The organism is Streptomyces sp. NPDC087270 (assembly GCF_044744625.1).
Classification (GTDB): Bacteria; Actinomycetota; Actinomycetes; order Streptomycetales; family Streptomycetaceae; genus Actinacidiphila.
In genome coordinates, this window is record NZ_JBIUYR010000015.1 from 173,015 (window position 1) to 230,501 (window position 57,487).

47 protein-coding genes, 1 tRNA gene and 2 pseudogenes (2 of these 50 cut by a window edge) are annotated in these 57,487 nt (G+C 71.1%); 22 read left to right on the forward strand and 28 right to left on the reverse strand.

Features of this window, described 5'->3' with window-relative positions; translation table 11 throughout:
- On the forward strand, positions 1-92 hold the 3' portion of the coding sequence (locus ACIPAE_RS27570; protein ID WP_402448675.1) for a class I SAM-dependent methyltransferase. 634 nt of this gene lie to the left of the window's left edge; the window shows 92 of its 726 coding nt (coding positions 635-726); the start codon falls outside the window, past its left edge; the stop codon is at positions 90-92.
- Between the two features lie 83 nt (positions 93-175).
- On the opposite strand, the gene ACIPAE_RS27575 is transcribed toward ACIPAE_RS27570, so the two are convergent.
- The 13 genes from ACIPAE_RS27575 to ACIPAE_RS27635 all read right to left on the reverse strand — a co-directional run bounded on the left by ACIPAE_RS27575 (position 176) and on the right by ACIPAE_RS27635 (position 13,375).
- Positions 176-967 carry a phosphatase PAP2 family protein gene (locus ACIPAE_RS27575; RefSeq protein WP_402448677.1) on the reverse strand — a complete coding sequence of 264 codons (792 nt, stop codon included), beginning with the start codon at positions 965-967 and terminating at the stop codon, positions 176-178.
- Between the two features lie 140 nt (positions 968-1,107).
- Positions 1,108-2,361 (reverse strand): cytochrome P450, encoded by a 1,254-nt coding sequence (locus ACIPAE_RS27580; protein ID WP_402448678.1) that lies wholly within the window; start codon positions 2,359-2,361, stop codon positions 1,108-1,110.
- Entirely contained in the window at positions 2,358-4,268 is a 1,911-nt protein-coding gene (locus ACIPAE_RS27585) for a non-ribosomal peptide synthetase (protein WP_402448680.1), read from the reverse strand. Before ACIPAE_RS27585 ends, ACIPAE_RS27580 begins: the two co-directional genes overlap by 4 nt.
- Positions 4,269-4,288: 20 nt before the next feature.
- On the reverse strand, positions 4,289-5,356 hold the full coding sequence (locus ACIPAE_RS27590) for an LLM class flavin-dependent oxidoreductase (RefSeq protein WP_402448682.1): 1,068 nt from the start codon (positions 5,354-5,356) through the stop codon (positions 4,289-4,291).
- A 27-nt stretch (positions 5,357-5,383) separates the two neighbouring features.
- Positions 5,384-5,872, reverse strand: coding sequence for a flavin reductase family protein (locus ACIPAE_RS27595; protein ID WP_328470568.1), 489 nt, complete (start codon positions 5,870-5,872; stop codon positions 5,384-5,386).
- A gap of 148 nt (positions 5,873-6,020) precedes the next feature.
- On the reverse strand, positions 6,021-7,592 hold the full coding sequence (locus ACIPAE_RS27600) for a tryptophan halogenase family protein (protein ID WP_402448684.1): 1,572 nt from the start codon (positions 7,590-7,592) through the stop codon (positions 6,021-6,023).
- Between the two features lie 33 nt (positions 7,593-7,625).
- Entirely contained in the window at positions 7,626-8,843 is a 1,218-nt protein-coding gene (locus ACIPAE_RS27605; protein WP_366412850.1) for a cytochrome P450, read from the reverse strand.
- Positions 8,844-8,937: 94 nt separating this feature from the next.
- Positions 8,938-9,537, reverse strand: a complete 600-nt coding sequence (locus tag ACIPAE_RS27610) for a winged helix-turn-helix transcriptional regulator (RefSeq protein ID WP_402448685.1) — start codon at positions 9,535-9,537, stop codon at positions 8,938-8,940.
- 17 nt (positions 9,538-9,554) lie between these two features.
- Positions 9,555-9,755, reverse strand: a complete 201-nt coding sequence (locus ACIPAE_RS27615) for an MbtH family protein (protein WP_328470576.1) — start codon at positions 9,753-9,755, stop codon at positions 9,555-9,557.
- Positions 9,752-10,486, reverse strand: coding sequence for a tryptophan 2,3-dioxygenase family protein (locus tag ACIPAE_RS27620; protein WP_366412853.1), 735 nt, complete (start codon positions 10,484-10,486; stop codon positions 9,752-9,754). Before ACIPAE_RS27620 ends, ACIPAE_RS27615 begins: the two co-directional genes overlap by 4 nt.
- Positions 10,479-11,747: a pyridoxal phosphate-dependent aminotransferase gene (locus tag ACIPAE_RS27625; protein WP_402448688.1), complete on the reverse strand. Its 1,269-nt coding sequence runs from the start codon at positions 11,745-11,747 to the stop codon at positions 10,479-10,481. The genes ACIPAE_RS27620 and ACIPAE_RS27625 overlap by 8 nt, the downstream gene beginning before the upstream one ends.
- Positions 11,748-11,781: 34 nt before the next feature.
- Positions 11,782-12,558 (reverse strand): SDR family NAD(P)-dependent oxidoreductase, encoded by a 777-nt coding sequence (locus ACIPAE_RS27630; protein ID WP_402448690.1) that lies wholly within the window; start codon positions 12,556-12,558, stop codon positions 11,782-11,784.
- Positions 12,551-13,375, reverse strand: coding sequence for a thioesterase II family protein (locus ACIPAE_RS27635; RefSeq protein ID WP_402448692.1), 825 nt, complete (start codon positions 13,373-13,375; stop codon positions 12,551-12,553). Before ACIPAE_RS27635 ends, ACIPAE_RS27630 begins: the two co-directional genes overlap by 8 nt.
- 138 nt (positions 13,376-13,513) lie before the next feature.
- Between ACIPAE_RS27635 and ACIPAE_RS27640 the strand changes: the two genes are divergently transcribed.
- Complete coding sequence (locus tag ACIPAE_RS27640; protein WP_402448694.1) at positions 13,514-14,758, forward strand: cation:proton antiporter; 1,245 nt, start codon at positions 13,514-13,516, stop codon at positions 14,756-14,758.
- 66 nt (positions 14,759-14,824) lie between these two features.
- Here ACIPAE_RS27640 and ACIPAE_RS27645 read toward each other — a convergent pair whose 3' ends face one another.
- Positions 14,825-15,283: a MarR family winged helix-turn-helix transcriptional regulator gene (locus ACIPAE_RS27645; protein ID WP_328470588.1), complete on the reverse strand. Its 459-nt coding sequence runs from the start codon at positions 15,281-15,283 to the stop codon at positions 14,825-14,827.
- A 125-nt stretch (positions 15,284-15,408) separates the two neighbouring features.
- Between ACIPAE_RS27645 and ACIPAE_RS27650 the strand changes: the two genes are divergently transcribed.
- Both ACIPAE_RS27650 and ACIPAE_RS27655 read left to right on the forward strand, forming a co-directional pair.
- A complete protein-coding gene (locus ACIPAE_RS27650; RefSeq protein WP_329363712.1) occupies positions 15,409-16,851 on the forward strand; it encodes an MDR family MFS transporter in 1,443 nt (480 codons plus the stop codon).
- A gap of 54 nt (positions 16,852-16,905) precedes the next feature.
- Positions 16,906-17,586 carry a helix-turn-helix domain-containing protein gene (locus ACIPAE_RS27655; RefSeq protein ID WP_329363710.1) on the forward strand — a complete coding sequence of 227 codons (681 nt, stop codon included), beginning with the start codon at positions 16,906-16,908 and terminating at the stop codon, positions 17,584-17,586.
- Between the two features lie 307 nt (positions 17,587-17,893).
- Here the strand turns inward: ACIPAE_RS27655 and ACIPAE_RS27660 are convergent.
- The 4 genes and pseudogenes from ACIPAE_RS27660 to ACIPAE_RS27675 all read right to left on the reverse strand — a co-directional run.
- A pseudogene (locus tag ACIPAE_RS27660) lies at positions 17,894-18,187 on the reverse strand (ATP-binding protein); the annotation flags it as partial.
- Positions 18,188-18,193: 6 nt separating this feature from the next.
- Positions 18,194-18,322 (reverse strand): ATP-binding protein, encoded by a 129-nt coding sequence (locus tag ACIPAE_RS27665; RefSeq protein WP_402448696.1) that lies wholly within the window; start codon positions 18,320-18,322, stop codon positions 18,194-18,196.
- Positions 18,323-18,548: 226 nt separating this feature from the next.
- Positions 18,549-18,965, reverse strand: coding sequence for a hypothetical protein (locus ACIPAE_RS27670; RefSeq protein ID WP_402448698.1), 417 nt, complete (start codon positions 18,963-18,965; stop codon positions 18,549-18,551).
- Positions 18,966-19,200: 235 nt separating this feature from the next.
- The gene (locus ACIPAE_RS27675) at positions 19,201-22,404 is read right to left on the reverse strand and encodes a tetratricopeptide repeat protein (protein ID WP_402448700.1); all 3,204 of its coding nucleotides are present in this window, start codon (positions 22,402-22,404) and stop codon (positions 19,201-19,203) included.
- Positions 22,405-22,933: 529 nt separating this feature from the next.
- On the opposite strand from ACIPAE_RS27675, the gene ACIPAE_RS27680 reads away from it, so the two are divergent.
- Positions 22,934-23,043 (forward strand) — tRNA-Ser (locus ACIPAE_RS27680).
- 127 nt (positions 23,044-23,170) lie between these two features.
- On the opposite strand, the gene ACIPAE_RS27685 is transcribed toward ACIPAE_RS27680, so the two are convergent.
- Entirely contained in the window at positions 23,171-24,442 is a 1,272-nt protein-coding gene (locus ACIPAE_RS27685; RefSeq protein ID WP_402448702.1) for a tyrosine-type recombinase/integrase, read from the reverse strand.
- Between the two features lie 347 nt (positions 24,443-24,789).
- Complete coding sequence (locus ACIPAE_RS27690) at positions 24,790-24,945, reverse strand: CPCC family cysteine-rich protein (protein ID WP_402448705.1); 156 nt, start codon at positions 24,943-24,945, stop codon at positions 24,790-24,792.
- 414 nt (positions 24,946-25,359) lie between these two features.
- Here ACIPAE_RS27690 and ACIPAE_RS27695 point away from each other — a divergent pair.
- The 6 genes and pseudogenes from ACIPAE_RS27695 to rsgA form a co-directional block, all read left to right on the forward strand.
- A pseudogene (locus ACIPAE_RS27695) lies at positions 25,360-25,521 on the forward strand (hypothetical protein); the annotation flags it as partial.
- A gap of 49 nt (positions 25,522-25,570) precedes the next feature.
- On the forward strand, positions 25,571-25,822 hold the full coding sequence (locus tag ACIPAE_RS27700) for a hypothetical protein (protein ID WP_402448789.1): 252 nt from the start codon (positions 25,571-25,573) through the stop codon (positions 25,820-25,822).
- Positions 25,823-26,133: 311 nt separating this feature from the next.
- Positions 26,134-31,623, forward strand: a complete 5,490-nt coding sequence (fxsT, locus tag ACIPAE_RS27705) for an FxSxx-COOH system tetratricopeptide repeat protein (RefSeq protein ID WP_402448708.1) — start codon at positions 26,134-26,136, stop codon at positions 31,621-31,623.
- Between the two features lie 5 nt (positions 31,624-31,628).
- Positions 31,629-32,912: a CHAT domain-containing protein gene (locus ACIPAE_RS27710; protein WP_402448710.1), complete on the forward strand. Its 1,284-nt coding sequence runs from the start codon at positions 31,629-31,631 to the stop codon at positions 32,910-32,912.
- Complete coding sequence (locus ACIPAE_RS27715; RefSeq protein ID WP_402448712.1) at positions 32,909-33,958, forward strand: hypothetical protein; 1,050 nt, start codon at positions 32,909-32,911, stop codon at positions 33,956-33,958. The genes ACIPAE_RS27710 and ACIPAE_RS27715 overlap by 4 nt, the downstream gene beginning before the upstream one ends.
- A 1,532-nt stretch (positions 33,959-35,490) precedes the next feature.
- The gene (gene rsgA, locus ACIPAE_RS27720; protein WP_366412862.1) at positions 35,491-36,570 is read left to right on the forward strand and encodes a ribosome small subunit-dependent GTPase A; all 1,080 of its coding nucleotides are present in this window, start codon (positions 35,491-35,493) and stop codon (positions 36,568-36,570) included.
- A 38-nt stretch (positions 36,571-36,608) separates the two neighbouring features.
- On the opposite strand, the gene ACIPAE_RS27725 is transcribed toward rsgA, so the two are convergent.
- From ACIPAE_RS27725 to ACIPAE_RS27735, 3 genes are all read right to left on the reverse strand, one after another.
- Complete coding sequence (locus ACIPAE_RS27725; protein ID WP_328470765.1) at positions 36,609-36,740, reverse strand: hypothetical protein; 132 nt, start codon at positions 36,738-36,740, stop codon at positions 36,609-36,611.
- A gap of 266 nt (positions 36,741-37,006) precedes the next feature.
- Positions 37,007-38,041, reverse strand: coding sequence for a LacI family DNA-binding transcriptional regulator (locus tag ACIPAE_RS27730; RefSeq protein WP_328470767.1), 1,035 nt, complete (start codon positions 38,039-38,041; stop codon positions 37,007-37,009).
- A gap of 331 nt (positions 38,042-38,372) precedes the next feature.
- Entirely contained in the window at positions 38,373-39,851 is a 1,479-nt protein-coding gene (locus ACIPAE_RS27735; protein ID WP_402448715.1) for an MFS transporter, read from the reverse strand.
- 161 nt (positions 39,852-40,012) lie between these two features.
- Between ACIPAE_RS27735 and ACIPAE_RS27740 the strand changes: the two genes are divergently transcribed.
- Entirely contained in the window at positions 40,013-40,660 is a 648-nt protein-coding gene (locus ACIPAE_RS27740; RefSeq protein ID WP_329373800.1) for a helix-turn-helix domain-containing protein, read from the forward strand.
- A gap of 173 nt (positions 40,661-40,833) precedes the next feature.
- The gene (locus ACIPAE_RS27745; RefSeq protein ID WP_329363692.1) at positions 40,834-41,232 is read left to right on the forward strand and encodes a PPOX class F420-dependent oxidoreductase; all 399 of its coding nucleotides are present in this window, start codon (positions 40,834-40,836) and stop codon (positions 41,230-41,232) included.
- 78 nt (positions 41,233-41,310) lie between these two features.
- Here ACIPAE_RS27745 and ACIPAE_RS27750 read toward each other — a convergent pair whose 3' ends face one another.
- A complete protein-coding gene (locus ACIPAE_RS27750; protein WP_329363691.1) occupies positions 41,311-41,793 on the reverse strand; it encodes a DUF456 domain-containing protein in 483 nt (160 codons plus the stop codon).
- 264 nt (positions 41,794-42,057) lie between these two features.
- Positions 42,058-43,044, reverse strand: coding sequence for a helix-turn-helix domain-containing protein (locus ACIPAE_RS27755; RefSeq protein ID WP_329363689.1), 987 nt, complete (start codon positions 43,042-43,044; stop codon positions 42,058-42,060).
- Between the two features lie 259 nt (positions 43,045-43,303).
- Here ACIPAE_RS27755 and ACIPAE_RS27760 point away from each other — a divergent pair, with 259 nt between their 5' ends.
- The 3 genes from ACIPAE_RS27760 (at position 43,304) to ACIPAE_RS27770 (ending at position 48,309) form a co-directional block, all read left to right on the forward strand.
- Entirely contained in the window at positions 43,304-45,826 is a 2,523-nt protein-coding gene (locus tag ACIPAE_RS27760; RefSeq protein WP_402448717.1) for a protein phosphatase 2C domain-containing protein, read from the forward strand.
- Positions 45,827-45,854: 28 nt separating this feature from the next.
- Positions 45,855-47,597: a pyruvate dehydrogenase gene (locus ACIPAE_RS27765; RefSeq protein ID WP_402448720.1), complete on the forward strand. Its 1,743-nt coding sequence runs from the start codon at positions 45,855-45,857 to the stop codon at positions 47,595-47,597.
- A gap of 121 nt (positions 47,598-47,718) precedes the next feature.
- Positions 47,719-48,309: an ATP-binding protein gene (locus ACIPAE_RS27770; RefSeq protein ID WP_402448783.1), complete on the forward strand. Its 591-nt coding sequence runs from the start codon at positions 47,719-47,721 to the stop codon at positions 48,307-48,309.
- A 61-nt stretch (positions 48,310-48,370) separates the two neighbouring features.
- On the opposite strand, the gene ACIPAE_RS27775 is transcribed toward ACIPAE_RS27770, so the two are convergent.
- Both ACIPAE_RS27775 and ACIPAE_RS27780 read right to left on the reverse strand, forming a co-directional pair.
- Positions 48,371-49,495 (reverse strand): DUF2637 domain-containing protein, encoded by a 1,125-nt coding sequence (locus ACIPAE_RS27775; RefSeq protein WP_329363682.1) that lies wholly within the window; start codon positions 49,493-49,495, stop codon positions 48,371-48,373.
- A gap of 179 nt (positions 49,496-49,674) precedes the next feature.
- Positions 49,675-50,496, reverse strand: a complete 822-nt coding sequence (locus ACIPAE_RS27780; protein ID WP_402448722.1) for a (2Fe-2S)-binding protein — start codon at positions 50,494-50,496, stop codon at positions 49,675-49,677.
- Between the two features lie 339 nt (positions 50,497-50,835).
- Between ACIPAE_RS27780 and ACIPAE_RS27785 the strand changes: the two genes are divergently transcribed.
- The gene (locus tag ACIPAE_RS27785; RefSeq protein WP_402448723.1) at positions 50,836-51,528 is read left to right on the forward strand and encodes a GntR family transcriptional regulator; all 693 of its coding nucleotides are present in this window, start codon (positions 50,836-50,838) and stop codon (positions 51,526-51,528) included.
- A gap of 635 nt (positions 51,529-52,163) precedes the next feature.
- On the forward strand, positions 52,164-54,005 hold the full coding sequence (gene asnB, locus ACIPAE_RS27790; protein WP_366412867.1) for an asparagine synthase (glutamine-hydrolyzing): 1,842 nt from the start codon (positions 52,164-52,166) through the stop codon (positions 54,003-54,005).
- A 463-nt stretch (positions 54,006-54,468) separates the two neighbouring features.
- Here asnB and ACIPAE_RS27795 read toward each other — a convergent pair whose 3' ends face one another.
- Complete coding sequence (locus ACIPAE_RS27795; RefSeq protein ID WP_402448727.1) at positions 54,469-54,921, reverse strand: VOC family protein; 453 nt, start codon at positions 54,919-54,921, stop codon at positions 54,469-54,471.
- A gap of 21 nt (positions 54,922-54,942) precedes the next feature.
- Here ACIPAE_RS27795 and ACIPAE_RS27800 point away from each other — a divergent pair, with 21 nt between their 5' ends.
- The 4 genes from ACIPAE_RS27800 to ACIPAE_RS27815 form a co-directional block, all read left to right on the forward strand.
- On the forward strand, positions 54,943-55,545 hold the full coding sequence (locus ACIPAE_RS27800; protein ID WP_402448729.1) for a CGNR zinc finger domain-containing protein: 603 nt from the start codon (positions 54,943-54,945) through the stop codon (positions 55,543-55,545).
- Positions 55,546-55,549: 4 nt separating this feature from the next.
- Positions 55,550-55,945, forward strand: coding sequence for an SRPBCC domain-containing protein (locus ACIPAE_RS27805; protein ID WP_329363670.1), 396 nt, complete (start codon positions 55,550-55,552; stop codon positions 55,943-55,945).
- A 67-nt stretch (positions 55,946-56,012) separates the two neighbouring features.
- The gene (locus ACIPAE_RS27810; RefSeq protein ID WP_366414377.1) at positions 56,013-56,654 is read left to right on the forward strand and encodes an RNA polymerase sigma factor; all 642 of its coding nucleotides are present in this window, start codon (positions 56,013-56,015) and stop codon (positions 56,652-56,654) included.
- Positions 56,651-57,487: the 5' portion of a CU044_5270 family protein gene (locus ACIPAE_RS27815; RefSeq protein ID WP_329363667.1), read on the forward strand. The gene runs 267 nt beyond the window's last position; only the first 837 of its 1,104 coding nucleotides appear in the window; its start codon is at positions 56,651-56,653; its stop codon lies beyond the right edge, outside the window. Before ACIPAE_RS27810 ends, ACIPAE_RS27815 begins: the two co-directional genes overlap by 4 nt.

Genomic DNA, 57,487 nt, shown 5'->3' on the forward strand with positions numbered 1-57,487 from the left:
ACCTCGCCGCGGCCGGCTTCGTGACGGAGGAGGTTCGCGACGCCCCCGACCGGCCGGGCCGGGAGTTCGTCTTCCTGGCCCGCCGCCCCTGAATCCGGCGAGCGGCGAGCGGCGAACGTCGAACGTCGAGACCGGTCTCGCGGGGACGGACCCGCCCGCCGCGCTCTCCGCTCGCTCAGCGCCGGGCGTGCCGGCCTGGTCCGTGCGAAGGGGGCGACTGCGTGGCGCGGGTGGCCCGTTCCGACGGCGTGGAGTGGTCGGACGGCGTGGCATGCGCGGGCGGCGTGGCGTGCGTCGCGTGCGTGGGGTCCGCGGGCCGTGCCGGCTCCCGGTCCGACGGGCGGTGGTCGGCGGCGACCAGCAGGGGAATCGGCAGCCGCTCCCGCAGCCGGGTCACCGTAGGGGTCGCCAGGCGGCGCAGCGCCAGGCTGGTGAGGTAGGCGACGGGCAGGGCGAGCAGCGCGGAGCCGATGACGTCGTGGGGGTAGTGGGCGCCGACGTAGACCCGGGTGAAGCCTTCGAGCACCGCGAAGAGCACGGCGATGGCGCTGAGCCGGCGGTCCAGCAGGAAGAGCGCGGCCACGGACGCGGCGGCCACCGTGGTGTGACCGCTGGGGAACGCGTAGTCGTTGGGCACGGGGCAGGTCTCGACGATGAAGGCGTGCGGGAGCGAGCGGCACGGCCGCTGCTCGGCCACGATCTTCTTGACCACCTCCGCGCAGGCGAAGGCCACGCCGACGCTGACCGGCACGGCCAGTGCCAGAGTCATCGCGGCGCCGTCCCGCCGCCGGGCCCGCCACCAGCCCACGACCATGAGGACCGCGAAGACCCCCAGTTGGACGTTGGTCCACCATTCGACGAAGCCGTTGAGCCACCGGGTGTCACGGGCCAGGTCCGTGATCGAGGTGAACAGCGAACCGTCGATGTGCGACCCGTCGAAGGCCAGCAGTGCGGAGCCTGCGGTCATCAGCACCGTCTTTCGGAACTGGCTCGGACCGTGTCCGTTCCTGGCCGGTCGTCACCGTGGAGGCAGAGTGTCTACAGAAATGTAGACGATGAACTCCTGACGGCCAATTCGTGAACGGCGACCGTCATTCGGGTGAACGATCAGCCTACACGCCGGCTCACGGCGGCGGCCGAGGGGCCTGCGTGCCCTCTGGCCAGGTGCACCGGCAGGCTTCGGTAGCCCTGGAGGAAGGTGGAGTAGACCGGGACCGGCGGGCCGGTGAGTTCCACCTTCTCGACCGTGGTGGCGAGCGCGGCGAGCAGGGCGTGCAGGCTCACCCGGCCGAGGAAGGCGCCGAGACAGAAGTGGGGGCCGCGGCCGAAGGCGATGTGCTGGTTGGGGGTACGGGACAGGTTCAGGGTGCGCGGCGAGTCGAAGACGTCCTCGTCGTTGTTGGCGGAGACGTTCCACAGCGTCACGATGTCCCGGGCCCTGATCCGCTGCCCGCCGATGACGGTGTCGACGGCCGCCGTCCTGGCGAAGTGCAGTGCCGGCGTCGCCCAACGCAGCAGCTCCTCCACGGCCGTGTCCAGCGGTATCCGCCCCTCGCGCAGGTCCCGCCACTGCCCGGGATGGAGCGCGAGAGCGTGCACCGCGCTGATCGCGGCCATGCGCGAGGACTCGTCGCCGCCCAGGATCAGGCTGTAGCAGTTGAGCGCGATGTCCTCCAGGGGCAGTCGGGCGCCCTCGACCTCGGCGGTCGCCAGCATGCTGACCACGTCGGAGTCCGGCCGGACCCGGCGCCGGGCCGCGAGGTCCATGAAGTAGAGCACGATCTCGTTGCGGGCGCTGAGCGCGTCGAGTTCGTCGGGCTCCGCGGTGGCCGAGGACAGGGTCCGCTTGTTCCACTCCAGCAGTTGTCCGCGGTCTTCCCAGGGGATCGCGAGGAGGTCGCAGATCGTCTGGATGGGGAGGTGATCGGCGACCTCGGTGGCGAAGTCGAACGTGCCCGGCCCGGCCACTTCGGCCACCAGCGCCGCCGTACGGCTCCGTACCCGCTCCGCGACGTCCGAGAGCATGCGGGGTGAGAAGGCCCGCAGCATCAGGTTGCGCAGCTGCCGGTGGCGCGGCCGGTCGGTGACCGCCAGCATCCGGCCCCCGGCGGAGTCGTCGCCGCGCAGCAGGACGTCGAGGACCGTGCCGCGCGCCGAACTGAGCGTCTTCGGGCTGTTGTAGCACCCCTGTACGTCGGCGTGGGAGGCCACCACCCAGAACCCCGGGCGCCCGTCCGCCCCCTCGTGCCAGTACACGGGGCTGGTACGGCGCGCCTCGCGCCAGAACGAGTGCTGCGCGTCACCGGCGAACGTCGCCGGATCGGTGAGGTCGAAGGCCCGTGCCGTGGAGCCCGTGCTCATCGCGACCGCTCCTCGGACCGGCCGGGCGCGTTCACCGCGGACGCCGCCACCGGTGCCGGCGCGCTCCGCACCGCCTGTGCCAGCTCGGTGAGCGTCTGTGCCTGTAGCACCGATCGCATGGTGACGCCGAGTCCGAGCTCGCCACGGATGCGGATCGCCAGTTTGGCCGCGACCAGGGAGTTGCCGCCCAGCTCGAACAGATTGTCACCGGGGCGCACCGCGGGCAGCGACAGCAGCTCGGCGACGAGCCGGCACAGGGCCTGCTCGGTGGACTCGTCCCCGGCGGACCCGTCCTCGCAGGACCTGTCCCCAGCCAACCGGTCCTCGGCCGACCCGTTCTCGGCGGACCCGCCCTCCCCCGCGGTCGCGGTGGGCGGGTGGAGAACCGTCGCCCGGGGCCGGTCGTGCAGGGCCCGCCGGTCGATCTTGCCGTTCACGGTCAGGGGAACGGTGTCGAGGACCACCACGCTCGCCGGCACCATGGCGGCGGGCAGCGCCTGGGCGACGTGCCGGCGCAGGGCGGCCGGGTCCGGCGCGCAGCCGGGCCGCGGCTGGACGTACGCCACGAGCACGGCGTCCGCCAGGACACCGTCGACCACGGCCGCCGCCACCTCGACCTCCGGATGGTCGGCGAGCCGGGCCTCCACCTCCCCGAGTTCGATACGGACACCCCGCAGCTTGACCTGCCCGTCGGCCCGCCCGGCGAACAGCAACTCGCCGTCCGCGCGCAGTCCGCCGCGGTCGCCGGAACGGTACATCCGGCTCCCGGGCGGTCCGAACGGGTCGGGGAGGAACCGGGTGGCCGTCAGCCCGGGACGGTTGAGGTAGCCGCGCGCCAGGCCGGCCCCGGCGAGGTACAGCTCGCCCTCCTCGCCCTCCGGGACCGGCCGCAGCCGCTCGTCCAGCACGTACACCCGGCCGCCGGTCCAGGGGACGCCGATGGTGACGTCGTCCGTGGCCGCCAGCGGCCCCGAGATGGTGGCCCCGACGGTGACCTCGGTCGGACCGTATCCGTTGAACATCCGCCGGCCGGGCGCCCAGGCGCGTACGAGGGCCGGGGTGCAGGCGTCGCCGGTCGACATGATGGTTCCGCCCTTGAGGACGCTCGCGCTGTCGGTGAGGCTCAGCACGGCGGGCGGCAGCACGGCATGGGTGATGTCGTGGCGAATCATCAGGTCGGTCAACTGGCGGCCGGGCAGGACCGCGTCGGCGTCCGCGAGCACGAGCGTGGCGCCCGAGGCCAGGGCGAGCGAGAGGTCCCAGAAGGCGGCGTCGAAACTCACCGACGCCCATTGCAGCACCCGCTCCCCGGGCCGGGCGCCGAACCGGGCCCGCTGGGTGGCGACCAGGTCGGGAACGCCCTGATGGGTCACCGCCACGCCCTTGGGAGTGCCGGTGGACCCGGAGGTGAAGATCACGTACAGCAGGTGGTCGGACGTCAGCGGCGACAGCCGCTCCTCCTGCCGGATGTCACCGGCGGGCTCCCGCCCGCACGCCGCCCGGGTGTCGGGATCGTCCAGCACGAGTTCGGGCACGCCGGGTGCCGTGACCGCGGTCCGTCCGGCGCGCACCAGCAGGACGGGCGCGGCGTCGGCGGTCATGCCGGCGAGGCGCTGCGCGGGGTGGGCCGGGTCCAGGGGGAGGTAGCCGCCGCCCGCCTTGAGCACGGCGAGCAGCGTGGTCACGAGGTCCACGGACCGGGGCACCGCCACGGCGACCAGGGCGTCCGGGCCGACGCCCAGCGCGATCAGCCGTCGGGCCAGCCGGTTGGCGCGGTCGTTCAGTTCGCCGTAGGTGACAGTGGTGTCCCCGTGCACCACCGCGACCGCGTCCGGGGCGCGCCCCACCGCCGCCTCGAAGAGTTCCGGGAACAGGAGAACCGGGTGGTTCGCCGTGTCGGGTTCCATAGCGTTTCCTCTCCGTGTCCTCAGCTTTCCGCCAGGCGCGGGCGCACCTGGTCGGCGAACAGGGTCAGGGTGCGTTCCATGGACTTCAGCGACTGCTGGCCGAAGTCGATCTGCCACAGCAACACCTCCGGCCCGAGCGCCTCCTGGATGGCCCGAATCCTCTGCACGGCCCGGTCCGGGCTGCCGAAGACAGCCGTCGACTCCAGTTCGGCGTCGCCCACCGCGTTGCCGAACTTCTTCGTCACGGCGGCCTGGTAGCCCTCGTACGCGGGTGAGGTGCGGTTCTGCCAGGACGCCGCCGCCTCGCTGAACCTGGACCAGTGCCGGCGAAGCAGGGTCCTGCCCTCTTCCCGGGCGTCCTCGTCGGACTCGGCGAGCAGCAGCGGGACGCTCACCGCGACCTTCGGGCGGCGTCCGTCTCCCGCGCCGGCCGCGAAGCGCTGCCGGTAGACGTCCATGAGTTCACGGGTCACCGCCAGGTCGTCGGTGCGCGGCGGCGAGGAGATGAGCAGGTTGAGGCCCATGTCGCCGATCCACTCGAAGCTGGAGCGGGTGACCAGCGCCGCGGCCCACACCGGCGGGTGCGGTCGCTGGGCGGGCGGCGGGTAGGAGGTGGCGTCCCGGTACGAGAAGTACGGGGTGTCCTCGCTGACCGACGGCTCGGTCCACAGCCGCAGGACCGCCCGGACCGTGTGCCGGAAGCGTTCCTGGCTGCTGTCCAGGTCCACGCCGAACGCCTCGAACTCGTACGGCAGGAAGGCGCGGGCGAAGCCGACGTCGAGCCGGCCGCCGCTGATGGCGTCCGCCTGGGCGGTCTGCGCGGCCAGTTGGACCGGGTGGTGGAAGGACGCCTGGATGCCTCCGGTCATCAGCCGGACCCGCCGGGTGACCGTGGAGACGGCGGTGAGGAAGGCGAGCGGGCTGGGGCAGTAGCCGCCGTACGGGCGGAGGTAGTGCTCCGTCATCTTCACGTACTCGTAGCCGAGGCGGTCGGCCTGCCGGCAGACCTCCAGCAGGTTCGCGTAGTACTCCTGGCCCGAGCGCTCCTGCGGGCCGGTGTCGGGCAGCAGTGAGAGGCCGAACTCCATTGCCTGTCCTCCTGGTTCGGATCGGTGTCAGTGGCGGGCGGGGTTGACCGGGCAGGGCTCCGGGTCGAGGGACCAGAAGCGGCGCAGCCCGTAGAGCAGCGGTCCGGGCTGCCGGGCGGGCGGCGGGCTCACCTCGAACACTTCGCCGAACACCACGGTGTGGTCGCCCACGGTGACGGTGCGCGCGACGCGGCAGTCGGCGATGGCATGCGCGTCGTCCACCAGGTGCGGCCCCGCGAAGCCGGGTCGGTGTGTCCACCGCACCCGGTCGAAGCGGTCGGCGGCGCCGGAAGCGAACACCTGTGCCGCCGAACGGGCCCCGTCGTGCAGGAGGTTGACCGCGAAGGACGAGGTGTCCAGCAGGGCCCCGAGCGTGGGGCTGGCCTGCCGCACGCAGACCAGCAAGGTGGCGGGCTCGACGGCGACGCTGGACAGCGACGAGCAGGTCAGGCCACGCGGCGGCTCGCCGGGACGCATCGCCGTCACCACCGCCACGCCGGAGGGGAACGTCGCCATCAGGGAACGGAACCGGTCCGGCCCGACGGCCGGCGGGCGGGTGTCGGCCGTCGTCGCGGCGGAGGCGGGCGAGGGGGTGGGCGAGAGGGGCGAGGGGGTGGGCGAGAGGGGCGAGGCGGGCGAGAGGGGCGAGCGGCGTCCCACGGACTCAGCCTCCGGTCCCGGCCGACCGGGCCGCCAGGTGCGAGAAGTACTCGTACTGGCTGGGCAGTCGGCCGACGAGGGTGCGCACCTGGTCGCGTACGAGCCGCAACTCCTTCTGGGCGGCGGTGTCGTCCAGTACGTCCAGGACGGGCAGCGGCCGGGTGGGCAGACCGCCGAGACCGAGGAGCATCGCCACGTACGAATAGGGCTCGAAGCCGTGGAAGTACGGGTACACGGACTCCTGGTCGGGCAGCCGGTGCCGCCACAGCTCCACGCGTTCGGCGAGCCCGTCGGGCATCGGACGGTGTTTGGTGTCCCGCCAGTAGTCGTTGTCCTGCCGCGCCGCCGCGTAGTAGTGCAGGAACAGGAACTCGCGTACGCCGTCCATGACATGGGCGACCTGCCGGTTGTAGGCGGCGCGCAGCCCCTCGTCGTCCGCGCCGGACGGGAAGTGCCGCACGAGTTGTTCCGCGGCGTTCTGGATGAAGAAGATGCCGGTGGACTCCAAGGGCTCCACGAAGCCGCTCGACAGCCCGATGGCGACGCAGTTCTCGTGCCACGAGCGCTCACTGCGGCCGATACGCATCCGGATGTGGTTGGCCTCCAGGGCGTCCGCGTCGGGGCCGACGAAGGAGCGCAGGGTCCGCTCCGCCTCCTCGGGGCTGCAGTAGTCGCTCGCGTACACGTAGCCGGTGCCGAGCCGGCCGAAGAGCGGGATGGTCCAGATCCAGCCCGCGTCCTGCGCGGTGGCCGTGGTGCACGGCCTGATACCGCGGGCCTTCATGTCGACGGGGACGCGCAGGGCCACCGCGCTGTCGTTGGGCAGGCTGTCCTGGTACGAACGGAAGGGCACGCCGAGCGCCTTGTTGATCAGCAGGCCCCGGAAGCCGGTGCAGTCCACGAACAGGTCCCCGGCCAGCGGGCCGTGCTCCTTCGTCAGGACGTGCCGGATACGACCGCGCTCGTCCAGGGCGACATCGGTCACGTCGTCGCGCACGTGCCGCACCCCGCGGTCCACCCCGTAGCGGGCCAGGAACCCCGCGAGGAGCGTGGCGTCGAAGTGGTAGGCGTAGGGGAACTGGGTGGTGTGGCCCTCGGGCGTGGCACGGAACATGCTGTCCTCGCGGTCCTCCACGAAGTCCTGTTCCATCAGCGCGTCGTCGAGGTAGCGGGGTGAGCTCTGCGCGTCGCACAGCGCCGCCAGTACCGAGGTGTCCTGGTCGAAGCGCCCGCCGCCGCTCCGGTGCAGCCACCAGTCGGCGAGCGAGTACCCTTCCACGATCCGGGGCCGTTCGAACGGGTGGTAGAAGTGGTGCCCTCGGGCCCGCCAGTTCTCGAAGCGGATCGCGAGTTTGTACGTGGCATGGCACTCGGGCATCCACTCGTGCTCCGCGAGCCCGAGGCTTTCGAAGAAGCGCCGGACCGTACTGAAGGTCGCCTCGCCGACACCGATGGTCGACACGTTCGCCGACTCCACCAGCGTCACCGCGACGCGGTCCTCGAACTGCGCCTTCAGGTAGGTGGCAGTCATCCAGCCGGCGGTGCCTCCGCCGACGATCACCACGCTTTGCGTCATGTTCCCTCGTCTCGGGTCGGTGTTGGGGGCCGGTCACCAGGTGACCGGGATCTCCGGCGAGGCCAGGACGACGGACGCGTCCACGACCTCGATGTCGCCGGCCGGGACGGCGAGCCCGAGCCCGGGAAACCGCCGTAGCAACGCCGGGTAGGCGACTTGCAGTTCGAGGCGGGCGAGGCTGGCACCGATGCACTGGTGGATGCCGAAGCCGAGCGCCAGATGGTGGTTGGGGGTACGGGCGAGGTCGATGGTCTGCGGGTCGGGGAACTGGTCGGGATCGCGGTTGGCCAGCTCGGCCGCCCCGATGACCCCCTCGCCCGCGCGGATGCGGACACCGCCCAGTTCCATGTCCACCTTCGCCACCCGGCGCCGGCCCGTGTGGGTCACCGTCAGCACCCGCAGCAACTCCTCGACCGCGGTGGCCACCTGGGACTCGTCGCCGTCGCGCAGGAGCGCGGCCCGCGCCGGGTCGGCCAGCAGGACCATCGTGCCGAGGCCGATCATGTGGGCCGTCGTGGCGTGGCCGGCGACCAGCAGCAGCGCGGCCGTCCACGCCGCCTCCTGCCGGGACAGCTCGCCCGTCCGTACCCGGTCCCGGGCCAGCCTGCCCAGCAGGTCGTCCGTCGGCTCGTGTTCGCGGGCGCGGATCAGCTCCACGAAGTACGCCTCGACCTCGTTGCTGCTGCGGGTGACCGTGTCGGCGTCCGAGTGGATGTCCAGCCGGATGCGCAGGTGCTTGTCGATGAACTCGTGGTCCTGGTAGGGCACACCGAGGATGCGGCAGATCATCATGGACGGCAGCGGGATCGCGAGGGCCTCCATCAGATCGACGGGGCCGGTGCGGGCGGCCATCTCGTCGAGCAGGTGCGCGACCGTCTCCTCGACGACCGGACGCAGGGCGGCGATCCGCCGTACCCCGAACTCGGCGATCAGCATGCGCCGGTGCCGGGCGTGCTCCGGGTCGTCCATGCCCACGAAGGTGGGCGCGATACGGTCGCGCAGCACCTGGCCGAGCGAGCTGGCCGGGAAGCCGGGCAGGTCCCGGTGGACGCTGAACCGTGTGTCGGAGAGCACGGTGCGGACGTCCTGGTAGCGGGTGACCAACCAGGGACTCCTGCCGCTCCACAGGGACACCGGGAACACGGGTTCCTCGCGGCTGCGGCGCAGGAGTTCCTCCGGAGGGGCGAAGGGACAGCCCGCGGGACGGGGCATGGGATAGCGCGGTGGCGTCCCGGCAGGATCGGTGGACATGGGGTCTCCTGTTCGGCGTGCGGCGGGTGGGAGCCCGGCGGGGGCCGGGGCTGGGGGCCGCGGCGGGGCAGCGGGCACTCGGCGCCGGAGCGCGTCATGCCGAGGTGGGCGGGGTGGGGCGGCGGGGATAGCGCTCGCGCAGGGCCGGGCCGGCCGCCGGGCCGGTCGCGAACATGAACTCGGCGGTGTCCAGCGGCCGGCCGGTGCTCCGGTCGACCACGACGGGGTCCGCCTCGACGCCGGTGCGGGCGTCCACCAGGATCAGGCCGCGCCGCTCGGGCGGCAGCCGGTGGTTGCCCCAGGCCGTCATGACGAGGACCAGGGGGCGCAGCGAGCGTCCGAGTTCGGTGGGGCGGTAGGCGGTTCGGCCGGCGGCGCCTGCGTCCGGATCGGGATCGAAATCGGGCTCGGGATCGGGATCGATGCCGGCGTCGGCGTCGGCGTCGGCGTCATGGCCCGTGTCGCCGTCTCCGCCGCCGTTCGTCCCGTCGGCCGGCGCCGTCGTCAGCAGCCCGGCGGTGACCAGTGTGGACAGCCGGTCGGCCAGCAGGCCGGCGGGCGTCCCCAGGTTGCGCCGGATCTCCTCGAACCGGGTGAAGCCGTCGTACGTCTCGTGGAGGATCTCCAACGTCCACCACGGTCCGATCTGTTCGGCGGTCCTGGCCAGCGGGCAGTCGGGGATACGTGTGGGCACGGCCGCGGCCTCCGCCCTCATCCGCACAGCCGGACGGGACGCAGATCCGTCCAGTGCGTCTCGATGTAGTCCAGGCACCGGGCGCGGGCGTCCGGGCCGGACACGCAGCGCCAGCCCGCGGGAACCGCGGCGAACTCCGGCCACAGCGCGTGCTGTCCGTCCTCGTTGGCCACGACGCGGAAGCGCGCCTGCTCGTCGTCGAACGGGTTGCCGCTCATGCCGTCGTCCGGTCCGCGAGCCCGGTGGGTGCGGTGCCTGCGGTGTGGAGCTGTCCGCGCAGCCGCCGCAGTTCGGTGAAGGGCAGGGTGACACGTGCCATCAGGTAGTCGGCACCGCTGGTGCCGCCGGTTCCCGGCCCCACGCCGATCATCTTCGACATGAGCGTCAGATGGCCGAGCTTCCAGTGCCAGTAGCGGTTGCCGATGTCCAGCAGCGCTTCGATGATCCGGTGGTACGCCCCGGCCTCCGGGCCGCGACGGCACACTTCCCCGACCGAGGTGCCGCTGAGCGCCACGGCCGCGGTGAGGGCCTCGTAGAGCCGTCCCGACCGCCGGTCGTCGCCGAGGAACTCGTCGAGGTGGCGGAACTGCTCCGACTCCGCCCCGCTCGCGCTGCCCACGTAGGGGCGGAACTCCGCGAAGTGACGGATCGGCAGCTTCTCCAGCGCCGCGACCTGTTCCACCAGGATGCGCAGCAGCTCCGCGGCGCGTTCGAGGAACTCCACGCTCGACTCGGCGTCGGCGAGGCCGTGTTCGGGCTGCAGGTAGTCCGACGCGGCCTCGACGTCGGCGATGATCTGCTTCAGCCACAGCTCGCAGGACTGGTGGGCGACGACGAAGAACTGCTCGGAGAGGATCACCGCCCGCCTGCCGCTGTCGGTGGTGCGGGGCACCTGCAAGGACAGCAGGGTGTCGAGGTTCAGGTAGTCGGCGTACGTCAGTTCAGCCATGTGCCCGCTCCACTTCGCAGGTTCGGGCGAAGTGGATGATCTTCTCCACTCCGAGGGGCAGCAGGTCGGGGTCGCCGCAGAAGGCGATGCGCACCAGGGACCGGGCCCACTGGGGGACGTCGAGCGACAGCACCTGGCCCGCCGCGGACAGCCTCGGCCGCAGCGCGAACCCGGCCGCCGGCACCACCGCCACGGAGTGGGTCTCCAGCAGCCGGTCGGCGAAGGTCCGCGCGTCCAGCCCGGTCGAGGAGACGTCCAGCACGGCGTACCAGCCGCCGGCCGGCAGTTCCGCGAGCAGGCCGGCCGCACACAGCGGCGGCAGCAGCACGTTGCGGTTGTGCGCGACCAGCTTGGCGTTGGCGGCGACGGAGTCCCGGGCGCCGAGAGCGGCGAGGCCCGCGTACTGGATCGGCGTCGAGGGCGAGATGATGCCCGCCTCCTGGACGACGCTCATGGCGTGCGCTGTCCGGTCGTTCGCGCAGGCCACGTAGCCCAGGCGGTATCCGGTCATGGCCGCGCTCTTGGAGAAGCTGTAGACGCTGTGCACGATCCGCTGGTGCTGGGGCAGGTCGCGTTCCAGCGACGCCATCGAGAAGTGCTCGCCCTCGTACACGTAGTGCTCGTACGCCTCGTCGCTGACGACCTGCCAGCCCCGCTCGCGGGCCCCCTCCAGCAGGACCCGCTGGGCTCGCGCGTCGAGCACGACGCCGGTCGGGTTGGCCGGCGAGTTGATCAGCAGCAGCCGGGTGCGGGGGCCGGCCGCCGCCAGGATCGCCTCCGGGTCGGGGCGGAAACCCGGGCCGAGCGGGTAGAACACCGGCCGTAGCCCGGCGAGGAGGCTCTGCTGCAGGTGCACCGGCCAGTGGAGTTCCGGCAGCAGGATCTCCGCACCGGGCTCGGCCAGCGCCCGCAGCAGCGCGGTCAGGCCCTGCGCGGAGCCCGGCGTGACGAAGATCCGGGAGACCGGCGCGTCCAGTCCGTTCTCGGCGGCCAGCTTGCCCGCCAGGGCCTCGCGCAGGGCGAGAATGCCCTCCACGCCGGTGTACTTGGTGTCACCGCGCCGCAGCGCGTCGTGCAGCGCGTCGGCCGCTTCCTGCGGCGGGTCGAAGTAGGGGTCGCCGACGTGGAGTTTCAGTACGGGTGTCGTCGTCTGCCGCTCCTTCGCCTCCGCCGCACGGAAGATCTCGTGCAGGGCGGACGACGGTACGGTGGCGGCCGGTGGGGTCTGGTCGGTCACATCGGCTGCGCTGCTGGGATTCATGCCACCTCCGGGTGCTGTCGCTGTTCTTCGCCGGTCATGCGGTCCGGCCGCCGTCCACGGGGATCAGCGCGCCGGTCATCCAGCCGGCCATCTCGGGGTCCACCAGGGCGCACACCCACCGGCCGATCTCCTCGCCGCGGCCGAAACGCCGCAGCGGGGTCGCCTCGGTGAGTTTCCGCGCCAGTTCGTTCCTTTCGGAATCCGACAGTCCGGTCTCGTGCCACATCGGTGTGTCGACCGGGCCGGGCAGAATGGCGTTGACCCTTATCTCCGGGGCGAGTTCTCTGGCCAGGGAACGGGTCAGGCTGTTGAGTGCCGCTTTGCTCGCGCCGTAGCAGGAGCGCTCCGGCATCGACAGGACGCCGCCCACGGAGGATATGTTCACCACCGTGCCGGAATTCCTGCGCAATTGGGGAATCGCGCACCTGATCAGCTCGGCGGGTGCCCACACATTGACCCGGAGCATGGCCATGAAATCCTCGTCCGCCGCGTCCTGAAGGGCTCCGAAGCGGGCCAGCCCCGCGTTGTTCACCACCGCGTCCAGCCGTCCGAAGCGCGCGACGGCCGCGGCCACGATCCGCTCCGCGGCCCCCTTCTCGGCCACGTCGGCGGTCACCGGATGGACCGCCTCGCCGCTCCGCGCGGCCAGTTCGGCCAGCGGTGCCGCGCGCCGTCCGACGGCGGTCACCCCGGCCCCCGCGGACGTCAGGCACTCGGCGACCGACCGGCCGATGCCGCTGCCGGCTCCGGTCACCAGCACGGACATTCCCTCCAGCGGCCGGTGCGCGAGGCACGCCTTGGGTTCAGACACGATGCCGCTCCCGCCGGTCGGCGCCCACGACATCCTCGACCAGGCCCCGCGGGTCGACCCGCGGGTGGAAGTGGCCGCCGGGACGGGCGCGCAGGGTGAACTCCCCGGTCGTGCAGGCCGACCACGACCGGACCTGCGCCTCGCCGGCCAGGGGGTCGTCGGGGCTGTAGTAGCAGCGGACGGGACACGGCAGCGGCGCGGTGCCGGCCCGCGGCGCGTACGTCTCGTTCGCCGTCACGTCCGCCCGCAGCGCGGGCAGCACGAGGTCGCGGAACTCCTCGTCGTCCGCGAGCTCCGGATCGATGGTGCCGAACGCCTTCACCGCGGACCACAGTTCGGCGTCCGTCAGCCGGTGCGTGGTCCCGCCGCCCGCGTCCTCGGGCCCGGGCGAACCGGAGACGCACAGCCGCGTGGGCGGCGATCCGGCGTCCCGCAGGGCCACCGCCGTCTCGTAGGCGACGAGTGCGCCGAGGCTGTGCCCGTACAGGATCAGGGGCGAGGCGGGCAGCCCGAGCAGCTCGGTCGCCACCAGCGAAGCGGTCTCACGGATGCCGACGACGGGCTCGGCGAACCGGTCGGCCCGCCCCGGGTACCGCACGGCCATGAGCTCGGTCCCCGGCGGCGTCAGAGCGACCCAGTCGCGAAAGCCGCCGGCGAATCCGCCCGAATGAGGAAAGCAGACCAACCGGAATTTCGAATTCCGGATGCTGTTGAATTTATGCAGGAACTCCTTAGGCACCGTCGACCCCCCGTGGTCAATAAGTTGCCTTCTCGCTGTAGAGCACCCTGGCAGGCAGGACAAGGTCCTTCGCGGCATCTTTCATCGATCTTTCGGAACTGGATAGAGATGAAAGAACCGTGCAAGAAATCTTGTTCCGGAGAACCCCGGCGATGGTGTGGTGGGACGCGACGTTCTGTGATCCCGAACATGTACAGCGCGCCGAAAGGGGCAGCCATGGACACGCTCGTGCACGCCGGAGCAGCGCTCGCTGTCGTCCTCCTGCTCGCCTTCCTCGGCAGACACACGGCCAGACTCCTGCGGCAGCCCGAGGTGATCGGAGAGATCACGCTCGGGCTGGCCGCCGCACCGGTGCTCATCGCGATCGGCGGGCACGGCCTGCTGGACTCCGCCCTGCCGACCGGCGTGGTGGCGGACCTCCGTCAGGTCGGGCACATCGGCCTGGCGCTCTTCCTGGCCGGCGTCGGGCACGAGTTGCGGCGCGGCGCCCGGGCGGGCCGTGGCCGGGCCGTTGCCGTGATCGCGGCCGGCGCGACCCTGATCCCGCTGCTGGCCGGATCGGTGGTGGCCTTCTGGGTCCTCGCCCACGGCGGGCCGGCGCTGCGCGGCACCGCTCCCGCCCCCGCGCTCGCCCTGCTGCTCGCCGTCTCCCTGACGGTCACCGCGCTTCCGGTTCTCGCCCGCATCCTGGCCGAGCGCGGCCTGACCGACACCTCGGCGGGGCGGCTGGCCCTGGGCGCCGCTCTCGTCGTCGACGTGGTGACCTGGGTCCTTCTGGCGCTGGCGCTCGGCATGGCGGCCGGCGGCTCCGGCCGCTTCCCGCGACTGCTCGCCGTGGCGGCCGGCGGCGTGGCGGGGCTGTTCCTGCTCCGGTTCCTGGTCGGCCTGCGACCGGTCGCGGTGCTGCGGGACCGGTGGCCGTGGGCGTGCGCGGTCCTGGTCGCATGCGCCGCGCTGGGCTGCTCGTACGCGCTCCAACGGGCGGGCCTGACCGAGTTCTTCGGCGCGATGCTGCTCGGGCTCGCGCTGCCGGCCGAGGGCTGGGAGCGGATCGTGGCCCTCGTGTCGGCGGCCGGCCGCGCGCTGGCGCCGGTGTTCTTCGTCGTCACCGGCCTGACGGTCTTCGCCCGGCAGGTCGAGGAGGTGCCGTGGTTCGCGGTCCTGCTGGTGACGGGCCTGGGCATCGGCGGCAAGGTGCTCGGCGGATACGCGGGGGCCCGGCTGGCCAAGGAGCCGCCGCTGGAGTCCCTGCGTATCGGAGTGCTGCTCAACACCCGCGGGCTCACCGAACTCGTCGTGCTCCAGGCCGGTTTCAACGCCGGGCTGCTGACGCCCGCGATGTTCCTCGGCTACGTCGTCATGGCCCTGGTGACGACCGCCGCCACCGGTCCCGCCTGCGCCGCGATCGACCGGGCGTCGAGCCGCGCCCCCCTGGTGACGCCGCTGCCGGAGGCCGGCTGACGGAGCGTCATCGTTCGGCGGCGGCCGCCCCCGTGCGGGGCGGCGCGGGCGTCCTTCCCGCGGTCCTCATTCGTGGGGGACGTCCAGCGCTCGGAGCACCAGCCGGTGGAGCGTCTCCCGTTCGTCGGCGTCCAGCCGCGCCAGAGCCGCGTCGGTCGCCTCGTCGACGAGGTGGGCGCCGCGTTCGAGCGTCCGCACCCCGCCCGGTGTGATGGACAGCGCGTAGCGCCGCCGGTCGGTGGGGTCGGGCCTGCGCTGGACGGTGCCCTCGCCCTCCATCACGTCGAGCAGCCTGACCAGGTCGCTGCGATCCATCTGCAGCAGGTCGGCCAGCTCGCGCTGCGACATGTCGCTGTACTCCGTCAGGCACAGCAGCACGAAGTGGGCCTGCGCGGACAGCCCGTCCTGGGCGAAGGCGCTCTTCATCCCGCCCCGCATCTTCCGGCCCAGGTGGGACAGGGCGAATCCCGGCAGCTGCATCAGTACCGGCGGCCGTGGCCGGGTCGACCGAGAGTTCGACGTCATCACCGCACCCTAGACCATCCATGGGAAAACCCATGGAACAGTCAGTGCTTTGGTGGGAATATCAATAGTAGGATTCCCCACGTATCTTGTGCCACTGTCCCCACGCCCGGCGAGCGGAGCCGACCTTGACCAGTACGACCCAGTCCTCTCCACGCCCACCGGACACGCTGCCGAAGGTCCCCGCGGAGGTGTGGCGCGTCGCGGCGGTGGTGATCACCGGCTCGTTCATGTCCACCCTCGGCTCGTCCCTGGTCAACGTCGGCCTCAAGACGATCGCCGGGGTGCTGCACGCCCCGCTGAGCAACGCCCAGTGGGTGGCCACCGGTTACCTCATCGCGTTCGCGGCCGCGTTACCGGTCACCGCGTGGCTCAGCCGGCGGATGGGCGCCGGCCGGCTCTGGCTGTGCGCGCTGGCGGGGTTCACCGTGGCCTCCGCCGCCTGTTCCCTGGCGCCGAACCTCGGCGCACTGATCGCCCTGCGCGCCGTCCAGGGGCTGTGCGGCGCCCTGCTCGTGCCGACCGGCCAGACCGTGATCGGCGAGATCGCGGGGCCCGAGCGGATGGGGCGGGTGCTGAACGCCACGAAGATCGTCGTGGTGCTCGGTCCCGTCATCGGTCCCACGATCGGCGGGCTGCTCATCCGGTCGCTGTCCTGGCACTGGCTGTTCCTGGTCAATGTCCCGGTCGGCGTGGTCGCCCTCGCCCTCGGCTCCCGGCTCGTCCCCAGGGGCGTCCCCACCAAGGGGCGCCCCTTCGACTTCGGCGGCTTCCTTTTGATCGCGGCGGGACTGCCGCTGGTGCTCTACGGCATCACGATCGCCGAGCGCCAGGGGCTGACCGACACCCGGGTGCTCGCCACCCTGCTGTCCGGGATCGTCGCGATGGCGCTGTTCGCCTGGCGCAGCCTCACCGTCGACACACCCGTGCTCGACCTGCGGCTGTTCCGCAACCGCGTCTACACGGCCGCGACCACCTCGGTGTTCTTCACCGGCGCCGCCCTGCTCGGCACGATGATCCTGCTGCCGCTGTACTACCAGCTCATCCGCCACGAGGGCGTGGTCACCTCGGGGCTGCTCATGCTCGGCATCGGCTGCGGGTCCGCGCTGTCCATGCCGTTCGGCGGGCCGATCACCGACCGAGTCGGCGGCGGCATCGTCTCCGCGGCCGGCCTGACGCTGAGCCTGGCCGGCGTGCTGCCGATGGCGTTCCTCGACGCGCGCACGGGATACCTGATCCTGCTGCCGCTGCAGGCCGCCGTGGGCTTCGGCCTCGGGCTGTCCGCCATGCCGTCCCTGTCGGTCGCGTACGCCACCGTGCCACGTGAACGACTCCCCGACGCCACCTCGGAGGCCAACATCATCCAGCGGGTGGGAGGGGCGGTCGGCACCGCCGTGCTCGTGATGGTCCTGGAGACGAACGGCACGGCCACCGACAGCTCGTTCCATCGGGCGTGCTTCTGGCTGGCGGGGGCGGTCTTCATCGCCCTGTGCCAGTCGCTGTGGCTGACGAAGGTGGAGAGCTCACGACGCAAGCAGGAATTGACACGCCGAAGTACACCGAAGGGATAACAGCATCGGCGCGCCACTTCCGCCCACCGACAAGTCTCTCGGGTTGGAGGAAAAATGTCACCGCGCTCGACGTTTCCTGATGTGCTGCTCATCAGATGGCCCGCCCAGTCGGAACTGCGTGAAGAGTGCCAACGGGGTGGTATCCCGCATCTCCTGGTCGTCGAAGGCGGTGCACCACCGCCCTTATGTGTCCATCCGTACGAGGACTGGGTGCGTCCCCCGATATCCCAGGACGACCTGGACATCCGCATTGCCACCCTGCGGACGCGGGTGCGCACCCGCCGTCCCTCGCTGAACTCGGCCGACGTGCTGGGGTTCGGCAGCCGCTCGGTCGGCCTGACCGCCACGCAGAGCTGGCTGATGGGCCTGTTCATCGAACGTTTTCGAGAAGTGGTGCAGCGCGACGAACTGTTGCTGCGGCTGCGTGAGCGGTCAGCCGACCTGCCGACACGAAACGCGTTCGACCTGCACATCATGCGCCTGCGGCAGCGGCTGTCCATCGTCGGCCTCACCCTGGACACGGCATGGGGGCACGGATACGTCTTGCAGCCGGTGACGGACCCTTCCCAGACCAATGGGCCCTGTTCCCGATGCGGACGCCGGGCCGCCTCCCTGACCGCCGCGGGTTCCACCGAAGGTTCCCCGGAACCGTCCGCCGGAGCGGCGCTCGAGGAAACACCGCGCAGAGGCATACTCGCCCGCCGCGCCTCCCCCGGGGGCCGAGCGGCTCGGTGAGGCCCGCGGGAGTGTCCGGCAGGCGGGTGCCGACCGGACCGGGCCTTGACCCCGGATCTTGGATCGCCGGCTCTTTCGGCCCGGGAGAGTCCCGGGCTCGAACGTTGCGTGGAAGGACTCGGCGAGCGCGTTGTCCGCCGGGCTGCTGACCATGCTGGTGGACCGCGTCCAAGATCAGGGGGCAAGGCCCGGCACCTGTGCGCTCGGCTTCCGCGTAGAACTGCTGCTGCGTCTTCTCGTCGTCCTCGGCGACCTCGTCGGAGCGGTAGCCGGTGAGGTGCCTCCAGAGAACAACCGTTCCGTGGCTCCTGTCGGCAACGAGCGTCTCCACCAGCGCGGTGGTCTCCGGGCTCGCCCCCCGTAGAAGTCTCCACTCCCCGAACTTCTCCACGACGTCAAGGTCCCAGGTGCGTGTGTGCCAGGTGCCGTCGATGGCGGTGGCGACGGTCAGCTGACGGGCCTGGGAGAACGAGGCAGACTTCAGGCCTACACCGAAGCGTCCGAGGTCCGTCGAGGTGCGCGGCGTTCCGGGACCACGGGCCGCGACGGTCATCGCGGTGATCAGGTTCTCCTCGGTCATGCCGGTGCCGTCGTCGACCACTGATACTCACGAGTCTCGGCCGGCCCAGGTGAAGTCGACGTCGATGTTCTGCGCGTCGGCGGAGATGCTGTTGTCGATCAGGTCTGTGATGGCCGCCGGAAGCGAGTAGCCGAGAGAGCTCAGGGACGCGACCATGCCTGCGGGGTCGGGAGCTGCGACGTCGAACTCCACCAGCACGCTCCGAACCGGGTCTTCGACAGGCGGTCACCTCGTGGCTGCCTGTCCCGTGACTTGGGATGTGACGGGCTCGTGATCAGTCAGCCCACGTCTCACTCACATTACACACCGCATTCGCATGCTGCCCCCGCGCAATCCTAGCGAATCCGATGTACCTATCGGAAACCAGACTGCGGGGGTCGGGTCACCGGCGGATCGTGGTGTTGTCGCCAGTGACGGCCGTGCCGATTGTCTGTGCGGCAATGGACCGTTCACCGGACGCGGTGATCGTCACCGCTCCGGCCGCGGGGAGCTGGGCGGCCAATTCGGCAAGCAACTGCGGATCTTCCCGTAGCGTCCGCTTGATCTGCTGGCGCAGCGCGGCCGCAGCATCGGTGTCCCCCGGCTCCTCGGCTGCCTCACGCACAGCCGCCTCCAGCTCCGGGCGCCCGGCCGGACTTCGGCGCCGCCAGACCGCGTGCAATATGTTGCGCCCTACGTTCGCCGTCGCTCCCACCGCAGCGTCCTCAGCACGGGCCAGCACTCCCGCACCATAGGCACCCAAAGCCGCGCTCAGATACGGCCCCGTCTGCTCGACGAGCTGCGCGATCTCTGCTCCCACTACCCACCCCTGAGTTTCTGTCATTGGCTGAGGCCAGGGCATCAGACTAGGACGCCCAGCCCGCGCGCACGCTTCAACTCTGGATTTGGCGGCCCGTCGATCAGCCTCATTTCATGCAAGTCAGGCGAAAAGCTTCCTGACTCGGCGCAGACCGACCACACCCCCGACCGTCAGGCCGTGACCAGGGAAACGGAAAACCTTCAGCGGAGTACCAACGGCCGGCCCGCGAAGCGGTCTACTCGGCTGAGGCGAGCTTTGCGCGGACCTGTGCGACGAGTGTGTTCTCCCTGCCGAGGGTGGGCTCGATCCGTTCGAGGGCTGCCTGGTAGAGGACTCTTGCCTTCTGGGGGGCGCCCGCTTCCCGGTGGGTGTCCGCCAGGGAGAGTTGGGTGATCAGGACGTTCGGGTGGTCGCCGAAGGTCTGCTGCCAGTGGGCGAGGTCCGCTTCGTACAGGGGCACGGCCTGGTCGGGTCGACCGTCTGCCCGGTAGGCCTCGGCCAGGTACTGCCGTTGTGTGAGGGTGGCCTGGTGGGTGGTGCCGAGTTCTTGTTCGGTGAGCGCGACTGTGTGTTCCAGCAGTTCGGTTTCCCGGGCGAGGTCGCCTGATCTGCCATGGGCGCGGGCCAGCATGGCGGTGCAGTGGAGTGTCTGCGGGTGAATCCCGCCGAGTGCGGTGTCGAGTTGCGAGCGGAGGTCCTCCAGGGTGGCGACTGCCTGTTCCGCATTGCCGACTTCGAGGCGCGCGTTGGCCAGGTTCACCCGGGCGCTCACGGTGTGCGGGTGAGTGTCACCGAAGAGTCGTGCGGCGCGCGGCGTGACTTCCTCCAAGAGCCGGATGGCGGGCTCGATGTCGCCGACTGAGAGATGGGCGGTGGCGAGGTTGGCCCGGCACACGATGGTGTGCGGGTGTTCCTCGCCGAGGGACCGGATGCACCGTTCCAGCGTCGTCTCCAGGAGAGATACGGCGCGCGCAGGATCGTCGGTCAGCCGCAGCGCGTCGGCCAAGCCTATGCGGTTGGCCAGGGTGTCCGGGTGGGATGCGCCGAAGACCTGCTCGCACTGGGCGATCGCGGTCTCGTACAGCGGGACGGCGTGGGCCGGATCACCTGCCGCGAGGTGGGCATTGGCGAGGCCGCTCAGGGTGGCGAGTGTGTGGGGGTGGTTCTCGCCGAGAAGTTTGGCGCGGTGGTCGAGGATGGCGTTGTAGTGGGCGATCGCCTGCGCGGTGTCGCCAGCAGCGCGGTACGCCGCTGCCAGGCCGGTCTTGGTGGTCAGCGTCTGGGGGTGGGTGTCGCCGAGGAGGTGGGCGCTTTGTGCGGCTGCGGTCTCCAACAGTGAGATGGAACGGGATGCGATCCCGGCATCCCGGTAAGCGCAGCCGAGGTTCGCGCGGATGGCGATTGTCTGCGGGTGGGCCTCGCCGTACGCCTCCTCGCACCGGGTCAGGGCCGTTTCGAGGTGCTGCACCGCCCGGTCGGGCCGTCCCGCGGTCAGGTAGGCGGTCGCGAGGTTGTTTCGGCTGCTGAGGGTCGCTGGGTCGCTGTCGCCGAGCGTCTGCCGCCGATGAGCGAGGATAGCGGCGTACATCGGAATGGCTCGGTGCAGGTCGCCTGCGGCGAGGTAGGCCGCGGCCAGATTGTTCTGGCTGCTCAGCGTGAGTGGATGGGTAGGTCCGAGGGATCGCTCGTAGTGCGCAAGGGTCGTCTCGTACAGTCGGACGGCACGCTCCAGGTCGCCACAATCGTGGTACGTGCGGGCCAGCGCTTCGCAGCTGACGAGAGTGTCGGGGTGGTCGTCGCCGAGTGCTTGCCTGCGCCGGGCCAGCGTTGCCTTGTGGAGCATGACGGCGCGGGTCAGATCGCCGGAATCGCGATAGGAGTTGGCGAGGTTGGAGGCGACCGTGAGTGTCGCCTCGTGCGAGTCGCCGAAGACTTGTGCGCACTGGGTGATCATCGGCTCGAGGATCGCGACGGATCGGCTGAAGTCCCCCGCTCCGTAACAGGCGTTGGCCAGGTTCGCGCGGACCTTCAGAGTGAGTTCGTACTCGGTCCCGAGCAGTTTCTCGCAGCGGGCGAGAGCTGCCGTGAGCAGCGGAACGGCGCGAGCGTCATCACCGCGGCCGACGAGGTGCTGTGCGGCCTCGTCATACAGCCCGGCGGGGAAGGCGTCTTGGTGGCCCTCGAGCGCGGTGGCCGCCAGCGCGATAACATGCGGCAGAAGCCGCTCCCAAGCAGGGGACAGACCGGAGTCCGGTGCTTCTCTCAGCAAAAGGATTGCGGTAGACAGCAGCCGTTCGGCTTCCTGCCGACCTGCGGGCGCGGTGTCGCCGGGCGCCTGCTGGTTCCGCAGGGCAGTCTGGACCAGCCGGTGGACGCTGACCGCGTCCCTGGTGAGGGAGACCATGCAGTAGGCCCCGAGGATGCCGAGGGCCTCGTGGAGGTCGTCGCTGTCGTCGGCGAGGGGGGCCAGGAGTTCCACCGGGATGTCGTCGGGGGCCAGCCACGTCAGCGTGGACAGGACGGAGACGGCCAGCGGATTGCGCTCGGTGAGGGTGCTGATCGTCTGGCCCCAGATCCGTGCGACGGTGCGCTCCGGGTCGATGCCATCCGGGGCCTTGTCCAACTTGCTGACTAGCCTGCGGCGGTAGCTCTCGATGCTGATCGTCGGGTTCTGCGCGAGGTAGGCGCCGGCCTGTTCCAGCGCGATGGGGAGCTGCCCGAGATCAGCGGCGAGGGCCCGCATCTCCTGCGTCTGACTCGGGGTCGGCGTCGTCCCGCCGAGCACGTGCCGGCAGAGGAGTTCGCTAGCCTGGGCCAGATCGAGTACGTCTAGGGCGAGCGTAACGACGGAGGCAGGCCAGCCGGCCGCCCGTCGACTGGTGGCGATGACGCAGCCGTCCGGCGCGCCGAGGTAGGGCCGCAGGTCGGCGGGGTCCTCGACATTGTCGAAGATCAGCAGCCATCCCGGATGCCACTGCAGCCACAAAATCGCCCAGGCGGCGCGTTCCTCGGTGGAGGCGCTGCCCGCCCAGGCGGGAATGAGCCGCAGAGCGAGGCCGCCCAGCGACTGCTCGATGTGGGCGGGCGAATCGGCGGCTATCCACCAGACCGCGCAGTGGCCGTGACGGTGCTGGTGGGCGTACGCGAGCGCCAGGGTGCTCTTGCCAACGCCACCGAGGCCTTGGACGACGGCGACCCCGCCGGCCCGTTGCTTGGACTGCGCCACGAACGTGTCATGCAGCCGGTCCAGCATGTCCGTGCGACCGAGACACAGCGGGTCCGGCGGCAGGTTGGTGAGTCCGGACGGCGCATGAACGTCGCGCGCCGAGTTCAGCAACTCGGCTGCCAGGATGGTGATCGGACCGGTGATCGCCGTTCCGATGTGATGGGCGGCGACGGACCCGGGCCCGGTCGCTTCGAAGGAGAAGTTCGTCACCATGTCGCCCGTCAGTCCCGGCCGCCGAGGATGACCGTCGCTTGTTCCCCGCCGCTTCCGGACGAGACCCGCCCCGGAAGAGACGGCCGCACCGACGACCTGCTGCGTGCACTCATCTCAGTCCCTCTCCGAGCCAGATGGAGGTCTCGTTCTCCAGCACGCAGCGTACGGCGTTCCCCACGTCGGGCCAGTTTGGGCCTGGGCTGCTGCGGCGGCGGTGGCATGGCCAATCCCGGCGGCGACCGGTGCATCCCGGCAACGTTCGCAGGTGGAAGGCTCAGGAGGGAGAAGAATGGTCCCGCGCTTATAACCCACACGGTGGGTCCGAACCGGGCGGATTCATCGGGATCGGCCTGCGGACGTCGGCTTTTCAAGCTGCGCACCCGGAGGTCAGTCTCTCCGGGCAGAATAATTCCTTGTGGCGAGAATCGTCCCTCTGACAGGCCACGCCGGAGAGGGCAGGGGAGCGCAAGGGGAGCGCGGACGCCCTTGGACGCCCCGGCATGAGCCAACATGACTGAGCCTCACGCATGCCTCCTGATCAGGCAAAACGAGATCCAGTGGTACTTCCGGATATGACGTGTCACGACCGCTGGCGTACTCGTAATGCGTAGGTCTCGGGTTCGAATCCCGAAGGCGGCTCCCGAAAAGGCCAGGTCACATAGCCCGTGACCTGGCCTTTTGGCTTTTCTAGCCCACGCCGTGATCTACCGATCGGGTCGCGGTGAACGGCTTGCGTGAGCGATGCGTGAGCGATGCCGCTCGGGACCTACTTCTTGGGCTTCTTGCGCTTGCCCTTCTTCTTGGTTCGGGCCTCGGCTTCCTTCGCCTTCCTCGCAGTCTTACGGGCCTGCTCGGCCTCGGTCTTGCGCTGAAGGGGGACAAGCTTCGCGGTGGCCTCGGCGGCGCGCTTGTCGACCTCGGGGAGGACGCTCTGGTAGATGGCCCGCGTGATCCGGGTGTCGCTGTGCCCGAGGGTGTCGGAGACGACCTTCACGTCGACGCCGGCGGCGAGCATGAGGCTGGCGGCGCCGTGGCGGAGATCGTGCAGCCGGATCGGCGGCAGCCCGGAGGCGGCGACGAGCCGTTCGAACAGGTCGGTGACCTTGCCGGGGTGCAGCCAGGAGCCGTCCTCCTGGGTGAAGACGAGGCCGGTACCCACCCAGGCCGAAGCCCACTCCTCCCGGTCGGCTTCCTGCCGCTCGCGGTGCCGCTTCAACACCTCCACGGTGTCTTCGTCCAGGGCGATCACGCGGAAGCCGCTGTCCGTCTTGGGCTCGGATGTTTCCACCTGCCAGCCGTCCTGGACGAGTTGGGCGGAGACGGTGAGGGAGCGGGCGTCGAGGCTGGTCTCCGACCAGGGCTGACCGCACGCCTCACCGCGTCGCAGGCCGCGGAAGGCGATGAGGTGCCACATCGCGTAGAGCCGGTCCTCGGCGACGAAGTCGAGGAAGGCGCCGGTCTGCTGGGGCGTCCAGACCATGACCGGGGAAGGCTTGTCGCCGGTCATGAGCCACTTTTCGACCCGCTCGTCCGTCCACACCAGGGCCTTGGGCTTGCGTACAGGGTCGATCTCGACGTGGGCCGCAGGGTTGAAGGTGATGATCTGCTGGCTGATGGCATCGTTGAGCGCCGCCCGCAGCGTGGCCTTGATGTGCAACCGGGTCGCCGGTCCAGTCACACGCCGAATCACTGGCATGGCGTCGATCGCCGCCTTCATTGCCTTGCGGCGCGCGCGGTGCTCGGCGCCTTTCCAAGGAACAGTGGCCAGCTCCGCGACAGCTGCCTTCCGCTGGGTGTTCTGTTCCAGGGCCTCGGCGTTGGCGTCGGCGATGGCGATGAACATGTCGCTGAGGTGGCTGACCCGCAGTCGGTCAAGACGGTGGTGCCCGATGCGCGGCTTGAGGTGGATGCGGATGTCTGTCTCGTAGCGGCTGAAGCGGTAGTGCGCCTCACAGCCGCATGTCAGGCACTGGGTCAGGCGCCACGCCTTCGGTTTCGTGAAGGGCTCCAACGGTTCCAGACCGCCCTGGCGCAACATCGCGGTGATGTGGACGTCGCATCACGTGGCCTTCGTGCGCGTGGAGAAAGCGGTGGCCTGCCCACAACTCGGGTCGGAACACAGCTGAGGCGCCTTGCGGGGCGACGTGGAGCTCATGTGCGGATTTTTGCACCTGTGCGGCGTTGGCGGTACCAGAGCGTACGTCGTTGGTCTCGGGCGTCGGCCTCGCCCGAAGGGCTGGCTAAGAGTGCGGGGCAGCGTCCAAGAACGATACGTGGGCAGGTCGGCCAAAGCGGTGTTCACCGCTGGTGCCTGGGTCCGGGTACCGGCCGCCATGACTCCGGGCCCCCGAAGGGCTGGGCAGCCGGAGCCGAGTGGTCCGTCCCTCACAGGTGCAGAGGCCGCAGGCGCCGAAGTCCTGATACTTGGGCTGCACCTCGATGAGCGAGACCCGTCGCTCCCCCTGCAAGGGTCGGCCAGCGAAACTGGACCCCGTCGTCCTCCCAGAAGCAGACGGGGCATATCTCGAAGGATTCGGGCATCTCGCCGAGGACACAGTGCCTGCAGGAGGGATAGGGGTATCGGTCTCTCTCACCTGCGGAGTCTTGTCGAAGGCCGGCTGGAGCGCCACGCAATTGCTACCGCGGGTCGCCCGACCAGTCCGCAGACAGTCTGCAGGACACTCGTAAGCCCCCGTCGCGAGCCAACGTACCCAAACGCCAGATTGCCTGGTTAGAGTCCTGATCGGCGCTTCGCCGCAGGTCAGATTCGGGCCGGATACGTTCCGCTTCAACATGTGGGCCACCGCCGGCCCAGGGCTGATTCAAAGTGCTGGTGATCTTGAAGCGTCGCTGGTCGTGGGGGTGCGATGGGGGTTGCGGCGGGCCGTTACGAAGACAACGAGGCTCCGGTTGACGGGTTGACCTACCAAGTCGACCTGCACCACCGGATCCTCAATGTGCCGGCAGTCTGCCACCGTCTGCCTGACCAAGTCTCCTTCGCCGCGCCAGCGTGAACTGCTGGGTTTCGCTGAGCGGTTGAGGACGGTGCCTGACCCGCGGGACCGTCGTGGTCGACGGCACTCGTTGGTGTCGGTGCTGCTGACCGCGGCCTGTGCGGTGCTGTCCGGGGCTCGCTCCTACCTGGCCATCGGCCAGTGGGCCCGCAGTGCTCCGCAGGGATGCCCTTGCCCGCCTGGGCGTCCCCCCGCGGCCCGCTCGGTCTGCGGAGTGCTCCTGCCACCTCCACGCCGTTCACCTGCTGTCCGCCGTCACCGGCTCCGGCTCCGGACGCGTCATCTCCCAGCTTCCGGTGCCCGGCAAGACCACCGAGGTCACCGCCCTGCCCGCGCTGCTGGCACCCTTCGACCTCACCGGCGTGACGGTCACCGCCGACGCGCTGCACACCACCCGCGAATAGGCCCGCTACCTGGTCGAGCAGGAGAACGCCCACTTCGTCCTCGTCGTCAGGCGCAACCAGCCGCGCTGTGGGCCCTGCCGTGGAAGAAGCGCACCACAGTGCGCTACGACCGCGAGACCTGGCACGGCCGACGCGAGACCCGGGCGTCCAACTGTGCCGACTACCTCGCCCACGCCTCCGAGGGTCGGTGGCGGATGCCGTTACTGCCGTGGCACGTCACGGTGCCCGGGTCTCGACTTCCTGACAACTTACTTATTCCTCAGTAGAGTTGTTTGCGCGTCGCGTCACACATGGTCGCCAGGGGGTGGGTCGTGATCACTGGGGAGCCGCAGGCCACGGTGTCCGCTGTGCTGCACGGCGACCTGACGGTGCCGGGTCAGGACGTTGGAGCTTCGCACACGGCTGGCAATCCTCACCTCGAGAGACATGCGACCGTTCTCTCCGATCAGGCGAAGGCGTCCGCCGCCTGGATAGGGCTCGCCTCTCCGCTGGACAACTTGCCCGCGCTGCCCGCGCAACCCCTCATCGGTCGTGCCCTGGACCTGTCGCGAATCAGCGCTTTTTTGCTCGACGGCGGCGGGGTTGTCACCCAGACGACGACCGTGAGCGGCTTGGGTGGCATCGGCAAGACGGCTGTGGCTCTCCGGTACGCCCATGACCAGCGCAACCGGTACCAACTCGTCTGGTGGATCGTCGCCGAGACCGAGGAGCAGATCACCTCCGGATTCGGCGACCTCGCGCTGCACCTGTACCCGACGTGGGCGCATGAGGCCACCGCCAAGGAACGTACTGAGTGGGCGCTGACTTGGCTGGAGACTCACTCCGACTGGCTGGTCCTTTATGACAACGTGGAGCGACCTGAGGAACTGACCCCGTTTCTGGGGCGATTACTCGGCCGTGGCCACCAACTCGCCACGAGTCGACTTCGTACCGGCTGGCCCACCAACACCGCGCTGATCAGTCTGGATGTACTCGGTCAAGAGGACGCCGTCACCCTGCTGCACCTCACGTCCGGGCTCGGCGAGGATACGCCCGCAACCGGATCCGGTGCTTCCCCCTCACAGGCATCTCTGCTCGCGGCAGACCTCGGGCACCTGCCCCTGGCCCTCGCCCAGGCAGGCGCATACCTGCGGGAGACCGGCATCAGCTTTGCCGCCTACCGGGACAAGCTGGCCCGGCTGCCCGACAGGGTACTGGGCGAAGGCGCGCGCAGTTCGGATCGGACCATCGCCCGGATCTGGCGCACCAGTCTGCAGGCGATCCGAGCTATTCACCCCTCGGCCGTCCCTCTACTGCATACCCTGGCCTGGTACGCCCCCGAGGCCATACCGCGCGAGGTGATCGACCGTCTGGGGCACGTCGAATCCTCGCTCGAAGCGCTGGCGGCCTACCACTTGGTCACCATCGACCCCGAGGGACCGACGCTGCATCGGCTCGTCCGGCGGACCCTCCAGTGTGCCGATCCGGCCGAGGTGCCCGAGGCCCGCGACCTGGCCGAGGCCGCATTGGCCGCCGAAATCTCAGGCGCCTCTTCCGAGCACGTACGGCGGAGGCTGGTGCACATCCAAGCTCTCGCGGAGACCGGGCCCGCGGCTGAACCGGACGCGGCGGCCGTCGAGATGTACAGGCGCGGGACCGACGAACTCCTCGGACGGGAACAGCACGTCCTGGCGATCCCTTTGATGGCGCAGGTCGTCGACGGCAGCACGCGGCTTTTCGGCGTGGACCACGAAATCACCCTCGACGACCGGGACCGCCTGGCGGAGCTGCACGCCAGGGCTGGCGACCCGGCCCGCGCGGTCAGGCTGTGCCAGGACGTCTACCTCGATCGCGCCCAGTGTCACGGCCAGGAAGCCGTGGAGACTCTCGCCGCCAGGGAACGGCTGGCGTACGCGTACCGCAAAGCCGGCGAGGTCACCAAGGCTGTACAGGAACTGACGGCCGTGGTCGCCGACCGCCGCCGGATCCAGGGCGTCGAACACCCGGACACGCTCACCAGCCGCAACAATCTGGCCTACGCGCTGCAGACGGAAGGCCGATACGAAGCCGCTGTCGAGGAATTCCAGGCGGTTGTCGCCGACCGCGAACGACTTCGGGGAGCACAGCACGAGGACACGCTCGCCAGCCGAACCAACCTCGCATACGCCCATCTCCAGGCCGGTGATCACCGCACCGCGCTCAGCCTATACGAGCAGGCGGTCGCGGACCGGCAACGAGAACACGGTCCGGACCACCCCGACACGCTTACTAGTCGTGGCTGGCTGGCCTCCGCACACAGGGACACGGGTGACCCGCGCACGGCGGTCGCCCTGTACCGGGGGGTGGTCGCCGATCGGACACGGGTGCAGGGTGCGGGCCACCCGGACACCCTGCGCAGCCGCCACGATCTGGGCTGGGCACTGTCGGAGGCCGAAGGACCGGATGCGGCCCTGCGGGAGTTCGAATCGCTGGCGGCGGACAGCGCACGGGCACAAGGGCCGGACCATCCAGCCACACTCAACTACCGCGACGACTGCGCGGAGACCCACCGAGACCTGGGGGACTACGCTCGGGCAACCGACGCGTACCAGGCTCTGATCGCCGACTACACCCGCGTCCGGGACAAAGACCACCCGGAGACGTTGCGGGTCCGGGCCGCGCTGGCCTACACCTGGCAGCTGGCGGGGGACCACCAGCGTTCGATACAGGAGCGCCAGAACCTGGTCGCCGACCAGACAGGGGTGCAGGGCAGCCAGCATCCGGCGACACTCACCGCTCGGGCCAACCTAGCCTTCGCCCATCGCGCGGCGTCCGAGTATCCGGCCGCAATCGCGCTCCTCGAGGACGTGCTGCGGGGTCGTCGCGACATCCTGGGCCCCGAGCATCCTGCGGTCTTCGCCACACGCGAAGCCCTGGCCCGCACACTTCAGTGGGCCGGTCACCACGCCCGCGCGGTCCGGGAACTGAAGTCACTGCGCGCGGACATGGAAGGGTTTCTCGGTCCGGACAACCCGCGGGTGCTCAGCGTCCGGCTCGCTCTCGGCCGGGTGTTCGCCGAGGAGGACCGTCTGACGCAGGCCCTGGAGCTCTACGAGCCCCTGGCCGAGGATTATCAGCGGCTCCACGGGCTCGACCACCCCATGACACTCGTCGTACGGCTGTGGATAGGGGCGGCCCACCGCGCGGCCGCGCGATATGAGCAGGCGGGCGTGGCATTCGACGCGCTGATCGCCGACCACACCCGGATCCAGGGCCCGTATCATCCGGACACGCTGAATGTCAGGAGCTGGCGAGCCTGGGTCTTCCAGTCCGCCGCGCAGTACAAGCAGGCGATCACGGCGTACCAGGAGCTGATTGAGGACCACACCCGGCTGCTGGGCCCTGACGCCCCGGACACCTTGCACGACCGCAACGGGTTGGCGCTGGCCCGGCTGGGGGACAGCGACTACGCGGGCGCGATCGCCGGATTCTCCGCACTGCTTGATGACCGGCGCAGGCTTCAAGGGGACGACGCCCCGGACACCCTGCTGGTGCTGGAGAACCTGGCAGACGCCTGTTCGGCGGATGGACAGCATGACCGTGCCCTAGCGTCGTACGAAGAGGTCGTCGAGGCGTGGACCCAGAAGTGGGGCGCCGCACATCCGCGCACCCTGCGCTCGCGGCGGGACCTTGCGATGGCCCAGCGAGCGGCAGGTCGCCACCGGCTGTCGCTCAACACGCTGGAGGCCGTGGTCGAAGAGCGCGAGCGTGCCGACGGGCCCGATCACGCCGCTGTGCTGTCCCTCCGCTATGACGTGGTCCGGGGATACAACGCCGCGGGTGACCATGTCCGGGCCGCAGAGCTTGCGGAGCAACTGCTGACCGACACCGCCCGAGCGCGCGGCCGGGACCACATCACCACGCTGAACACCCGCATGCAGTTGACGGACACGTGGCGACAGTCGGCCCAGTACCAGCGGGCCAGGGTCGGATACGAGACGTTGGTGGAGGAGTTCACTCGATTCCATGGCCAGACCCACATCGAGACACTCGCAGTCAGGGCACTGCAGGCGTTCTCCTACTCCGAGCGGCTCGATTACGAGCAGGCGATAGCCCTCGGTCAGGCGCTGGTGTACGACCGCATCCGCATACAGGGGGCCGAGCATTCCGATGTCCTGCGGGAGCGGCGAAACGTGGCCCGTTGGCGGGAGCGGGCCGACGACCGTGCGGGAGCACTGCAGGAATTGGACCTTCTGCTGCGCGACCACGAACGGATACGGGGCGCCGAGCATCCCGACACCCTCGCCGTGCGCGGCGCTGTCGCTTGGACCTTGCTTGGGGAATCCACGGCTCTTCGTGCCGTCGAGGCCGCCACGAGGCTGCTGGAGGATGTCACCCGACTGCTGGGGCCCGACGACGTCACGACTCTTGACGCACGACAACGTCTCGCGAACGCGCACGAGTACGCGGGCAATGTACACAAAGCCCTCGCCCTCCGCGAGTCGCTGGTGGAGGACCGCACGCGCGTTCAGGGCTCCGGTCACAGTGCCGCCCTGAGCGCCCGCAGAAATTTGGCTTGGTCCCGGCGCCTGCTCGGCGATCGGGTACGGGCGGTCAGGGAACTCCTGAACCTGGTTGAAGACTACGACCGGGAGCAGGGTGCGATCCACCCAGACTCCCTCAGCTGCCGCTGGGCCCTGGCAACGGCCTACGGGGAGATGGGCGATCCGGGCCAGGAGAGGGCGGCCTTCGAAGACCTCCTCAAGCGGTGCGAGGCGGTTCTCCCCGAGGAGCACCCGATGACGCACGGGGTACGTGGCAGTCTGGCCTGGCTGACAGCGGACGCCGGCTCCACGGACCAAGCGGTGCTGATGGCCCGCGACCTGATCGACGACTGCACACGGTTGTACGGCGCCGGGCACCGACGGACGTTGGAACACCTCCCGGTCCTGGCGCACACGTTGTGCCAGGCGGGTCGGCCGGAGGAGGCCCTGGAAGTCCTCGGCGAGCTGCTGCGTTCCTCGGCCCGGCTGATCGCAGGCCACTTGGAACTGCCCGAAACGGCCGATGCCGTCGCTCGGGCCCATCTGAACGCTGGCGGCGCAGACGATAATCGCGTGGCGTCCGAGCATTCCGACGAACTCATACGCCGGGGCACGGTTGTTGAGATCTTCGCCCGGGACTACCAGGCATTGCGCCCCACACTCGCCGTCCAACTGGCCGACACTCTCGCGCACGCGGGCGATCACGCCGCCGCAATAGCGTTGCTGAAGGCTGTGCACGCCGCCCGCTCCCATACCTTCGGCGCGGACCACCCCCTCACGCTGGAAAGCCTCGCCACTTTGGCCCTTGCGTCCCTGGAGGCTGGCGACACGGAATCCGCGCCGCCCGACGAGGAGGTGATGGCCCGTTGGGAGCGGATCTTCGGGCCAGACCACCCCGAGACGGAGGAGCTCCGCTGGCGGCTGCGCACCGCGCGCCCGGCATGGCGGGTCCGGCTGTCGCTGCCGGCGGACGAGGAGCCGACCGAGGACAGCCCGACGCCGATCGAGGTCAGCCTGGTCCGCGAGGACGGGGGTACGGCGCCCACGCCAGCCATGATGATGGTTGTCCCCTCCTGGCAGACGGACGCCTCGTTGGAACCGGCCTTGGCGCAGTACGACCCCGAAGGTGATCCAGCCCGCTTCCTGCTGACCGCGCACGAGCCGGGGGAACACGACATCCGTTTCACGCTATACGACCACGCGTCCGGACTGGTGATGCAGGACCTGCGGACGACCGTCCGCGTAGCGGGCTCCCCCACCCAGAATGAGGATGCTCGACACAGTTCTGGGGAGGACTGACCCGGATGACGCAGGATCTCGCCGTGGAGGTGCTCCAGGACCCCTCCCACGGTTTCACGGGGGTGCCGCACCCGCGAGACGGTTCACAGATCGCCGCAGTAGACGAGGCCCCTGCCCAACTAGGCGTGAGGCTATTACAGACGGGTACGGGCCTTAGCATTTTGGCCATTCCCAGGGGCACACCGACGCGCGACACCGCGGAATGGCATGAGGCCCCGCTGGAAGTGTCCGCCGAGGAACTGCTTGATCGCGCGGACCGGCTGCTGGCCATCTGGCGTGACCAGGTGGTCTTTCATCGGACCACCGATCCCGGATATGGGCAGCGGGTGGGCGGCCACCCCTTGGCCGAGTCCGTCGATCTGTCCGAATTGCGCGACCTGACTGACCCGTTGGTGGCGAAACTGGCCGACGAGGGCTTCGACCTGCTCCATGTGATGCTCGACGGGACGGGCTACGACCTCGGCCGCTTCCGCGAGTTCTTGCTGGGCACCCTCGCTGGCGGGCAGCAGTTGCGCATCACTTTCAACTCCGATTGGCAGCTGCCGTGGCCCATGCTCGCGGTGGACCCCGCGGAGTGCGACAGTCCCTGGGAGGCGTTCCTGGGCCACCGGCATCAGATCGAGCAGGCCCGTACCGGTTATTCATGGGACCAAGCACCGCTTGGCCGACGCGAACGGGCCATCGCCAGTCTCAACAAGGACACGACTCTCGATCACGTGGCCCGGGCGCACGAGGTGCAGAAGCTGCTGGACGAGCGCTCCCTGCTTACCGTCCGCACCCGCGGAAGCGAGCTTCTTGCGGCCCTTTCGCGTTCCGTGCTGCACGAGGACGTAATGTATTTCTGGTGCCATGGTCGCTTCGTGAGCACCGGTGCCGCCGGCCAGGTCCTAGCCGTACAGCTCTCCGATACCGAGGATATCGACGGCCCTCTAGTGCGGCGCAAGCGGCGCTCCTACTTGCGTAGCCCGGAGTCCCGTTTCAAGCCCTTCGTGCTACTGAATGCCTGTCACTCGGCGAAGGCCGCGGGGCCTGGAAGGCTGAAGCACCTCGGGCAGGAGCTCATCGACCAGGGCGCCGACGGCGTTCTCGCACCGCAGATCGAGATTCCGGAGGTCTTCGCCGCCGAGTACGCGTACGCCTTCCTTGACCGCTATATGACCGGAGCACACACGGCGGGCGCGATAGGTCAGTGGCTGGTGCAGCGCTTTGCGCGGGAGTTCCACAACCCGCTCGCCCTCGTCTATTCGCTGAACGGCGGCATCAACACCCGTCTGGACCTAATCTCGTGACCACACTCCGAAAGCGGCTGAAGCCCGCCCCCCGAACGCTGCGGCTCACGCCGCCCGCGGAGATCGACCTCGACGAGCAGGGCCACTTGAAAGGACCGGCCGGCGGGCCAACGGTACAGGTCGCCCGGGTACCCGAGCACTTGGCACGCCGCTTGGTCATCCCTGCCGGGACCACCGACATCCATGTCTACGTGCACGGTTGGCAGACCCCGCCGGCGCAGGCGACACGGACCGCCGTACGACTGCTGGAGCAGGCCGTCAAACTGTACGAGTCGGCGCCGGACCGCTACCCGGGTCTGAAGTCCGGATACCGCCCTTGGTGTGTCGTGGTCCGCTGGCCGTCGTCCAGCCTGCCCGGTAAGAGGGGCTACGAAAGGATCAGAGATCGGGCACATGCCATGAGCTCCGACGGCCAGGGCCATGCCCCCTATATCATCGGGCACTTGCTTGGCTACCTGGACTCGGAGCGGACCGATCCTTTGGGCCCGACGGTCCTGGCCAACCGCACCGGCCAGTACTTGCACCTGATGGGCCACTCCTTCGGCGGCCGCTTTCTGTGCGAGGCAGTGCAGCGGGCGGCCGAGCAGCCGCCGGTGCTCGGCTGGAGCACGCCGTACGACCCCCGTCGCCCCTTCACCGTCGACAGCATGCTGATTTTCCAGATGGCGGCCCCGCGCGACGCGTTCCTCCGCCACTTCGACACGCTGTTCCCGACGGCCACGCACCCCGGCGCGCCCGTCCGCGGCCCGATCGCCCTCACCCACTCCCGCTGGGACCGAGCCACCGGCTTCTGGCACCTGCGTGCCGAGAAGGCGCCGGGGATCGGCCACTCAGGTGCGGGGGCGGCCCCGGTTCCCCAGTTCTCGACCCGGCTGCTGCCAACCGAAACGGACTATCCGCGGCAAGTCCTCGACCACCGTCTGGTCAACATTGACGCCGACTGGCTCTACCGCGGCAGCCGCCTCCACCCCTCGGGCGCCCACTCCGACTTCCTCCGCCCGGAATCGGCTCACCTACTGCTGACCTTGGCGGAACGCTCCCGCTGACTGGCATCGGTCAGAGGCTGAGCACCGCCGCAGCGCGATGCCAGCGAGTGATATTGCATGTGCCGCAGACCCACCACAACGGCGCGACCCGGAAATCCCGGTTCTTCGCTGGATAGCCCGACGGCCGATGAGTGGCAGGACACGGATAGCGCCGGAGGAGTTGAGCTCCATGCGGCAGCCGATGGGACGGATGAGGAGCGGTTTCAGGCGCGTAGGCGCACGGCGACAATATGCTGGTCTGGAACTGCCATCTGTGCTGGTCAAGTCCACGATTTGCGTGAGCGATGCGTGAGTGGATGGTGCGGCACAGGCCCCCGCAGGGTGGATCGACCGGCAAGCCAGCCACGCTGACCAGGAGAAATCGGACCGCCGAGCACCACCCGGCACCCCTCCCCACGACCTCACCAGCCCTTGTAATGCGTAGGTCACGGCTTCTCGGCTGGTGAAGTTCAAGCGGTGCGTTCGACCGGTCACGGTCGCGGTTGACTCGCCTTTATACAAAGTGATTTCGGCGGAGCCAGGCTGGTGCATCTGCCTCACCATCGTCTTCCCCGTGTCTTGGTTGGAGGCTGTGATGGTGGTAGATGCGAGTGGCCGATGGACCGAGGGCTCTTGCGAGTCTTTGCCGGGTGATCCGGCTGTGGGGGTGTTTCACGTCGGTCATCAGGGGCGCGGACGGCCGGTTGTGCAGGCGGTGTGGCGTGTGACCGGTGAGGACGCGTCCTTGGCCAAGGCGGTGGTTGTGGCACTGGGTGGGACGGTGGCGGAGGTAGTGCCGGGTCTGGAACGGCCGGTCGGCTACGAGGCGCCGTCCGGTAGTGGGTCGGTGCCTGTGCTGGTGGACTTCCAGGCTGGTGTGGAGATCGGTTGTGTCTGGGGCGGGGGAGTCGCGTCTGTTCGGCGTGAAGCTGCTGGTGGGCGGTTGGGGGAGTGCCGGCGTGCTGGGGTGGCGGGTCTCGGGAGGCTGGACGTTCGGGTCCGGTCTTGGCTGGCAGGGGCACCGGGGCTGGGCTGGTTCGAGGTGCGGTCGTCCTCGTGGGAGTTCGGTGAGCGGCTCGAAGCCCTGGTGGCTTCTTCGGAGCCGCCGGTGGCTGAGGCGCGGTGTGTGCTGGAGTTGGAGGTGGTGCGGTTCAGGACGTGCTCGGGTGCGGGCACGAGTTACCGGGGGCCCCGGATCGAGGTGCTGGTGGGGGGAGGAGGCGCGCGGGCGGAGGGCTTGGTCCTCGCTGCGTAAGCAAGGCCCGTAATTGGGTGGCGCGGGTGGTGGGGGAGCCGCTACGGTGCGGGTGTTCGCAGAGCGGTGCCCCGGGTGGGGTGGCCGTGTCGGTCGTGTGTGTGACCTGGGAGGTGTGACCCGATGGCTGTTTCCGTGACGGGTGTTGCCCGTATTCAGCTGATCGTGCAGTTCACCTCTGTGGTCTCCGGCTGACCTTTTCTGCTGTTCGTCGCGCCTGTGGGGCGCGCGGGCCGGGGCCCTGTTCGAAGGGTTTCCCTTGTCTTTCTCTTTTCGTGATGCTTCCTCGCATGCTCTCGTGCCTTATGGCTGGGACGACGTGTGGGAGGCGGAGTTCGTGCCGTACGCCGAGCGTGGGCTGGTGCCCGGGCGGGTGGTGCGGGTGGACCGTGGACGGTGTGATGTGTTCACGGCTGAGGGTGTGGTGCGTGCCGACACCGAGTACGTCGTGCCGAAGGACCCGATGCGCGTGGTGTGCACCGGGGACTGGGCCGCGCTCGACCCGGCCGGCCATGACCCCCGCTTCGTGCGGGAACTGCTGCCCCGGCGCTCCCGGTTCGTCCGGTCCACGTCGTCGAAGCGGTCGGAGGGCCAGGTGTTGGCGGCGAACCTGGACCACGTGGCGGTGTGCGTCTCGCTCGCCCTCGAACTGGACCTGGGACGGCTGGAACGGTTCGTCTCGCTGGCCTGGGAGAGCGGCGCACAGCCGGTCGTGGTGCTCACCAAGGCCGACCTGGTGCCCGACACCACCCATCTGCTCGCCGACGCGGAAGCCGCCGCGCCCGGGGTGCGGGTGGTGGTGGCGAGCGCCGAGAGCGGTGAAGGGCTCGACGAGCTGGGCGAGTTGCTCGCCGGGGGCAGCACGGTGCTGCTCGGGCAGTCCGGCGCCGGCAAGTCGACGCTGACCAACGCCCTGGCCGGGGTGTCCGTCCAGGAGGTGCAGGCCACCCGGGACGCCGACGGCAAGGGCCGGCACACCACGACCACCCGTGACATGGTGCCGCTGCCGGACGGGGGAGTGCTCATCGACACCCCCGGGCTGCGCGGCGTCGGGCTGTGGGACGCCGAGACCGGACTCGGCCAGGTCTTCGCGGAGATCGAGCAACTGGCCGCGGACTGCCGCTTCCCGGACTGCTCGCACCAGGCCGAGCCGGGGTGCGCGGTGCTCGCCGCGCTGGACGACGGCACCCTGCCGCAGCGCCGCCTCGACAGCTACCGCAAGCTGCTGCGCGAGAACGCCTGGATCGCCTCCCGCACCGACCAGCGACTGCGCGCCGAACTGCGCCGTGAGTGGAAGCAGCGGTCGGCGGCCGGCCGGGAGATGTACGAGCGCAAGCGCGGCGGGGGCGGCGGCCACCGCCACGGCCAGGTCCGCTGACCGGCGGCCGGCTCAGCGCGGTCGGCCCTCCGCGCTCCTCATCCGGTGCCGCCACGACGTCCGTGGCGGCGCCGGACCCCGATCGGGCTTCCCTCGCTCCAGAAGGAACCGATGATCCCGGCGATGACGAGCGCCACGATCACGATTCCCAAGATGACGCTGTAGGCCATGCCATGACCTCCTCACATCCGCGCGGCCTTCACCGCACCGTCACTTTCGCTGCCTGATCGTGACCTTCCCGTTGCATGACGGTCTCAATCCACTTCTCAACACGGCTTCTCAGGAGACCTGTTGAGCGTTGGCGAAAATATGACGGTAGGTAAGTCGCGCGATGCGTAAACCGGATGAACGGTTGAAGTGCTGGTCGGCTTCCGCCCCGATCTCGGCGCCGCCCATCCGCTGCCCATCCAGCTCATCCCGCTCATCCCGCCGACCCTCACGCCGACGCGCGCACCACCAGCTGCGTCCGCGTCACGATCGACGACAGCGCGGGCCCGCCCGACTCGGCCGCGCCCGCCTCGATCCGGCGCAGCAGCAACCGCGCCATCATCCGGCCCATCTCCTCGATGTCCTGCCGGATCGTGGTCAGCGGCGGGTCGGTCCAGTCGGAGACCGACACGATGTCGTCGAAGCCGATCACCGCCACGTCCTCCGGCACCCGCCGTCCCCGCGTGCGCAGCAGCCGCAGCGCCCCCGAGGCCATCACGTCGGACGCCGCGAACACCCCGTCCAGGTCGGGGAAGTCGTCCAGCAGCCGGGCCATCGCCTGGGAACCGCCGTCGGGGGTGAAGTCGCCCTCGGCGATCAGCCGCGGGTCGATGTCCGGCAGCGCGTCGCGGAAGCCGTCCAGCCGGTCCACCGAAGCGGTCTGGTCCAGCGGGCCGGCGATGTGGCCGATCCGGCGGCGGCCCAGGTTCAGCAGGTGCTGGACCGCGTCGCGGGCGCCGCCGCGGTTGTCGCAGTCGACGTAGAGCGTCTCGCTGTCGGACCAGTCGGGGCGGCCGCCTATCACCGTCGGCACCCCGGCCCGGCGGGCGAGCGCGGGCAGCGTGTCGTCGTCGTGCAGCGAGAAGATCAGCGCGCCGTCCACGTGGCCGCCGCCCAGATAGCGGCCCACCCGCTCGTAGTCGCCGGCGCCCTCGGTGAGCAGCAGCACCAACTGGTTGTCGTGCGCGGTCAGTTCCTTGCTGATGCCGCGTACCTGCTGGGCGAAGAACGGGTCGGCGAAGAACCGCGTCTCCGGCTCGGCCACGACCACCGCGATGGCGTCGTTCCGCCGGGTCACCAGGGCGCGAGCGGCCTGGTTGGGCACGTAGCCCAGCTCGTCGACGGCCCGCCGGACCCGCTCGGCCAGCGGCGCGCGCACCCCCTCGCTGCCGTTGACCACGCGGGAAGCGGTCGCCCTGGACACCCCGGCCCGTGCGGCCACGGCCTCCAGCGTGGGGCGGGGCACGAAGCTCGGGTCGGACAACGGAGGGCTCCTTCGCACGCGGATAACGAAAATTTCCGGACCATTTCGATACGGACAGCGTATCGGGTCCGGCTGACCGCGTGAGAGCGCTCTCTCGGTGTGTCCCCAGGGTTGCGGGTGCCGACACCCGCACCGGTCCGCCCGGGCGCGCCGCCGCGTGGGCCGCCCCCGCGTGGGCGTGCGCGGGCGGCCCGGCGGGCGGACAGGTGGACGGGCGGACGGTCCGTACGTACGGTCCCGCGTCCGTGAGCGGCGCCGGATCAGCGGCGGCTCGCCGAAGCCGCTCGCCGAAGCGGCTCGGCGTGATCCGGCGACTTCCAGGGCGAACGTGTCAGGCGGGTTCCTCGGCGGCGGCCTCTTCGGTGGAGTGGGAGTCGGTGAGGGTGAGGGTGCCGCCTGCCGCGACCAGGCCGACGACGACCGCCAGCACGGCGTAGGTGACCCGCTCGCCGTGGAAGAACGACGCCACCAGCGCCCTGCTCCAGGTCCCCGCGGGCAACTGCGTGGTGACCAGCGCGGCGATCAGGGTGCCGACCAGGGCGGTGCCGACGCTGGTTCCGACCTCCTGGGCGGTGTCGTTGAGCGCGGCGCCGATCGACGTGCGGTTGCTGGGCATCGCGTCGACGAGTGCGATGGCGCAGATCGTCATGACGGTGCGCAGTCCGATGGTCATCAGGACCATGCAGGCCGCGATGGCGCCGTACCCGTGGTCGACGCCCCAGGACAGGCCGGCCAGCGAGCCGGCCAGGCAGGCCGCGCCGACCAGGCAGGCGATCCGGTGGCCGAACCTTCCCGCCAGCCACTCGGACAGGGGAGTGGCGGCGATCATGGTCACGATCATCGGGAGGTTCGCCAGGCCGGCCCGGACGGGGCTCCACCCGTAGGCGTACTGGAAGTGGAGGATCAGCCCGAACATCACCGCGGCCATCGCGATGGCCGTGCCGATCTGCGCGATGGCGGCGCCGCGCACGGTGCCGTCGGAGAAGAGGCGCAGGTCCAGCATGGGCGAGGGACTGCGGCGCTCGTGCCATACGAACGCGACGCCCGCGGCGATGGCGCCGAGGACGGCGGTGAGCGTGACGGCGGAGTGCCAGCCGTGCTCGACGCCGCTGGTCAGCGAGTAGCAGGCGAGGCCGATGGTGGTGACGCTCAGCGCGGCGCCCGGCAGGTCGAGCCGGTCCTGGGTCAGGTCCTCCGGCCGGTCGGCCGGGACGCCGAGACGGACGCCGACGGCCGCGAACAGCGCGATCGGGGCGTTGACCACCAGGAGCCACTGCCACCGCACGTGGGCCAGGGCGGTGCCGCCCAGCAGGGGGCCGAGGACGAAGCCGGACATGCCGACGATGATCATCAGGGTCATCGCGCGCATCCGCAGCGCCTTGTCGTCGAACAGCCGGAAGACCAGCGAGTTGGTGATGGGGGCCATCGCGGCCGCGGCGATGCCGAGGCCGGCCCGCAGGGTGATGAGTTCCCCCGCGGTGGTGACCGCGACGACGCCGAGGCTCAGCAGGCCGAACACGGCCAGGCCGACCAGCAGCACGCGTCGGCGCCCGAGCCGGTCGGCCATCGATCCCGCCGTCAGCAGCAGGCCGCCGAAGGTCAGCGAGTACGCGCCGGTGACCCACTGCAGCGCGGTCGTGCTGCCGTCGAGGTCCCGGCCGATCGTGGGCAGCGCGATCGACAGCAGGGTGTTGTCGACCATCTCCACGAAGAAGGCCAGGCAGAGCGCGGCCAGGGGAATCCACGCCGCGCGCAGCGACGGATAGGTACGCGATGCGGCGGGCGCGGTGGAAGGGGCGGTCGTGGTCATGGCGGGCCTCCTTTCGGAACGTCGCCGAGTATCGAACGACGTTCGACCATAGAACGTGGTTCTATGAATGTGCAAGTTGTGAAAGGATGTGCACCATGACAGGCCCGCGACCACGACCCGCCGATCGTCCTTCCCGAGGGCGGCGACGTGCTTCGCACTCCATCGAGGCGGTTCTCACCGCGGCGGTGGCCCTGCTCGACGAGGCGGGCGAGCCGGCGCTGACCCTCCGCGCGCTCGCGGCACGGCTCGGCACCGGCGTCGGCAGCATCTACTGGTACGTCTCCGGCAAGGACGACCTGCTCGAACGTGCCGTCGACCACGTGCTCAGCGGGGTGCTGACCGCCGTCGAGGGGCGGGCCGACAGCAGTGACCCGATCGACGACCTGCGCGTGATGGCCGTCATGTTGTTCGACGCGATCGTGGACCGGCCGTGGCTGGGCGTGCACTTCATGCGCGACATCGACGTCCAGGGCAACTCGTTGCGGCTCTACGAGAAGCTGGGGCAGCAGACGCTCCGGCTCGACCTCACGCCACGGCAGCGGTTCCACGCCGTGTCGGCGATCGTGGGCGTCGTGGTCTCCAACGCCGCCGACATGGGGCAGGAGCCGCCCGAGGAGGTGGTCGAGGGATTCGTGGACCGCGACGAGTTCCTCGGCCGCTACGCGACGACGTGGCGCGGGCTCGACGCCGGGGAGTACCCGTTCCTGCACGACATCGTCGACGAGTTCGACGGGCACGACGACAAGGAGCAGTTCCTCGCCGGCCTGGACCTGACGCTGGCGGGCATCCGCTTCCAGGCCGGAGCCTGACGCCGGGGCAGCCGTTCCCGACCCGCACCCCCGCACCCCCCCCGCACGGGCCCACACGGCCCGAACGGCCCCGAGTGGCAACGGCCTTTCTGCGCTTCGCCTAGGACCTTGGTCCGGGTTCTTTCAGCCGAGCGGCGGATGCCGGGGCGGGGGCGCGGCGGGAGGATGACCGTATGACGACCAGGACCGCACGGACCGAACTGAACGAAGCCGAGCTGGCGTATCTGCGCGGGCAGTTCCTCGCCAGGCTGGCCACCGTCGACGCGAAGGGGCGCCCGCAGGCGAACCCGGTGGGCTTCTTCCTGCGCGAGGACGGCGCGGTGGACATCGGCGGCTTCGCGATGGGTACCACCAAGAAGTGGCGCAATGTCGCCGTCAATCCGAACGTGTCCCTCGTGGTGGACGAGATGTCCCGCCCGGGCGACCCCCGTACCGCCCGCGGCGTCGAGATCCGCGGCACCGCCGAGCAGGTGGAGGGGCCGCACGAGTACGGCGAGCGGATGAGCCCGGAGCTGATCCGTATCCACCCGTACAAGATCATCAGCTGGGGCATCGAGGGCTCCGCGGTCTGACGCGCGGGCGGGACGCGGGTCGACGGCGCCGGGCGCGGGACGATGCCGCCGGGCTCGGTCCGACGCTGGCGGCGCCGGCTACCCCGCGATGACCGCGCCCACCCACGCGCCCGCCACGATCAGGCACGCCATCAGCTCGACCAGGACGGACCCGCCGACCGTACGCATCACCCGGCGGGTCGCCGTCCAGGCGGCGCGGTGGCCGCCGAGCCGGACCCGCTCGTGGACGTACACGGTGCCGGCGAAGCCCAGCGGCGCGCCCACCACCGGGAGCACGAAGAACCCGGGGATCGCCACCCCGCTCGCCGTCATCACCGTGTGCCAGGTGACGCCGGAGTCGCGAATCCGCCGGGACGGCATCAGCCACAGCACGACCTGGGCGACCGCCAGCAACCCCGTCGCCCCGGCGAGTACGCCCCAGGTCAGGGTGGTGTGCTGCGAGGTGGCCCACCACAGCACGGCGCCCCAGCACAGCAGCGTCCCCGGTACCCCAGGTGCCGATACGCAGACGATGCCGAGCAACATCACCGCGCCGATCAGGCACAACTGTGCGGTCCCCATGAGAGCCACCCTGCCGGAATCCGGGCGCGTTCGCTGTCCGGCGACGCGCCCGACGCACCGGTGTTACCGGATCGCGTCCCCCGGCCGGGTGCGAGACCGGCCTGCCGCATGCCGCCAGGGAACCGTACGCCCGATGCGGGCCGCGGTGGGCCGGATTCGGACGGATCGCGCCCGGTGCACGCCTCGCGTACGCCCCCACTGCGCGCCCCGCGTACGCTCCCGCGCGCCCCCGCGCACGGATCACGCCGGGCGGGCGGCCCCGGCTCAGGGCTCGTCGCGGGCGATCCAGCCGCGTTCGTAGGCGTGCCAGCCGAGCTGGAGGCGGGTGCTCACGCCGGCGATCTCCATCAGCCGCTTCACCCGGCGCTGCACCGTACGCAGGCCGAGGTCGAGCTGTTTGGCGGTGGAGGTGTCGGTCAGGCCGGCCAGCAGCAGGGAAAGGATGCGCAGGTCGGTGTTGTCGGGCTGCGCGTTCCGCTGCTCGGCGAGTATGCCGCCCGGCTCCAGGCGCAGCGGCATGGCCTGCCGCCACACGCCCTCGAAGAGCTCCGTCAGCGCCTCCAGCAGGCCGCTGGCGTGCACCACCAGCGCGGCGGGCTCGGCGCGGCGGCCCAGCGGCACCATCGCCAGCGTCCGGTCGACCACCACGAGCTTGGTCGGCACCCGTTGCACCACCCGCACCTGCTCGTCGCGGTCGAGCGCGGCGGCCAGTTCGGTGAGCCCGCTGTGCCCGGTGACCGCTTCCCGCTCCAGCACCACGCGGTACGTCACCCCGCGCCGCGCCGCGTCGGCCTCCGCGTCGTTGTCCACGCCGTCGACCGCGACCGGACGGCCGCTGACCAGGGCGCACACCTCGCGCTCGGCGCCGAACTGGAGTTGGAGGAAGCGCTGGGCCACCGCGCCCGCGCCGGTGACCACTTCGACGAGGTCGTGCACGGCGGGTTCTGCCGCCTCGGCCCTGAACTCGGCGGCGAGCACGGCCGCGGCCAACTCGGCCTGCTCCAGGGCGTGCCGCCGGCTGGTCAGCAGCGCGGACAGCGCGACCGCCGGCGGCGCGACCACCCAGCGGCCGGGCCGCGCGGAGGACTGGGCGACCAGGCCGTGCCCCTCCAGCCGGCGCAGCAGCCGGGCGGCGTCCTCCTCGGGCAGCGCCAACCGGTCGGCCAGCTGGCCGAGTTCGGCCGCGCCGAGCGCGACCAGAGCGCGGTAGGCCGATTCCTGTGCCTCGTCGAGGCCGATGGCGCCGAGCAACGAAGGCCCCTCCTCGGGATGGGCGGCTGTGCGACACCGACGGCGACGGCGGCATGGCGGGAATGAGCCGCGGCGGTTTCCCGCCGTGGACATCCTCCCCTCCTTCGGGTGCCCTCTGCCACTGTGATCCACATCGCAGCCGGTGTCATACCCGGGGAGCACGTGCGAACCGCGCGCGCCGGGCCGGCCCTGGCCGTGGGGGCTGGGCCGACCCGGCGTTTCGCGTTTCCCGGTCCGCTCGGCGGTGGACAATAAGGGCATGAGCCAGCAGGGCGACGCACGCGGCAGCCAAGAGGACGACTGGTGGCGGCAGTTGTACGACGAGGAGGTCGCCGCCGGAGCTTCGGGCGCCGGGAACGACTCCCTCGACGCGCACTTCGACTCGGCGCTGAACGCGATGACGCCGCCGCCCCCGCCCCGGACCGAGACGCTGCGGCTGCGGCGGCCCACCCCGCCGCCCCCTCCGCCGTCATGGCAGCGGCCGAGCCGTCCGGCGCCCCCGCCGCCACCACCGCCGCGCCAGGAGGAGCGCACGGCTCCTCCGCCGCCGTCGTGGGACCCGTGGGCGGCCGCACCGACCTTCGCGGAGCCGGCACCGATGCCGGTACAGCGGCAGCCCGAGCGGGAGTTGGCGCCGGAGCCCTTCGCGGAGCCGGCCGCGGAGCCGGCGACGGCGCCGGAACGGGAGCCCGTCCGGGAGCCCTTCGCCGCGGAACCGGTGTCCGCCCGGTCCTACCCGCCCGCGCCGCCCGAGCCGCCGGTGCCGCCGGCCGAGGAGGCGCGGACCGAGCCCGCGCCGGAACCGGAACCGCCGTCAGATCCGGAACCGGCGTCAGAACCGGTGCGCGACGCGGTGCCCGAGGCCGAGCCGCGACCCGCGGTCGAACCGGAGCCCGCGGTCGAACCCGAGCCCGAGCCCGACCTCGCCGCGGAACCGGTGGCGGAACCCGACGCTGTGCCGGACCCGCGCATGGGCAGCGCGTACGCACCCGCGCCGCGCGTACCCGAGGCCGTACGGGCGCCGGCGCCCCTGCCCGCACAGGAGCCGGACGTCCAGGCGGGACCCGAGGCCGCGTACGAACCCGCGCCGGAGCCGGAGTGGCCCGAGCCCGTCGTCGAGCCCGCACCCGCTGCCGTCGCCGACCCCGCGCCGGAGCCGGAGTGGCCCGAGCCCGTCGTCGAGCCCGCGCCCGCTGCCGTCGCCGAACCCGAGGATGAACCCGAACCCGAGGATGAACCCGCCGCCGTAGCCGAACCGGAGGCCGCGCCCGCGCCGGACCCGCGTGCCGCGGAGACGCACGCGCCGCCGCCCGCCAAGCCCTGGGACGCGTGGGCCACTCCGCGCAGCGCGGCTCCGCCGCTGTCCAGCCCGGCCGCGCCGACGGCCCCGCCCGCGGCCGAGGGCTGGTCGGCGCGGCTCTCGCAACGTCCGCCGCAGCCGACCGAGCGGGAGGCGTCGGCGGCTCCAGACACGCCCCCCGAGCCACCCGGGCGCCCCGAGAGCGCCGGGGCGCCCGAGGCCCAAGCACCCCCGCGAGCGTCGGATTCCCCGTACCCGGACCTGGTCGAGGACCCGGCCGCGGAGTCGGTCCCGCTTCCGGCTCCGGCTCCGACCTCGGAAGCGCCGCCGCCCGCGTCCCCCGCGTCCGCCCGCCCGCAGCCGTCGGATTCCCCGTATACGGACCTGGTCGAGGACCCGGCCGCGGAGTCGGCCCCGCTTCCGGCTCCGGTTCCGGCCCCGGAAGCGCCGCCGCCCGTGTACGCGGAGCCGGTCGACGAGGCGCCCCTGCCTGCGCCGCCGGCCCCTGCCCCGGCCCCACCCGTGGTGCAGCCGCCCGGCGAGACGGTGTTCGCCGAGGGCGAGGTGCGGTGGGCGCCGGAGTTGCCACCCGGGTGGGTGCCCGCGGCCGGGGTGACGCGGGTGGTGGACGACGCCGGCACGGAGGTGGGTGTGGTGGGCGGCGGCCCGCCGACGTACGGGCCGGAGCCGACCGCGTGGCCGGAGGCGGACCCCGAGGGGCTGGACGCGCTGGTCCCCGACACCGTGCTGGACGGGGCGGAGTACGGCGTGATGACGCTGCGGACCGCGGCGGTGCGCGGCGACTCGGCCCGTTACCGCGGCCAGCCGCGCCGGGACGCGGTGCTGACCGCGCGGTTCGGCACGGGCGACGAGGCGCTGCTGCTGGTGGCGATGGCGAGCGGGGCGCGGGCGGCCGACGACGCGCACCGTGCCGCGCAGGACGCGGTGCGGTGGATCGCGGGCGCGGTGGGCCGCAGCCGGGCCCGGCTCGCCGACGACCTGCGGGCCGCCCGCCGGGGCTCCCTGAAGTCGGGGCTGCACCGGCTGACCGACCGCTGCTACGGACGGCTGCGGGCCCGGGGCGAGGACCTGGGCCTGGCGGAGGGCTCGTACACCGCGTCGGTGCGCTGCCTGCTGCTGCCGGCCGACCCCGCGTGCCGTATCCGGCTGTTCTTCGGGGTGGGGGAGGGCGGCCTGTTCCGCATCCGGGACGGCGGCTGGCAGGACCTCGACGTCGCGCCGGACGAGGCGTCCGAGCCGTTCCGGTTCCGGGCCACCGTCGCCCAGCCGGGTGACGCGCTGCTGATGTGCAGCGCCGGCCTGGCCGAGCCGCTGCGCGGCGAGCCGGAACTCGCCGCCCACCTGGCCGGGCGCTGGGGCCAGGGCCGCGCGCCGGGCCTGGCGGCGTACCTGGCGGACGCCCAGACCCGGGTGAAGGGCTACGCCGACGACCGCACGGTGGTGACCGTCTGGGATGCGTGATCGCCCCATCCATGGGGAGATGGTCACCATGTCGAAGCAGACGGTGGCCGAGCAGTTCGTCGACGTCCTGGCGCGAGCGGGGGTGCGACGTCTTTACGGGGTGGTCGGCGACAGCCTCAACCCGGTGGTGGACGCGGTGCGCCGCAGCCGCGCCCTGGAATGGGTGCATGTGCGGCACGAGGAGACCGCGGCGTTCGCGGCCGGCGCCGAGGCCCAGCTCACCGGGCGGCTGGCCGCGTGCGCGGGCTCCTGCGGCCCGGGCAACCTGCACCTGATCAACGGGCTGTACGACGCGCACCGCTCGATGGCGCCGGTGCTGGCGCTCGCCTCGCACATCCCGAGCAGCGAGATCGGCACCACGTACTTCCAGGAGACCCATCCCGACCGGATCTTCCAGGAGTGCAGCCACTACAGCGAACTGGTCTCCAACGCCGCCCAGATGCCCCGGGTGTTGCAGACCGCGATCCAGCACGCGGTCGGCCAGGGCGGGGTGTCGGTGATCAGCCTGCCCGGCGACATCGCGGCCCAGCAGGCCCCGCAGCGCACCGAGGAGCACGCGCTGGTCACGCGGCGCCCCGCGATCCGCCCGGGCGACACCGAGATCGACGAACTGGCCCGGCTGGTGGACCGCGCCCAGCGGGTCACGCTCTTCTGCGGCAGCGGCACCGCGGGCGCCCACGACGAGGTGATGGACTTCGCGCGGAAGGTCAAGTCCCCGGTCGGGCACGCGCTGCGCGGCAAGGAGTGGATTCAGTACGACAACCCGTACGACGTCGGCATGAGCGGGCTGCTCGGCTACGGCGCGGCCTACGAGGCCATGCACGAGTGCGACCTGCTGATCCTGCTCGGCACGGACTTCCCGTACAACGCCTTCCTGCCGGACGACGTGACGATCGTGCAGGTCGACGTGCGTCCCGAACACCTGGGGCGGCGATCGAAGTTGGACCTCGCGGTGTGGGGGGACGCCGGTGAGACGCTGCGCTGCCTGACGCCGAAGGTGCGCGAGAAGAAGGACCGCGCCTTCCTGGACCGGATGCTGAAGAAGCACAGCGACGCGCTGGAGGGCGTCGTGAAGGCGTACACCCGCAAGGTGGACAAGCACGTGCCGATCCACCCGGAGTACGTCGCGTCGGTGCTGGACGAAGTGGCCGCCGACGACGCGGTGTTCACCGTCGACACCGGGATGTGCAACGTCTGGGCGGCGCGCTACCTGACGCCCAACGGCCGGCGGCGGGTGATCGGTTCGTTCTCGCACGGGTCGATGGCGAACGCGCTGCCGCAGGCGATCGGCGCGCAGTTCCTGGACCTGAAGCGGCAGGTCGTGTCGATGTCCGGCGACGGCGGCTTCAGCATGCTGATGGGCGACTTCCTCACCCTGGTGCAGTACGACCTGCCGGTGAAGGTGGTGCTGTTCAACAACTCCTCCCTCGGCATGGTGGAGTTGGAGATGATGGTGGAGGGGCTGCCGGCGTACGGCACCACCAACCACAACCCGGACTTCGCGGCCATCGCGCGGGCCTCCGGCGCCTACGGGGTGCGGGTCGAGAAGCCGAAGGACCTGCGCGGCGCGCTCAAGGACGCCTTCCGGCACAAGGGGCCCGCGCTGGTGGATGTGGTGACCGATCCGCACGCGCTGTCCATCCCGCCGAAGATCACCGGTGAGCAGATCGGTGGGTTTGCGCTGTCGATGGGCCGGACCGTGCTGGACGGCGGCGTCGGCAAGATGGTCCAGCTCGCCCGCTCCAACCTGCGCAACGTGCCTCGCCCGTAAGGGAGTTGATGAGTGCGGCAGCCAGGCCGGCGGTGCCTTTCGGTGATGTCGGAGGCGCCGGTCTGCCGTATCGCCGGGGACCTGTCAATCCATCGGATGAGTGGACGCATCCGTGCTGGGCATGCCTATCGGGAGGGGAACAAGGATCGGTTGGAACGGGGGAAGCAGGACGAATATCACGGGGTACCGGTTGCGGCGCGCGGTACGGCGGGCGGATCTGCCCGCCGTGGCCGAAACTCGCAGGGTCCTTCGGGACAACCTGCGGGAGTGGGGCGTGGCCGCACTGGTGGACACAACGGAACTACTGGCCACCGAACTTCTCACCAATGCACTCCAGCACACCTGCGGGGGCGCCGTGTTGACCGCGACGCTCTCACCGGAAGGGTTCCGGGCCGGGGAGCCGGGGCAGCGGCTGCGGATCGAGGTCCGCGACACCGTCGCCCGCCTGCCCCGCCCGCGTCCCCAGCGGTGGGAGCCCGATCCGGCCGGGGACTACGGCACTTCGGGCCGCGGCCTGCTGCTCGTCGACGCGCTCGCCGACGACTGGGGGGTGCGGCCGTGCGCGGCCGGCGGGAAGGAGGTCTGGTTCGAACTGAACGCGGAAGCGCTGAACACCGAAGCATTGAACGGGGAAGCACTGAACACCGAAGCGCTGAACTCCGAAGCGCTGAACGGGGAAGCACTGAACGCGCTGGACGCGGAAACGGCGTGACCCCGGGTGGACCTGTGTCCGCCCGGCAGCCACGCCGCCCGTGTACCGCTACTTCACTTGCTCAGCCGAACTGACGCTCCAGGTCCTGGAGTTTGCGCTCCAGGGAGTCCAGCCGGGGCAGCGTCAGCGTGTCGTCCTCGGCGATCAGGTCGATCGTCTTGGGGCCCGACGCTGACGCGGACGGCTCGGACTGCGAAGCGAACGGCTCCGACGCGGAGTTGGCGGCCGGTGCCTCCTCGCGTACCGGCTGGAGTGCCGGACGCGCCCGCACCGGCAGTTCACCGGAGGGCAGTTCGGCCGAAGGGGATATGGCAGGCTCCGAAGCGGTCTGGCCGTTGCCCGTCGCACTCGCGGCGGGCAGTTCGACCTGGCGACCGCCCCGGCCACCTCGCGGCCACGGCCGCCCCTGTCGGGTGATTGCCTTTATCTTCGCCCGCTCCATCCGGTCGTGGTCGCGGCGCCGCAACTCGTTCTGCTCGCGCTGCCGCTTGTCCTCGCGGACCTCCTCGACCGCCTCGTCCAGCGAGCGCACGCCCTCCAGCAGCATCAGCGACCAGGCGCCGTACGTCTCCCGCGGGGCGCGCAGCCACCGCACCATCCGGATCTGCGGCAACGGCCGCGGCACCAGGCCCTGTTCGCGCAGTGCCGCCCGGCGGGTCTGCTTCAGCGCGCGGTCGAAGAGCACCGCGGCCGACAGCGACATGCCGGCGAAGAACTGCGGCGCGCCCGCGTGATCCACCCCGCGCGGCGCGTGCACCCAGTTGAACCAGGCCGCGGCGCCGGCGAACATCCACACCAGCATGCGCGAGCCGAGGGCGGCGTCGCCGTGGCTGGCCTCGCGGACCGCCAGCACGGAGCAGAACATCGCCGCCCCGTCCAGGCCGAACGGCACCAGGTACTCCCAGCCGTTGTCCAGGCCGAGGTTCTCCCGCCCGAAGCCGACCAGGCCGTGGAACGACAGTGCGGCGGCCACGGCGGCACAGCAGAACAGCAGCACGTACGAGGCGCTGCCGTACACCGCTTCCTTGCGGCGGCGGCGTTCCTCGCTGCGCTCCCATGAATCGCCCTGGGTGGCGCTGTCACCGGACGTGCGGCGGTTGCGGAAGACGAAGACGCAAGCCGCGAGGACGACCAGGCCGATGACGGCCGAGATCATCCAGTCCAGCGATATGTCGGTGATTCTCATATGCGATTCCTCGTGTCGCTTCCGTCGCGCTCGGGCCGTGGGGACTGCTTACGACCGACATCATCGTGCAGAGCGCGGATGGGTGCAGACGTTACGGCACAAGAGCACGCGTATGGTTCCCGGGTGCTCGAACTCGCGTGCCAGAACGGCTTAGTTGAGCGAGATCGTAGCGTGGACGGTCAGGCCGCGGACGCACGGCGGTCGATCCGGGCCGGTGCGCGCAGCCGCGGACAGGTGGTGCAGGTGTCCGTGGGGCTGATGGTGTAGTAAAGGCAGCAGGTGAGCCGGGTGCGCGACGCCGCTGCGCACTGCGTCCCGGCTGACGGTCCGTCAATCCGCGTACCCGGACGGAACCCCGCGGAGCCCGGAAAAGGGTGGGTGCCGCCCGGCAGCAGCGCAGCCAGTTCGGCCACCGCGCGCTCCTCCTGGTCGAACAACCGGCCGACGTACCAGAGCCCTTCGGTGATCTCGTCGGTGACCATGCCCCACAGCGCGTGTCGGCCGCGTCGCAGCAGCGGGCCGAAGCCCGCGAGGACCGGCGCGACATGGTCGGCGATCGCCGCCCGCAGCTCGTCGCGCAGCGCGGCCGGGTGCGGCGCCGTCCGCGCGCCGGGCAGTGTCGCGGCCGGGTCGTCCGGCAGGCAGCTGAACGACCGGGTGCGCACCGTGACCCGGCCGGTGGCGGGGTGGAACGCCACGTCGCCGACCGGCAGCCGCGGCACCCTGCCGTGCAGGAACCACGGCACCGTGAACAGCAGGCACGCCGGCCACAGGTAACGGTGGAGCGCGAGGGTCGCCGCGACGTCCGGGCGCGGCGGGCGCTCGCGCTTCCGGGCCGACTCGGCCGTGGCGTTCGTCACGAACGCGTCCAGCGCGGCGCCGCCCGCGGCGAGCTCGCCCGCGCCGATCCAGCCCGCGCCGGAGGGCGGCGGGGCGGCGGTGATCCGCAGTTGCGGGAAGACCGCGGAGAGCCGGGCGTAGGAGGCGCTGGTCGCAGGCATGGTAAGGCTTACCTTAGCGGCCTGGGTGACGGATTGCGCCAGCGGCCGTACGCCGGACGGGTGAGTGTGCCGGAGCGCGGTACGGGAGCGGGCGGCGCCGCGGGTGGCGGTCGCGCGCCGGCCGCCCGGGCGTGGCGTGCGGGGCGTGGCGTATGGCGTGCGGGGTGTGGGGCCTCGGGGTCGACGAGGCGCCGTGCGGCGGGTGGACGGGCGGCCCGGGGGATCAGGGGGATCGGGGGACTGGCGGGCCGGATGGTCGTACGGTCCGATGATCGGACGTAAGGTCGGACGGATTTCCTGGACAGATTCCCGGACGGCGGTGGAGAGGGGCGGGACCCGGTGGAGCGAGCCGCGCCCATAGTGCCGCCCGCGCGGGTGCCCGAGCGGCTGTCCGTACGCGACCAGGTGCTCGACGCGCTGCGCGCCGCGATCGTCTCCGGGCGGCTCGCACCCGGCTCCGTGCACTCCGCTCCCGAGCTGGCCGAGCGGTACCGCGTCTCCGCGACCCCGGTCCGCGAGGCGATGCAGCTGCTCGCCCGCGAAGGCGCCGTCGAGGTGCTGCCCAACCGCGGCTTCCGCGTCGCCGAGCACACCGCGCGCGACCTCGCCGAGCTGGCGGAGGTGCGGGCGCTGCTCGAAGGCCCCGTGGTGCTCGGGCTCACCCGCACGGTGCCGGTCGCCCGCTGGGAGCGGTTGCGGCCGCTCGCGGACGAGGCGGTCGTGCTGGCGGTCCGCGGCGACCTCGGGGGGTACGCCGAGGCCGACCGCGCGTTCCACCGGGCCGTGTTGCAGCTGTCCGGCAACCTGCACCTGGTCGCTGTCGCGGACGAGGTGCACCGGCGTACGCAGTGGCCCGCGGCCTTGCCGCAGCGGAAGGGGGGTGGCGTGCGGGATCGGGATCGGCTGGTCGCCGACGCCACGGAGCACTGCGTGCTGCTCGATGCGGTCGCCTCCGGCGAGGAGGGCGCCGTGGCGGATGCGGTGCGGCGGCACTTCGGTGGGGGTGTGGTGGGGGAGGGCGTTCACGGCTGAGGGTGCGGTGGGGGAGGGCGTTCACGGCTGAGGGTGCGGCCGGCCGTGGCCCCGGGGTGTCGCCGCGGGAGTGGGTCCGGCGGGCCCGGTGCGCCACCGATGTGGCTGGTCGCGCGGTTCCTCCCCCTGGCTTCGCCGGGAAGTGCCCCCAGCGCCCCTTGGCGGTCGCCCTCTTCCGCGACGGCGTCCCCGTCGCTGTTGACGGGTGGGCCTCCTCCGTCACGGCACCCGGGGTGGGGGAACCGGCCATTGTGGCTGAAGGGGTTGGGGAGGTATTCGGCCGTTCGGCGGGGCCGGGGGGAGGCCGTGCGGCGGGGGCGCGTACACCCGTTGGCGGGGCGGCGGGTGTATACGAACTGGTTCGCGGAACTGCTTCCTCCACTTTTTCGGCCCGCTTACCCCAACGCCTCGCAAAGTCGTACCCAGACCCTTGACGGAGGGTCATCAGTGCGCACGCGGCGGGGCATTTATGCAGGCCACTCATATGATGACCGAAAGTTGCTTACTACATACACCGGTCTTCCGGCTGCCGTTGACGGGCGGACCGCGGCGGATCGACCATCCGTTTAGGTGCTCAATACACATGATTCGTGTTGCGGACACGTTGCGTGTGACCGAGTGGACGGAGAAGTCGCATGTGCGGAATCACCGGATGGATCTCCTACCAGCGCGACCTGGCCGCGCAGCGGCCGATGGTCGACGCGATGACCGAGACGATGTCCTGCCGGGGGCCCGACGACCGGGGCACGTGGATCAGCGGACCGGCCGCGCTCGGCCACCGCCGGCTCGCCATCATCGACCTGCCCGGCGGCCGCCAGCCGATGAGCGTCGACGCGCCCGGCGGCACGGTCGCCATGGTCTACTCCGGCGAGGCCTACAACTTCACCGAGCTGCGCGTCGAACTGGCCGGCCGCGGCCACCGGTTCAGCACCGACTCGGACACCGAGGTGGTGCTGCACGGCTACCTGGAGTGGGGCGCGGCGGTCGCCGAGCGGCTCAACGGGATGTACGCCTTCGCGATCTGGGACGACCGCGAGAAGAAGCTCGTGATGATCCGGGACCGGATGGGCATCAAGCCCTTCTACTACTACCCGACCGCCGACGGCGTGCTGTTCGGCTCCGAGCCCAAGGCGATCCTGGCCAACCCGCTCGCCGAGCGGACGGTGACCCTCGACGGCCTGCGCGAACTGCTCGTGATGGTCAAGACCCCGGGGCACGGGTTCTGGGACGGCATGCGCGAGGTGGAGCCCGGCACCGTGGTGACCGTGGACAGCAACGGCATCCGCACCCACACGTACTGGTCGCTGGAGACCCGGCCGCACACCGACGACAAGCAGGCGACGATCGGGCACGTGCGCACCCTGCTCGACGACATCGTGCGCCGGCAGCTCGTCGCCGACGTCCCGCGCTGCACGCTGCTCTCCGGCGGCCTGGACTCCTCCGCGATGACCGCGCTGGCCGCGCAGCAGCTCGGCCGGACCGGCGAGACCGTACGGAGCTTCGCGGTCGACTTCGTCGGCCAGACCGAGAACTTCGTCGCCGACGAGCTGCGCGGCACCCCCGACACCCCCTTCGTGCACGACGTGGCCCGCACCTCGGGCACCGAGCACCAGGACATCGTCCTGGACTCCGACCAGCTCGCCGACCCCGCCGTACGCTCCAAGGTGATCGCGGCCAGGGACCTTCCCGCGGGCTTCGGCGACATGGACGCGTCGCTCTACCTGCTCTTCAAGGCGATCCGCGCGCACTCGACGGTGGCGCTGTCGGGGGAGTCCGCCGACGAGGTCTTCGGCGGCTACCTCCAGTTCTTCGATCCCGAGGCCCGCAAGGGCAAGACCTTCCCCTGGCTGTCGAGCTTCGCCAAGCACTTCGGGGACGAGGGGAGCATCCTCACCGAGGAGTTCAGCCACGGCCTGGACCTGGACGGCTACGTGCGCGACTCCTACGCCACGGCCTCCGCCGAGGTCCAACGGCTCGCGGGCGAGAGCGACCTGGAGTTCCGGATGCGGACCATCTCGTATCTGCACCTGACCCGGTTCGTGCGCGTGCTGCTCGACCGCAAGGACCGCGCCAGCATGGCGGTCGGCCTGGAGGTGCGGGTGCCGTTCTGCGACCACCGCCTGGTGGAGTACGTCTACAACGCGCCCTGGGCGCTGAAGTCCTTCGACGGCCGCGAGAAGAGCCTGCTGCGCGAGGCGACCGCCGACGTGCTGCCGCAGTCCGTCTACGACCGGGTCAAGAGCCCCTACCCCTCCACCCAGGACCCGGCCTACGCCGTCGCCCTCCAGAAGAACGTCAAGGAAGTCCTCGCCCAGCCCGCCCACCCGGTGTTCGACCTCGTCAGCCGCAGCGCGCTGGAGCGGTTGGTGCGCATCGACACCCCGCAGATCATGCAGGCGTCGCGCCGCGGCCTTGAGCGCACCCTCGACCTCGCACTGTGGATCGACATGTACCGCCCGACCCTGAAACTGTCCTGACCCGAAAGCGTTGTCGCCCCGCCGCGGACCGCTCCCGGCGGGGCGCCGCCGTGCGCGGGAGCGGTGCGTACGCCTGACCGTGCTCACGGTTTTATGCAACATCGGCCGGGTTCGCGCCCCGGCTGATCATCGGTGACGGGCTGCGCGGCGACCCGGACGGGGGCCGGCACGACCGGCTGATCGCCACGTGCGCGGTCCGGTACATCCCGCTGCCCTGGCTGCACCAGGTGCGGCCAGGGGGAAAGATCCTGGTCACGCTCTCCGGGTGGAGCTACGCCAACGCCCTTGCGCTGCTGGACGTGACCGGTCCCGGGGAGGCCACGGGCCGGTTCCTCCCCGGTCGCACCAGCTTCATGATCGCCCGGCCGCACGACCGTCCGCCCCGTCCGGCGCTGGCCCTGCTGCCCGGGGCCGAGCGGCCGAGTCGGATCGCGCTGGGCGGGCGTCCCGCTCGCGGTGGGGGTCACGCCGCGCAGAACTCGTTGCCCTCCGGGTCCCGCATGACCCACCAGTGGCCGGCGGGTCCCCGGTCGACCTCGTGGACGCGGGTCGCTCCCAGCGTTTCCAGCCGGGCCACCAGCTCGGTCAGGCCGCCGGGTCCGCCGTGCACGTCGAGGTGAAGGCGGTTCTTGCCCGACTTGGGCTCGGGTACGTCCTGGAAGAGCACCCGCCGGCCCCGGCCGACGCCGCTGGTCTGGTCGAACGGGTCGTCGGGGTGGCGGATCGCGGCATGGCCGCGGAAGTTCCTGCGGCCGCGGTGCTCGGTGACCGCGTCCTCGCCGATGTGGCCGGCGGCCAGCAGTTGCGTGATGAGGGCGCTGGGGTCCTCCACCTCGTACTCCAGGGCGGCGGCCCAGAAGTCCGCGAGGGCGGCCGCGTTCGCGCTGTCGATGACCAACTTCCAGTGCAGTGCCATGTAACCATTTATATTGGTTACATGGAATCCTCGGCAACCAAGGGGCTGACACTGCGCTCCCACACAGGTGTCGCCTACCGGTTCGACCCCGGCGCGCTGTGCCTGGAGCTGCTGACCACCGGCGGCCCGGGCCCCTACCGCCGCTACGAGGTGCTGCGCGAACCCGCCGACCTGGCCGCCTGGGCCGAGCGCTCACGGCTGACCCCGACCCCCGTGCTGGAGATCTCCGCGGCGGAGGTGGCCGGCGTACGGGAACTGCGCGACGCGCTGTTCCGTGCGGTCCTCGCCCACCTGGAGGGGGAGCTCCTCCCGCCCGGCGACCTCGCGGTCATCAACGCCGCCGCGGCCCTTCCGCCCCTGGCGCCCGCCATCACCCCGGCCGGCGCGCAGTGTTGGGCCGGAAACCCGGGCGGCACCCACCTCGCGGCCACCGTCGCCAGGGACGCGGTGGCGCTGCTGACCGGGCCCTTCGCCGACCGCATACGCACCTGCGCCGCCGAGGACTGCCATCTCGTCTACGTCGACACCTCCCGCCCGGGCCGCCGCCGCTGGTGCTCGATGGAGCACTGCGGCAACCGCCACAAGGTCAGGGCGCTGCGCCTGCGCCACTCCGAGGAAGGATGACCCCGTGCCCACAGGACTCACCAAGGACGCCGGCTGGCAGATCGGCGTGTCCCGCACGCTGCCCCACCCCCCGTCCGTCGTCTGGGACTTCGTCAGCGGCGCCGAAGGGCTCGCCCTCTGGCTCGGGCCCGGCGCGGCCCTCACCCCGGAGCGCGGCGCCGCCTACCGGACGGCGGCCGGCGTCACGGGCGAGGTGCGCGGCTACCGTCCGCTGGACCGCATCCGCGTCACCCACGGCACCACCACCGTCCAGGTCGCCCTCCGCCCCACCGCCGACGGGGACCGGACGGCGCTGCGCTTCCACCAGGAGCACCTGGCGAGCGCCGAGGAGCGCGAACGGCGGCGCGCGCACTGGAACCGCGTCATGGACGAGGTCGCCGCCGCCCTCGACCGGCGCTGACCGCGGGGTGGTGGGGGAGTGGCGCAGGTCACGGGAACGGCTTGCGGTCCGCGGAGAGGTAACGGGTGTGAGGGACACCGAAGATGAGGACGGCCTGCGCCGCCGGGTGCGGGCGGGGGAGCGCGACGCGTTCGCCGAGTTGTACGAGCGGTACGCGCGGACGGTCTACAACCACGCGCTGCGGCTGACCGGGGACTGGGCGGCGGCCGAGGAGGTCATGTCGGAGACGTTCCTGGCGGCCTGGCGGGTCCGGCAGCGGGTGGAGCCGGACGGCGGGTCGCTGCGGCCGTGGCTGCTGGGCATCGCGACGCACAAGGCGCACAACGCCAACCGCGGCAGGGGCCGCCGGCTGGCCTTCCTGGCCCGGCAGCCGGAGCCGCGGGCGGTCGCGGACTTCGCGCAGGAGACCGTGGGCCGCCTCGACGACGCCCGCCGGCTCGCCGCGGTGCACGCCGCGCTCGGCAGGCTGCGCAGGCACGAGCGCGAGGTGCTGGTGCTGTGCGTCTGGGAGGGCTTGGACTACGGCCAGGCCGCCGAGGCGCTGGGCGTCAAGGTCGGCACCGTGCGCTCGCGGCTGTCGCGCGCCCGGGCCCGGCTCGGCCGGCTGAGCGAGGAGGAGGCCGCGCGGACGGAACCGCGCCGCGGCCGCGGAGAGGGAACAGGCAGGGCCGTGTTCGCGGCCCTGCCCGTACGGGAGGAGACCCGATGAGCGACACCCCGTCCCGCCCCGGAACCGAGCGTTCCAGCGGCGATCGGACCGACGCCACCGAGTTGGCGCGGCTGCTGCCGCCGCCGGCGCGATGGGACCTCCCGCGCGAGCGCCACCTGCACCACAAGGAACTCCTGATGCAGCAGATCGACCACGACCTCGACCGTGCCCGCACGACCGAGGCCGCACCGGCCCCGCGCCGTACGCGCCGGCCGCGCCCCGCCGTACTTGCCTCGCTGACCGCCCTCGCCGTGGCCGGCGCGCTCACCGCCGGCCTGGCGACGCGCGGCGGCGGCCACGGGACCGCGGTCGCCCCGCGCGCCGGGGCACCCGCCGCCCAGCAGGCGTCCACCCTGCTCGACCGGATCTCCGACGTCGCCCTCGCCGGAGACGCGACCCCGGTCCGGGACGACCAGTTCGTGTACGTGAAGAGCATGACCGAGGGCGCGGACGAGACGAGCGGCACGGCGGTGCCCGGCGCGCTGCACACCAGGGAGATCTGGTCCTCGCAGGCGCGGGGACCGGTCAAGCGGATGGGCCTGGTCCGCGAGGAGGGCGAGACCTTTCCGATCAACGCGTCGCTCGGCGACACCGACGGAACGCCGCCCGGCTTCTCCCGCTCGACGTATCGCTGGCTCGCCTCGCTGCCCACCGACCCGAAAGCCCTGGTGGCGTACCTGTACGCCCACACGCCCGGGAATGCGGGGCAGGAGCAGGACCAGGCGGTGTTCGCAACGATCGGCGGGCTCATCGACGAGAGCGTGATGCCGCCGCGGACCGCCGCGGCCCTCTACAAGGCAGCGGCACTCATCCCCGGCGTCGTCACGGACCCG

What these genes read in the sequence shown, in the direction of transcription:
- ACIPAE_RS27575 (WP_402448677.1), bottom strand. Translation starts at nt 967, where the DNA reads ATGACCGCAGGCTCCGCACTGCTGGCCTTCGACGGGTCGCACATCGAC.
- ACIPAE_RS27580 (WP_402448678.1), bottom strand. Translation starts at nt 2,361, where the DNA reads ATGAGCACGGGCTCCACGGCACGGGCCTTCGACCTCACCGATCCGGCG.
- ACIPAE_RS27585 (WP_402448680.1), bottom strand. Translation starts at nt 4,268, where the DNA reads ATGGAACCCGACACGGCGAACCACCCGGTTCTCCTGTTCCCGGAACTC.
- ACIPAE_RS27590 (WP_402448682.1), bottom strand. Translation starts at nt 5,356, where the DNA reads ATGGAGTTCGGCCTCTCACTGCTGCCCGACACCGGCCCGCAGGAGCGC.
- ACIPAE_RS27595 (WP_328470568.1), bottom strand. Translation starts at nt 5,872, where the DNA reads ATGGCGACGTTCCCCTCCGGCGTGGCGGTGGTGACGGCGATGCGTCCC.
- ACIPAE_RS27600 (WP_402448684.1), bottom strand. Translation starts at nt 7,592, where the DNA reads ATGACGCAAAGCGTGGTGATCGTCGGCGGAGGCACCGCCGGCTGGATG.
- ACIPAE_RS27605 (WP_366412850.1), bottom strand. Translation starts at nt 8,843, where the DNA reads ATGTCCACCGATCCTGCCGGGACGCCACCGCGCTATCCCATGCCCCGT.
- ACIPAE_RS27615 (WP_328470576.1), bottom strand. Translation starts at nt 9,755, where the DNA reads ATGAGCGGCAACCCGTTCGACGACGAGCAGGCGCGCTTCCGCGTCGTG.
- ACIPAE_RS27620 (WP_366412853.1), bottom strand. Translation starts at nt 10,486, where the DNA reads ATGGCTGAACTGACGTACGCCGACTACCTGAACCTCGACACCCTGCTG.
- ACIPAE_RS27625 (WP_402448688.1), bottom strand. Translation starts at nt 11,747, where the DNA reads ATGAATCCCAGCAGCGCAGCCGATGTGACCGACCAGACCCCACCGGCC.
- ACIPAE_RS27635 (WP_402448692.1), bottom strand. Translation starts at nt 13,375, where the DNA reads ATGCCGCGAAGGACCTTGTCCTGCCTGCCAGGGTGCTCTACAGCGAGA.
- ACIPAE_RS27640 (WP_402448694.1), top strand. Translation starts at nt 13,514, where the DNA reads ATGGACACGCTCGTGCACGCCGGAGCAGCGCTCGCTGTCGTCCTCCTG.
- ACIPAE_RS27645 (WP_328470588.1), bottom strand. Translation starts at nt 15,283, where the DNA reads ATGACGTCGAACTCTCGGTCGACCCGGCCACGGCCGCCGGTACTGATG.
- ACIPAE_RS27655 (WP_329363710.1), top strand. Translation starts at nt 16,906, where the DNA reads ATGTCACCGCGCTCGACGTTTCCTGATGTGCTGCTCATCAGATGGCCC.
- ACIPAE_RS27665 (WP_402448696.1), bottom strand. Translation starts at nt 18,322, where the DNA reads ATGGTCGCGTCCCTGAGCTCTCTCGGCTACTCGCTTCCGGCGGCCATC.
- ACIPAE_RS27675 (WP_402448700.1), bottom strand. Translation starts at nt 22,404, where the DNA reads ATGGTGACGAACTTCTCCTTCGAAGCGACCGGGCCCGGGTCCGTCGCC.
- ACIPAE_RS27685 (WP_402448702.1), bottom strand. Translation starts at nt 24,442, where the DNA reads ATGTTGCGCCAGGGCGGTCTGGAACCGTTGGAGCCCTTCACGAAACCG.
- ACIPAE_RS27690 (WP_402448705.1), bottom strand. Translation starts at nt 24,945, where the DNA reads ATGCCCGAATCCTTCGAGATATGCCCCGTCTGCTTCTGGGAGGACGAC.
- ACIPAE_RS27710 (WP_402448710.1), top strand. Translation starts at nt 31,629, where the DNA reads ATGACGCAGGATCTCGCCGTGGAGGTGCTCCAGGACCCCTCCCACGGT.
- ACIPAE_RS27725 (WP_328470765.1), bottom strand. Translation starts at nt 36,740, where the DNA reads ATGGCCTACAGCGTCATCTTGGGAATCGTGATCGTGGCGCTCGTCATC.
- ACIPAE_RS27735 (WP_402448715.1), bottom strand. Translation starts at nt 39,851, where the DNA reads ATGACCACGACCGCCCCTTCCACCGCGCCCGCCGCATCGCGTACCTAT.
- ACIPAE_RS27745 (WP_329363692.1), top strand. Translation starts at nt 40,834, where the DNA reads ATGACGACCAGGACCGCACGGACCGAACTGAACGAAGCCGAGCTGGCG.
- ACIPAE_RS27750 (WP_329363691.1), bottom strand. Translation starts at nt 41,793, where the DNA reads ATGGGGACCGCACAGTTGTGCCTGATCGGCGCGGTGATGTTGCTCGGC.
- ACIPAE_RS27760 (WP_402448717.1), top strand. Translation starts at nt 43,304, where the DNA reads ATGAGCCAGCAGGGCGACGCACGCGGCAGCCAAGAGGACGACTGGTGG.
- ACIPAE_RS27765 (WP_402448720.1), top strand. Translation starts at nt 45,855, where the DNA reads ATGTCGAAGCAGACGGTGGCCGAGCAGTTCGTCGACGTCCTGGCGCGA.
- ACIPAE_RS27770 (WP_402448783.1), top strand. Translation starts at nt 47,719, where the DNA reads ATGCCTATCGGGAGGGGAACAAGGATCGGTTGGAACGGGGGAAGCAGG.
- ACIPAE_RS27775 (WP_329363682.1), bottom strand. Translation starts at nt 49,495, where the DNA reads ATGAGAATCACCGACATATCGCTGGACTGGATGATCTCGGCCGTCATC.
- ACIPAE_RS27780 (WP_402448722.1), bottom strand. Translation starts at nt 50,496, where the DNA reads ATGCCTGCGACCAGCGCCTCCTACGCCCGGCTCTCCGCGGTCTTCCCG.
- asnB (WP_366412867.1), top strand. Translation starts at nt 52,164, where the DNA reads ATGTGCGGAATCACCGGATGGATCTCCTACCAGCGCGACCTGGCCGCG.
- ACIPAE_RS27795 (WP_402448727.1), bottom strand. Translation starts at nt 54,921, where the DNA reads ATGGCACTGCACTGGAAGTTGGTCATCGACAGCGCGAACGCGGCCGCC.
- ACIPAE_RS27800 (WP_402448729.1), top strand. Translation starts at nt 54,943, where the DNA reads ATGGAATCCTCGGCAACCAAGGGGCTGACACTGCGCTCCCACACAGGT.